Raw genomic sequence first — 57,522 nt, forward strand, 5'->3', positions numbered from 1 at the left:
ATATTCGGTTTATAAAAGTTATTTATATACCTTCTAAATTGTAAAAGATCTCCCATATCATCGTAACTCTCTCAAATCTTTTTGATGTCGTTCCTCTGAAATTGGACGGGAATTATAATAGATTTTTCTTGCTTTGTCAAGGGTTTCTTCTTAATTGAAGCTTAAATTTGGAAAGTTTCTTCTTTTTACTGTTTTTTCTATCTTTTTTCTATTCATATATATATGTATCCACAATATATACACATAAAATGATTTAGAATATAGTATGTGAACAATTGTTCATTATAATGCAATATTAGTATTAAATATTAAAGTAAATATTAAGACTAACATTATAGAATATCAAAAAATTAGAAAGGATTGAAATGTATAACAGAGATTATCTTTCACAAGAATCATCTCAATACAAGTCGCAAGATTCATCAAGAGCTGAATTAATGAGCTTCTTGAAAGCAACATACCAGTTATTTGCTGGTTCATTATTAGCTGCTACTGCAGGAGCTTACATCGGTCTTGATGTTGTTTCTACTATTGCAAGCTGGTATTGGGGTCTAGTAATATTAGAATTTATATTACTATTTGCACTTTTTGCAGTTAAAAATAAGCCTGGAATTAACCTAGCTGTATTATTTGGATTTACGTTTATCAGTGGTTTAACTATTACTCCACTTTTAAGTAATATCTTAATGATGCCTTCTGGTGCTTCAATAGTTGCGCAAGCATTTTTAATGACATCAGTTGCATTTGGTGGAATTTCAATGTTTGCAATGACAACAAAAAGAGATTTTTCTTCAATGGGTAAAATGTTATTCATTGCATTAATTATCCTTATTGTTGGTTCTATTTCAAATATCTTTTTCCAATCTCCACTATTACAGTTAGGGATTGCAGGTGTTGGTGCATTATTATTCTCTGCTTTCATTCTTTATGATACACAACAAATCATCAAAGGTGGATTTGAAACTCCAATTGAAGCAGCTATTGCACTTTACTTAGATTTCTTTAACTTATTTGTATCTTTATTACAAATATTTGGAATCTTAAATAGTGACGACTAAAAACTAGCCTTTTAGGCTAGTTTTACTACATATGACTAACAATAAAACTCTTAGATTAATTGATGCAAATCTTAACAGACTTAAAGAAGGTATTCGTGTTGTAGAAGATATCTTTAGATATAACTATGATAATAAAGAAATATCTTTAAAACTAAAATCACTTAGACATCTTTGTAGAGTTGATAACTATATTGAAGTTTTAAGTACTAGAGATGTAAACAATGATGTTTTAAGAGAATCAATTAAAAGTGAACAAAATAGAAGTGATTTAAACTCTATTTTAATAGCTAACTTTAAAAGAGCTCAAGAAAGTTCAAGAGTGCTTGAAGAAATCACAAAGTTAACATCTATAAAAGATAGTGAAAACTTCAAATATATAAGATATGAACTTTATAACTTAGAAACCGTCTTAATAAATATAACTTCAAACTCTAAATAGTTTAAAGCATACTCTTTATAAAGTCTTTTAGCCTCTTTAAATGATAAAGAAGCATTAGGACTAACTCCTGATTTTTTAATATAATCAAACAACTCTTTTTTATTATCAAACTCTAATTTGTAAAAAATAGTTTCAAATTCACATTCAAAATATTCTGAAAAAGCTTCTTTAATTGAATTTTCATCTAAAATAGGTGATTTTGTATTTGTAAGCTTTTGAATAGTTTTAAAAGTATTTGAAGTAAATAGTACTGCATTTATCTCATTTGTAATTTCACTTAATGTTCTTACAATTTTTTTTAAATCCTTAGACCACTGTAAAGCAGAAGAGGATAAAACAATATCATAGTTATCATTTTTAATTTCATTAATAAACTCATCTGTATCAAAATCAAAACATTTTACTTCTATATTTTCTTTCTTTGGATGAAGTTCACACATTGATTTTGAAGCATCAATAGCCTTATAAAAATCTACATCCCAATTTATATAATTAAATACTTGCCCAGAACCACAACCTAATTCTAATATTTTTTTAGGCTGAAACTTTAATTCACGTACAAGTGATTTAGCAACAATTTGTTGAATTATATTATGGTTTTTATATTCATTTGCGTATTTTGAAAATTGGTTTTTAGTAGACATATTATTATTTTAACTTTTTCTTAATAAGTTTTAGGTAAAATACCTACCATTTTTTCAAAAGGGAATTTAAAATGACATCAACACTTTTAATAGTTCAGTTTGTATTAGCAATTATTATAACTATAACTATCTTATTACAAAAAAGTTCTAGTATTGGACTTGGAGCATACAGTGGGAGTAACGACTCTGTATTTGGAGCAAAAGGACCAGGAAACTTCCTAAGCAAGGCAACTATGACATTAGGACTTCTTTTTGTTATTAATACAATTGCATTAGGATATATTTACAATCAACAAAAAATGGAAAGTGCCGTGGATAGTGTTAAAACAGATACACTTATTCCAAGCGTACCAACAGAAAATAAATCAACTGCACCTGCTGCACCAACTAATGCGGCACCTGTAGTTCCTACAATCCCTGAAAGTAAATAATTTGTTTTAATATGGAGTATCTCTTACTTCTAAAAAACAAAACTTTAACTACTAACTTTTTTAAGTTAGTAGCTTTCATTTTCAACTCAATAAATCAATATATAAAAGGTTATAATGGTATAATCTTTTACAAATTTCAATTAGATAAACAATCAAGGAGAATACAATGTTAGAAGAAATCTATGAAGAAACTAAAGATCATATGGAAAAGTCTATTGAGGCTTTAAAAAGAGATTATAAAACATTAAGAACTGGTAAAGTTAATACAAATATTTTAGAAGGTATCTCAATTGACTATTATGGAACACCTACTCCACTTAATCAAGTTGGTTCTGTAACTGCTACAGATGCAACAACAATTGTTGTTAATCCATGGGAAAAGAATCTTTTAAGTGATGTTGAAAGAGCAATTCAAAATGCAAATATCGGTGTAAACCCAAATAATGATGGTGATGTAATTAAACTATTCTTCCCTCCAATGACAGTTGAGCAAAGACAAGAGAGTGCTAAACAAGCTAAGGGTATGACTGATAATGCAAAGGTTGCAATAAGAAACGTTAGAAAACACTCAAACGATAAAGTAAAAAATCTACATAAAGATAAAGAGATTACTGATGATGAAAATAAAAAAGCATTAGATGAAATCCAAAAAATTACTGATTCTTATGTTACAAAAGCTGATGATACTTTAAAAGCAAAAGAACAAGAAATCTTAACGGTATAATTTAATGAATGTAGAACAAATTTATAAAGATGCTAATGCTCTTTTAGAAGGGCATTTTAAATTAAGTAGTGGTAACCATTCACAATTTTATTTACAATCTGCAAAAGTTTTAGAAGACCCTAAAACTGCCAAACTTCTTGCAGAAGCTTTAGCAAAACAAATTAAAGATGCTGGAATTAAAGTTGATGCTGTATGTTCACCTGCACTTGGTGGACTAATTGCAGGTTTTGCACTTGCAACTGCCCTTGATGTAAGATTTATTTTTGCAGAAAGAGTAGATGGTGAAATGACTATTAGAAGAGGTTTTGAAGTACAAGAAGGTGAAAACTATATTATTTGTGAAGATATAATCACAACTGGTGGTTCTGCACTTGAAGCTGCAAAACAAGTAGAAAATGATGGTGGAAATATTGTTGCTTATGCAGCTTTAGCAAACAGAGGTTTTTGTTCTAGAGAGGGTTCAACTACTGAACCTAAAGATAACTGTAAACTACCATTAGATAAGCCACTTTTTGCATTAGATGACTTTACTTTTGAAATGTATTCTCCAGAAGATTGTCCTTTATGTAAAGAGGGTAGTGTTGCATATAAACCAGGAAGTAGAGGAAACTAATCTTCATGGCAAACAGATGGCGAGATATAAAACAAGGAAATGTTTCTAAAGAGGAGTCTTCTTCAATAAAAGAAGAGATAAAAGACTCTTTCGCCTCTGCACCAATTGGTAATAGAATCAAAGCATTTATAGTTGATATGTTTATGATTATGATGCCAATTATGTATATAACAACTTATTTAATCATGGATGGAAAAGATGATTTCCAAGGAAGTGATGAAGCTAGATGGATTACAGCTTTAGTTTTTGGACTTATAATTATTCTTTTTTGGATAGCTAAAGGACAAACACCTGGTTTTAAAGCTTATTCAATCAAACTAATTGATGATAATACTAAAGAAAAAATATCACTGCCAAAAGCAATTCTTAGATATATCATATTTTTAGTTTCTGCAACTACGATACTTTTAGCATTTTTACCTTTTTTTAGAAAAGATAAAAAAACTATACAAGACTTACTTACTAAAACAACTGTTATAGAAACAAAAGAATAGATGCTTTTTTTTAAACTCTCTGCATTTTATTTTTTTTATTTTGCAGCGGTTGGAGTATATGTAATATTCTTACCAAAAGTTCTACACGATATTGGTTATTCTGCTTTTGAGATTGGTGTGGTATTTGCTATTGCCCCACTTATGAAGTTTATTACTCCATTTTTATTTTTAAAACATATTACTTTAAATCAAAATGTATTTAAAACAGCTCTACTTTTATCTGTAGCTTGTTCTTTAATGCTTTATGTGACTTTAGAGAACCTTTATTTACTTATGATAAATAATGCTGTTTTAGCGGCTTGTTTATCTATGATACTGCCATATTTAGAGGTTACTGCTGTTAAGGTATTAGGGAAAGGAAGATACGGTAAATCAAGGCTTTATGGCTCAATTGGTTTTATGATTATCTCACTTGTCCTTGCACAGTTTCTTACAAACCCATATATTGCATTGCATTATTACTTAACAGTAAATGTACTAACTGTACTATTTGCATTTTTATTACTTAGATATGATGATGTAAGTCATGATGAATCAAAGCCAAATAGTGAATTCTCTTTTCTAAAATATTGGCCTTTTTGGATAAGTCTATTTTTTATGCAATTAAGTTTTGGAGCCTTTTATAATTTCTTTACTATATACGAAACAGAACATGGCATAAGTCTAGAAATGACTTCTTATCTTTGGTCTTTTGGTGTAATCTGTGAAATATTTATTCTTTATTTCCAAGGACCTTTATTAAAAAAGAATTTGCTCGCTTTAATTAAGTTTTCTGTAGCAGTTACAGCACTTAGATGGTTTATTGTTTATATGTATCCAGATAATTTAACACTTACTTTTATAAGTCAGGGTATTCATGCTTTTTCATTTGGTTTATTCCATAGTGCAGTTGTTATTTATCTATATTCATTATATGAAAATAAAAAGCTTGCTCAACAGTTTATGTTTGGAGTTGCTTATGGTTTAGGTGGTTTTTTAGGAGCTTTAATTGCAGGATGGTTATATGGAGAGTATCTATTCCTTTACTCAACTATTTTTGCTCTATTTTCTTTACTGTTTTTATATAACAAAAGACTTCCAAAGGAAGTCTAAACTGTTGCTTTTAATTTAAGTATTTCTTGAATCTTTTTATTCTTCATTAGATAATCAAACTCTTCATCATTTTCTATTTCTTCAACATACTGATCATTTAAATCAATTGCTTTTTCTAAATCTAAAATAACATTCTCTTCTTGACCTAAAACAGCAAAAATTTTAGATCTTTGATAATATGCATTTGCATAAGAGTTATCTATTTCAAGAGCTTGATTAGTAAGGTTTAGTGCCCAATTTGCTTCACCCATTTCTAAAACAGCATCTGCTTTATAAGTTAAGGCCTCTACTTCATCAGGTCTTATATTTAAAATCTCATCATAAATCTCAACTTTACCTGCAGCAGTCGATTCTTGACTAGCTCTTAGCCATAACGAGTGAATAGTATTAGTAACTTCAATCTCATGTTGATTACGTTTTACTTGCTTAGACCTACTTTCTAAATCTTTTTCAAAATTTAAAAGTCTCTCTTCATACTCTTGTATAATCTTCGAGGTCTTTTCATCAATCATATTTTTTACTTTTTCATTTGTATCTTTGATTGAAGTCCAACCTACAATTACAAGTAAAGATGTTGCAGCAGCAATAATATAAAACATATTATTAATAGTAGAAGTTGCATAATTTACAACATTAGTATTCATTTGCACTTCTTTTTTTGCTAAAGTTTCATGAAGTTCAATTTTTAAATCTCTATTCTCATCTCTTAACTGCTTAATCTCATGCAAAATGTAGTTTTCAACAAAGGGATTATATAGAGGCTTTTCTAAATTATTTATCCTATTTTGAATTTTTTCTTCTTTTTGTGTATTAGCAAATGCTATATTTGTTAAAATAAATAACAACAAAAACATTTTTCTCATATAAATCCTTTATAGGGTAATTTTCCCCTTACGATAACATTTTTTTGTATAAAGTTTCCAAAGCTATATCAGAAATATTTTGAGATACACCAATATGGAAAGAAATTTTAGATGGACTCATATCAAACATTTCAAAAGACATATTCTCTTCTTTTAGCGCTGTAATGGCATCTACTATAGCAAATGCATTCTCTCTTAGTCCAATTCCAACAAGTGTAATAATAGCTAAATTATATGTAACATTAATATTATCAGTTTTTAATCTTCTTTCAATTTCTCTTCTTAGATTATTAATATTTCCTTTTAAATCTTCTTGATCGACTAAAATTGAGATATCATCTCTATCTGTAGGATAGTGATATGTATTTATTCCATATTCACTAAAGATTTTTAAAAGCTCTGCTGTAAAACCTATTTCATCAGCTAACATATCTTTTTGTAAATGAATTGCCGCCATATTATCAAGTTTTGCTATACCTACTAAATCTTCCATTGGTACTCTTTCATTTAAAATAAGGGTACCATCATGTTCTGGATTGTTTGTATTTCTAATATTAATTGGTATTTTACTTTTTTTACAATTTAGCATTGCATTAAAATGGAATACATTAAACCCTTTAGAACTTAATAGTCTTAACTCTTTAAAGGTAAGTCTTGGAATAACATTAGCTCCATCTATTATTCTTGGGTCAACTTCATAAACTCCATTTGTATCTGTCCAGTTTTCATAAATATCAGCATCTAAAGCATATGCAAGTTCTCCACCAGTAAGGTCACTTCCACCTCTACTCATAACAGAAATCTCTTTATCTTCATTTACCCCATAAAAACCTGGTACTAAATAATAATCTGCTTTATCAAAGTTAAAATACTCACTAATATTATTATAAGTTTTTTTACAAACTTTACCATCACAATATTCAGAAGTTAGTAAAAAGCCAAAATCTTCTGGAAGCATTAGTTTTATATTTAAACCATTTTTTCTCATATATTCTGTGATAATTTTTGCATTATAGTGTTCACCTCTAGATAAGAAAAAAGCATTTTTTCTTTCACCTTTTAATGAACTATTGTTTAAATCTTTTACTAAAGAATCAATAATATGTTTACTATCAACTTTTAAATCTTTACAAAGTTGTTCAAACTTATTAATAATAGCATCAAAACTATCTTTTGCAGATACATTTATTTTCTGTTCACAAAAATAATTTCCATCAGTTGAAAGATTTAATAGGTGGTCAGTAATTTTTTCATTATGGATATCATCTCTACCAGGTGCAGAAACAACTATAACTTTTCTTTTTTCATCGCTTTTAATAATATTAAAAACTTTTTTTATTTGGGAGGCGTCTTTTACTGAACTTCCTCCAAATTTACATACTTTTATATTCATTTTTTATTATTCCTTATAAGTTAAATACTTACCTTATATCCTCTGTGTCTTACTGTTTCAATAAAGTTTTCATCAAACTCTTTTTTTAGACTATTTCTAATTGAGTTAATATTAACTTCAATCACATTATCTGACACCATCTCTGGCTCATCCCAGTTTGCTTGTAGTAACTCATCCTTTGAAATAGGAGACCTATATCTATTTTTTATCAAATAACTTAATATAGAAAAAGATTTACCTTTAAAGAAAACTTTTTTATCATCGTTAACCAAAGCTTTTTCTTCTAAGTCTGCTTTATAATTACCTTTATAAAAAAGTTCTTTTTTAAAGTTATCTCTATGAATTGACTCCATTTTTGCTAAAATATATTCATTTGAAGTTGGTTTTTTTAACACTGAAATTGCACCTTTTTTCAAAAGGCTTACTTCTAATTGCTTAGACCAATCATCTACTAGAAAAACTACAGCAGTCACTCTATTATCAACATTATTTAATATTCTCTTACATTCAAAATAGTTACTACAATCTACAATTACTAGATTGTAATATCTCACTTCACTATGATAGATTGCATCACTTATATCTTCTGCAATATCTACTATATATAGTTGTTCTTCATCCAAGTAATCTACTAGTTCTTCATTTAGGTTATATGACAATAGTCTCATTTAATATATACACTCCTAACAACTTCATTATCTCTTTTTAAAATTAGAGTATTATCTTCTTCTATTGCTAATGAGTCAATAAAAAATGTTTCAATATCGTCATAATCTTCAAAAAATTTATCTATTAAAGTTTTAGCTATATCAAAAGAAGAGTTTTTACTTAATTCAATAATTAAAGCATTATCATTTAAAACAATTTTTTGATTAATTAATTTGAACTCTTCAAAACTATAAATGAACTTTATAAATTCAAATTTTTTCTCTCTTGATATATTTAAATAATTTTTAATATAGATAAATTTCACAATTAGTCCTCTAAAGGATATACTCCATTTTCATCATGGTGCTCAGTTCCTTTAATTGGAGGGTTAAATACACAAATAAGTCTCATATCTTCAGTTCCTCCATAAAGGTTGTGATCATCATGATCGTTTAATGCATACATAACACCATCATAAATGTCATGTATCTCACCAGTTGCTAAATCTTCAATCTTCCCATTTCCAGCTACACAATAAACTGCTTCTAAATGGTTTTGATAATGGATATGTGTTTTAGTATTCGCTTTAATTATAGTTTCATGAAATGAGAATCCCATTCCTTCATCTTTTAAAAGCATTCTTCTACTAACCCATTGTCCACCTTCAGCAAACACTTCTCTTTGGGTACCCATTACGTCTTTTTTGATATCTTTAACAATCATTTAAAACTCTCCTGTTAATTTTTCTTTTTTATCTGCTACTAGTTTTGAAATTGCAGTATCTAATCTTTTTAAACCTTCTAATAAAGTCTCTTCATCAATAATTAATGGAGGTAAGAATTTAACAATTTGGTCTTCACTACCACAAGTTTCTACAATTAGTTTTTCTTCAAAGGCGTAACTTGATATCTCTCCAGCCACTGAATTGTCACCTTTAACTTCAAATCCATAAGCTAGACCTCTACCTCTTACTTCAACATCAAAAATATCTTTATATTTATCAGCTATTTTTTGAAGCTCTTCTTTTAAAAGTTTCTCTTTATATTTAACTGCATTTGATAAATCATCATTTTGCCAGTATTGTTCAATAGCAACTTTTGCTGCAACAAAGGCTAAGTTATTACCTCTAAATGTACCTGTATGTTCACCTGGTTTCCATTGGTCTAAATCAGGTTTTAATAATACAATTGCCATAGGTAGTCCACCACCAATTGATTTTGATATAGTTACAATATCTGGATTAATTCCTGCAAATTCAAATGAAAAGAATTCACCAGTTCTTCCGTTACCAACTTGAATATCATCAATAATTAATAAGATATCATACTCTCTACAAATAGATTCAAGTTCTTGTAACCATTCTTTAGATGCAACATTAATTCCACCTTCACCTTGAATAGTTTCAACAATAACAGCTGCTGGAATATCTAAACCACTACTACTATCTTCTAAGAATTTTCTAAAAATAGCCATAGTATTCATATCACCAAAATATCCATCAAATGGCATAAAAGTTACATTTGATCTACTAATATAACTTTCATCTCTATAGTCATTGTTTCCTGTAACAGAAGATGAACCTTGAGTTAAACCATGGAAACCATTAGTAAATGAAACTACATTAGATCTACCCTTTACAAGTCTTGCAAGTTTTAAAGCAGTTTCTACTGCATTTGTTCCTGTTGGTCCAGTAAATTGTACTTTATAATCTAAGTTTCTAGGCACTAAAATAGTGTCTTGTAAAGTTTGTAAAAACTCTTTTTTTGCACTTGTTGCCATGTCAAGTCCATGAACTACACCATCTTTTTGTATATATTCAACTAATGCTTTACTTATATGGTCATTATTATGTCCATAGTTTAAAGTACCTGCTCCTGCAAAGAAGTCAATAAAGTCTTCACCTTGTTCATTTGTTAAAACAGCACCCTTTGATGTTTCAAAAATTGTTGGGAAACTCCTGATATAACCTCTTACTTCTGATTCTAAATTTTCAAAAATTCTCATTTTACTTTTTCCTTTATTTTTTAAACGGTCCTATTTTATATAAAACCTCTTCTTCATGTTGATTAACAAAATCACTTGCTTCGAAAAACTTCATACTTTTCATTTCAGTTTCATAATGATTTACAACTTTTTCAAATACTCTAATAGATGAATTATTACTCGGAGATACCGTAGTATGTAAATAATTAATATTTAGTTCCTTTCTTTGAACTATATCCATTATCAATCTTCTAGCTAAATCATTTCCTCTAAAGTCAGAGTCAACTGCAACCTGCCATATAAACAGAGTATTTGGCTCATTTGGAATCATATATCCTGATACAAAGCCAATTACTTTATCTTCATATGTTGCAATTGAACAAATATCACTAAAATGAGTCGATTGAAGTAAATAAAGATATTCAGAATTTACATCTAATACCTTTGTACTTTTAACAAGTTCGTAAATTTTATTTGCATCTTCTTTAGAAGGTTTACAAATATTTATTTCACTTTTTGACATATATTTGTCCTTTAAATATTTTATTGATATTAAAAATTTACATGATTTATGTAATTTTTTTACATCTTGATTGTAAATTTATAACATATGAAACTTAACAAAAACTTAGATTATGTGTTTTTTGTAAAAGAATATCTATATTTCACTATATAAATTAATTTTCGCTTAAGAAAAAATAATTATTATTATTTATGAACTTCTTTTTAAAGTTCAAATCACACACACTTAAACTTAAAGGGGCGCAAATGAAAAAGTTACTTCTTGTACTATTTTGTCTATGTAACTTCATGTATGCTGTCGAATATGATGCTTTACAGGGGAAAATGTTATCACTATCATGTGCATCATGTCATGGAACAGATGGAAAGTCTATTACAATAACACCTTATATAGCTGGGATGAGTAAAACAGTTATGTATCAAACCTTACTTGCTTATAAAAATGGGGAGAAGACAGGAACTATGATGCAAAAACATGCAAAAGGTTTTACTGATGCTGAACTAGAACAAATCTCTTATTACTTTTCTAAAGTAGAAAGATAAAGGATTAAAGATGATAAATAGAAGACATTTTAATAAAATACTTGTAGGATCAGTTGCACTTTCATTTGCTGCTTGCAGTAGTATAACTAATGTATCTTTACCAAAAGACAGAAAAAGAGTTATTGTAGTTGGTGGAGGTTTTGGTGGAGCTACTGCTGCTAAATACTTAAAAAAATTCTCCCCTGAAACAGAAGTAATTTTAATTGAACAAAATAAAGAATATTATACTTGTCCTTTTGGTAATACTGTAATTGCAGGAATAAATGATATTGATTATATAAAACATGACTATAAAATATTAGAAAGTAAATATAAAGTAAAAGTTATCCATGAAAAAGTAAAAAAACTTGATGGAGCAACAAACTCTGTTATTTTAGAAAATGGAGATAAGATTCCTTATCATAAAGCTATTGTTTCTCCAGGAATAGATTTCAAATACGAAAAAGGTTATGTTAAAGGTTCAGAACAGTTTGCACCACATGCATATAAAGCAGGTGCACAAACAACACTTTTAAGAGAACAGCTTGAAGGTATGCAAGATGGAGGAACATATGTTATGGTTGCACCAGCTAATCCATTTAGATGTCCTCCTGGCCCATATGAAAGAGTCTCATTAGTTGCTCATTATTTAAAAACTCATAAACCAAACTCTAAAATCATAATCTTAGATCAAAAAAATAGCTTCTCTAAACAAGGTTTATTCCAAGAGGGATGGGAAAACTTATATCGAGATATGATTGAATGGAGAAGTGTTGAATTTGGAGGAAAAGTTTTATCTGTTGACCCTAAAAGAAAAGAAGTAACAACAGAAGATGAAGTTGTAAAAGCAGATGTCCTTAACTATATTCCAGCACAAAAAGCAGGACAACTTGCTTTTGATTCTGGACTTACAAAAGGTGATTGGTGCCCAATAAATACGAAAACTTTTGAATCAAAACTTGTAAAAAATATACATGTAATAGGTGATGCAACAATTGCAAGAAGTATGCCAAAATCTGGTTTTTCTGCTAATTCTCAAGGGAAAGTTGCTGCACTACAGATTACAAGATTATTAAAAAATAAACCTGTAGTAAACCCACCAAAACTAGCAAATACTTGTTATAGTTTAATTGCGCCAAATTATGGAATTACAGTTGCTGCTGTTTATGAAGCCCATGAAGATGGAATTAAAGCAATTCCTGAAGCTGGAGGATTAAGTCCTATGGGAGCTGACCCATCGTTTAGAGCATTAGAAGCTGAATATGCTGTAGGTTGGTACCAAAACCAAACTGCTGATATGTTTAGATAATAAGAAGTACTCAACTGAGTACTTCTTAATCCTTTATACTCATTATAAGTAGTTTTACATTTTTCTTTTCCTGAATCTCTTCAAGTTTTAAACCTGGAATTTGCATTTGCATAAACTCACTATGATTTTTTATATCATTTTTTGCAATTTCTTGTAAAAGTTTTCCTCTGTAAAACTTAGCCCAATGAGATACAACTTTCCCATCTTTTATAAATTTAAATGTTAAAACATTTGCTTTTTTTATTTTATAAAACTTCTCATAGAACCCTGCTCTTAAATCAATAACCTCATCAACAATAAAATCATCCAAACTATCTGTAAAGTTTTCTAAGTAAAATTTTTCTACATTTATATTAGGAAGCTTTGCTCCTTGTTTATACTTATAATCAGGGATTAGATCATTTGCTTTTATTGGTCCAAAAAGATTTGAAAATAGTAATACATTTTCATCTATATAATTTTGTGCTTTTTCATCTAATGAAGAATAAGCTAAAGCATCAAAAGCAACTCCATCATATCTGTTGATAGCTTTCATTGTTGGTTTATTTTTTAGACTCTCTTTGTATTTTTCCACTTCATCTAGTTTTTTTAATCCAAACCATTTTGATAACTCTTCTATTGTTAAACTTGATACATACTTTTCATATGCATTAAAAATCTCTTCTCTTTTTTCAAACAATTCATCTAAAAAAAAGTTCTCTTTACAAAAAGGTTTGTTTTCTCCACCACTATTTTTTGCTTCTGCTGGAGCTAATAAAATCTTCATATATCTTTACCTTTATAATTTATTGTACAAATTCTCCACTATGATATAACCATTTCCCATCTACTTTTAGGAATTTACTTTTTTCCACAAAAGAAGAATCTATAGCACCTTGAAATATAGTGGCTTTAAAAGTTACATAAGATACCTCTTCACCATCAATAAAGTCTAATATCTCTAACTTTTTAAAGTCACTATACTTTGAAAAATTGTTTATTGAGTTTTTCCAACTTTCAATATCAGTTGTATAATCTGCATTATCTCTATGAGTAGTTAAAATTATATAGTCTTGATTATTTGCAACAAAAGCACTATATCTTGATTTCATTAAATCTAATGCAGTTAAAGGAGTTTCACCAAAGTGAAATAGTCTACAGCATTTTTTATATTTCTTTAAACTCCCGCAAGGACAAAAAGAATTCCCAGAAATTTTCATACTAAACTCCTTTTTAAATAGTATTTTAGCAGAAAATTTCCTAGGCTAAAATATATAGCTACTTTTTAGCACCTTTAACTTTTATATCCTTTTGGATATTTTCAACTAAGCCTTTTCCAAAACCTTTTAAAATCAATAAATCTTCTGGGTTATTAATTTTTTGTTTTTTTCTAAAGTCAATTATCATTGAAGCCTTTTTCTCCCCTATTCCTTTTATCTGCATCAACTCCTCTTTACTTGCACTATTTAAGTTAATTGATGCAAATAAAAATGCACAACTCAACATTAATCCTAAAAAAATTTTTTTCATTTTGTACTCCTTTAAATAATAAATTAAATTATATATAAATAATATTTAAATATATTTTAAAGCACATTAGTAAATTATAATCTCAAATATAATAAAATCTTTTAAATCAAAGGGGAACAGACACAATGGGACAAATACCACTAGAGTTAATATCTAACATTATATCAATGGTTATTCTAATCATGTTATTTGTAAAATACTATCAATACAAGAAAAAGTTAGATGTATTAAAAGGGTTAAACGAACTAAAAGAAAAGAAAAAACTTTCACAAGAAGATAAATCATTTATTAGTTCAAATCTAAAAGATTATCAAATTCTTTTAGCAAGGGATGAACAAAGGATTAAACTTGCATACCCAGTTTTTATTTTAATAGCTGGTATTCTTTTAGCATTTTTCGAGTTCAAAGAGGCAATGATTCACTTAAATGTTATAGTTGTTGCATTTATATTTATGCAAGTAAATAAAATTCATAATAGAAACTTTGTTAACTTACTAACTGAACTAAACAAATAAGCTAGATTAAACTTCTTAATCTAGCACCTTTGTCTTCAATAACTACTTCAAATTCACATTCATACAAATTATTTGTTTTTAAAAACTCAATTAGCTTTTCAATAGTTTGTTCATAATCTTTACAATAGATATAAAACTGTATAAGACCTTCTTTTATATCAACTGCACAAAGTTTTAAAAATCCTTCTTCTTCAAGTTTTTCCAAATGATTTTTTTCGAATGCTGTAAAAAACGATAGACAAGCTGGATCTGGAAACATAATATCATCTGCCACATGGAAGTTATGTTTTACTACTACTAAAGTCTCATAGCCTTCTAAATCAATATCTTTTTTAACTCTTAATAATTGATTTATACTATCAGTTGTCACTAATTCCCATTTGTCTTCATTTATTACCATTGTATTTGCTCTTTATTGTTTTGTTTTAAAATCTCATTTGTTTTTGAAAAGTGTTTACATCCAAAAAATCCTCTATAAGAAGATAAAGGGCTTGGATGAGGCGCTGTTAAAATATAATGTTTTGTTTCATCAATTAGTTTTCTTTTTTTAATAGCAGGAGCTCCCCAAAGTATAAAAACTATACCTTCACAAGAAGCTGAGATATATTTAATTATATTGTCTGTAAAAATTTCCCAACCCATTTTGTGATGAGATTTAGGTTTTGCTTCTTCAACTGTAAGAATTGCATTTAATAAAAGAACTCCTTGTTTTGCCCAAGGGGTTAAATCTCCATCTAAACAAATAGAGTCATTTCCTAAATCCTGCTTTATCTCTTTTAAAATATTTTGCATAGAAGGAGGATTTTTAATCTCCTTTGGAGTTGAAAAAGAGAAACCTTGTGCTTGCCCTTCTCCATGATAAGGGTCTTGACCTAAAATGACTACTTTTAAATCCTTTAAAGGCGTCTTTTCAAAAGCATTAAATATCAACTCCTTTGGAGGAAAAATCTTTTTTGTCGCGTACTCTTGTTCTAAAGAGTTTTCTAAATTTTTATAATAATCTTTATTTTTTTCAATATTTAAAATATCATCCCATGTATTCATTATCTGCCTTTAGTTATAAAAGTGTATTATTGCAGATTAAATTTTAAAAAATCTATGAGAGAAAGTATTGAAACCTTATATAAAATCAATTATTGCATCATTTTTAGTAATCTTAGCCTGCTTAGGTTTCGGAAGATTCTCTTTTGGAATGGTTTTGCCAAATTTACAAGAAAGTCTTTTTCTTAACTCTTCACAAGTTGGTTTTATAGGAACAGCAAACTTTATTGGCTACTTTATTGGAATATTTTTTGCAAACTACTTATATAGAAAAACTTCTACACATAAACTAATTTTTACAACTATTTTACTACAAGCATTTTTTATGTTTTTAATGACATTAACAAAAGAATATAAACTTGTTTCATTTTTCTACTCAATTAGTGGTTTCTTTTCTGCTATTTCAAATATTGCAATTATGGCTTATATTTCAAATGTCATGCCAACGAATGTTCGAGGAAAGGCTTTAGGAATAATAGTAGGTGCAAGTGGCTTAGCTATAGTTTTAAGTGGTCAAATAGTTCCTTTTACCCAAGATATTGTAAAAGAAGTACCTTGGGAAACTGCATGGATAATCTTTTGTTTAATTCTTGTTTTTGTTGCTTTCTTTTCACAACCTGGAATCAAAAAACATGCAGCACATAATATAAGTGAGCTAACATTTAAAACTAAAGAGTTCATTTCTACAACAACTTTTTGGAAAATTGCATTTGTTTATATGGTATTTGGTTTTACTTACTCTATATATGTAACTTTTTTTGTAAGTGCTGTAATGCAAAAATATGAACTTTCAACACATATTTCAGGTAACTTTTGGACTCTACTTGGATTTATGAGTATTTTCTCAGGTTTTTTATTTGGAAGCTTAGCTGATAAAATAGGAGCATACAAAACTTTAATCTTTGTATATCTTTTACAAACTATTGCCCATGGATCTTTAGCATTTCCTTTACCATCTTTTTCTATTTGGATATCAGTAATTTTATTTGGGATATCTGTTTGGAGTATTCCTTCTCTTGTAGCTTTACTTTGTTCAATAGAGTTTCATGGAAACAAAACATCAAAAGTTTTTTCCCTAATAACTATTCTTTTTGCAATTTGCCAAGCCTTTGGACCTTTAGTGGCTGGAGTTATTCACGATATTACAAAAGATTATTCAAATATATTTATTATTACTTCACTTTTAGCATTAATTACAGTTTTTATCTCTTTTATATTTTCAAAAGATAAAATATCTTCTAAAATAACAGAAGAATAAACTATAAGGAAGTATATTGAAAGACAATGGTTTTATATTTGACTTAGATGGTACCCTAATTGATTCTTTAACAGATATTGCACTTTGCTCAAATATTGTTTTAAAAGAGTTTGGATTACCAACCCATGAAATCTCAACTTATAAGTATTTTGTTGGCGGTGGAGCAGAGGTTTTAGTAAATAATGCTATTCCAAAAGATTCAACTAAAGAGTTAAATAAAAAAGTTCTAGAAAGATTTAAAGAGATATATGACCAAGAACTACATCACAATACAAAACCTTATGATGGTATTTATGACTTATTAGACCTTTTAATAGAAAACCAAATAAAAGTAGCTATTTTATCAAATAAACCCCATGAATTTACAGTAAAGTATGTTAAAGAGTTTTTCCCAAAATATTCAAATATTTTAGAAGTACATGGCTCAAAAAAAGATGTTCCTAAAAAACCTCACCCTAGAGCAGCATTAGATATTGCATCTGCTTTAGATTTAAAATGTGAAAAAATCTATTTTGTGGGAGATAGTGATGTGGATATGCAAACTGCAAAAAGAGCAAATATGAAAGCAGTAGGTGTAGCTTGGGGATTTAGAGGTCCAAAAGAATTAATAGAAAATGGAGCAGACCATATAGTGCAAACTCCTGTGGATATCTTTAACTTATTGAAATAGAAGAGTTAGAAACCTAACTCTTTTATTACTTCTTTAGGTGTTTTTCCTACACTTTCACATAAACTTTTAAACTTATCATCACTTTTTGCATCTATTCCTAAATCTTTTAATTTAGATATTAATTCTTTTGTATCTATTTCTAAATCCTTTGCAACTTCGGAAATACTTTTTCTTCCTAAGCCACTAAGAGAATCAGATTTTTTGATATTTATTTTCTGTTTTTCACTTAATATTGAAAAGATTTTCTGTGCACTTGTATTATTGTTTTTTGCAATATCTTTTAAAGTTTCCATTGCTTTTGCTTCTATATTTTTTGATTTTAAGATCTGTAAACTTTTATCTAAATCAAAATCTATTTTTAAAGCAAACTCTTCTAAAGTATCAAGTTCAGCATGAGGATATGGTGCTTTTTCATATTTTTGTTCCCATGAGTTTTTTATATCTTCACCAAAATCTATGAAAGTAGAAAAAAGAGATATTTCATTTAAAGTACCCACTAAGAAAAGTAGTGTAATCACAAAAGCAACAAGCATCTCTTTTGTAAATACAACTAAGACTTTAGCTTTATTTTTCATATAACTAAGCATAGGTTTCCAGTTATAATATATGTGCAAAATTGTTGCTACAATAAATAGAACCATAAAAGTAGAATGTACTTGAGCATATTCATCTTTTCCTAATCCTAATATTTCCCAATTAGACCATTTTGCAACTCTGCCAGGAGGAGAGATGAATAGCATAATTCCTGTATAAGTCATAAGAATTATTGATAATAACATTGTCAATGAAGTGATTTTTTTAAGGCTCATAATAAACTCCTTCATATTATAAGTTTATTATATTCCTAATTTGATTAAATAAATGGTATTGTTATATAAGTTTTTCTTTGAGTTAGATATTAAACATCTAACTCAAAAAAAGTTTCATCAATCTTTTTATACTCAGCTACTGAGCATGTAATTTTAATTGCATTATCATAATCTTCAAAATACTCTTTGAAAAGCTTTTTAAGTTCTGTAATATTTGCTGTTCTAAAAATAAAAAATCCTACAATATTTTTACTTCTTTTACCTGCTTTTTCTATACCAAAACTATCGAATTTCCATTCTACACCTCTTGAATAAAAAAATACTTCCTCAAGCCTTTTTTCTAATTCACTTCGAACACTATCGTTATACTCTTTTAGGTGAACATAAAAAGCTACATTGACATTGAATGCATCTTGTGTAAGGTTTTTCTCAAACTTAGTTTCAGGTGTTTTTGTTAAATCTGTGTTATCCATTTTGTTCCCTATATCATAAAATAAAAACATGTAATTATAGTACATCTGAATAAAGAACAAATAAAAAAGAATTATTTTATAAAGATTTATAACTGTTTATAATAATTATAATAAAAGAAAACATTCTATTTTTAAGCTTTCAATAAATAACTTTTATTTATAATTCTGATATTTTAAATTATAAGGAAAACTAATGAAATTAAAAACAATCATCTTAATCTTCATTTTAGCTAGTAGTTCATTGTTTGCAGCAGAGTTTGTAAACTATAACAAATTAAGCGCTATGTTAAAAAAAGAGAATAAAGAAAATGGAACTTACGCAACTACGAAAGAAGTAAAAGAAGCATTAAAATCGAAAGACTGGTTAATAGCAGATGTAAGAACAATGGAAGAATGGGCAGCTGCACATATTAAAGGTGCGGTAAGAATTGGAAGACAAGCACCAGAGAAAGGCTTAGCTTTACATGCTTTAGATATGGATGATAACTTTATAAAACAAAATGTAATTCTTGTTTGCAACTCAGCAGCAAGAGCTTCAATCGAAGCTGAAACTATTAGAAAAATGGGATTTAAACAAGTAAAGGTTTATGACTTATATTCTTGGATTGATGAATGCAATCCTGTAGTTACTAAATATACAGTTAAAAAAGACAAAGGTGGAACTGGTCTTAAATTTGGTAACTTCTATGCAGAACACTGTAAAGAAAAAAAGTAAATCTAAAGGATAATGTCCTTTAGATTAAACCCCTATCTTTCTTGCATTTTTCATTTGCATTTTTGCAACTTCTCTTAAATCAACATTACTATCAAGTTCATCAACAATCTCAGCTCCAAGCAATGATTCTAATGCATCTTCTAAAGTTACAACACCTTCTGTTTGCTCATAATTATCAGTTACAATAAATAAGTGCTCTTTTTTTGATAAAAACATATCAATAAGTTTTGATATTGAAATATTTTCATTCACTCTTAAAGCTGGTTTGATTAAGTCTTCTTTATTTTCATAGTTATCTTCAAGCATCTCATGAAAATACTCTTTAGAAATAACCACTCCTATAATATCATCAATATCCACATCATATACAGGAACTCTTGAGTACTCTTTGAACTTTTCTAAATTAACTTTTGATTTGTCTTTAAAACTATTTAAAAAATCATTCTTTTGTACAGAAAAAACAACAGATCTTGGAGTGAAAACATCTTTTACTTTTATTTCATTTAGTTTTAAAAGGTTTTCGATCATTGCCGTTTCTTTTACTCTTAATACACCTTTTTTTTCTGCAATTGTTGCAGTTGCAAGAATTTCTTCTTTTGTCATAGTTTCAGTTTTATTAGGAGTTATATATGTGGTGATTTTATTCATAACAATTAAAATTGGATAAGTAATAAATACTAAAACTTTTATAATTCTTGTTGTAAATCCAGCTAAACCTTTCCAATAATACGCACCTAAAGTTTTAGGAATGATTTCTGAAAACACTAAAATTAAAATTGTTAAAATAGCAGAGATATAAAACATATACTCTTCACCAAACATTTTTGCAGCTTCTGCACCAACTCCTGCTGCACCTAAGGTATGGGCAAAAGTATTTAAAGTAAGAATAGCAGCAATAGAAAAATCAATATTTCTTTTTTGGTACTCCATTAAAGAGCCTAGCTTATGCTTCTGCTTTTTCACTAGTTCTATATGAGAATCAGTAATGGAAAGAAGTACTGCTTCTAAAATAGAGCAAAGGAAAGAAACTCCAACTGCTATTAAAAAATATATTGTCATTAACATTTAATTTAAATCCTAGTTTTTTGTAATTATATACTAATTTTAATAATTTTTGTTTTTTTTAAAAACTTTATAACATTGTCATATAATATATTTTATTTTGGGAAGTTTATTTTGGAAAATTTAATTTATAAAAGTGAATATATTATTTACCAATAAAAAGGTATAAAACAGTTTTACAACAATACATAACCCAAGAAGATAAAAAGATAACTTCTTGGACTAAATTATCAAAAACTAAACTGCTTTTTTAACTTTTTCTTTTTCTATGTAATCTCTACAATCTATACAATACATAGCATGAGGTTTAACTCTTAATCTTCTAATTGTAATTTCAGAGTCACACATTTCGCAAAGTCCAGTATATTTACCATTTTCAATTTTTCTAAGAGCATGGTCTATTAAATTTAACTCTCTTAATTGTTGGTTTTTTATGTGTACATCTGTAGAGTAGTCTCTACTTGCAGCAGCAAAATCACCTTCATCGTTTAAATCCATTTCACTTAAATTTAAATGTTCATTTGACAAATTATTAAGTGTTGACTCAATAGTCATCTTATTTTGTATTAAAAGACTTTTAATCTCTTCTACTTGCTTTTTATTTAAACTTTTTGGCATTTTTTTTCCTAAAAATATTTTTCTTAATTGTATCGCAACACAGTTGCAAATAAATAGCATTGTTATATTTTTTTGCTTTATTTATCATAAAATATAAGATTGAGTATTATATCTAATAAAATAATCTTTTAAGAAATATAATGAATAAAAAATATACAATTGTTTTCTAAAAATTAAAATATATTTAATCTTTAAGAAAGGTTGCATATGCAATAATTGTATATGCAACTAAAGGGAGCCTTATGAATTATGCATTAAAAGACTCTATTGCTTATCGACTTATAAGAAGTTCGAATAGCGTTGTTAATAGTCTAAATAAAATACTTTCAACTTATGGTATTGCTATTGAACAACGGGCTACATTAGAGATTATTAAATATGAACCTAATGTTAATCAAACAAAAATAGCCCAACTTCTAGGTAAAGACAAAACAACTATAAGTCGTTCATTAAACTCTTTAGAAAAAAAAGAGCTTATCACTAGAGAAAGTGATACCCAAAATGACAAAAGAAGCAATAAGATAAAGCTAACGAAAAAAGGTGAAAAAATTTTAGAAGAGACTCTTCCGTTTGTGACTAGTTTTAGGGAAGGTCTAAATTCTAAAATCACAGAAGAAGAGCATAAGCTTTTTTTTGAAATATTAGATAAACTCGAACTCTAATAGATGTATATTTGTAAAAGTCCTTTTGAGTATGCTAGAAATTGTAAGGAGTAGATATGAATAGTTATGTACAAGTCTCATGCGACTTATATGGAATGTTTGAGGAAGCGGTAAATAAAAGTGTGGATTGTGAGATAACATTTTTAAAAGAGAAAAAAGAAGTAACTGTTACTTCTAAAATTGTGGACATAAGAAATGTATGTAATAGTGAGTTTATGGAAACTTCTGATGGAACTGTAATTAGACTTGATAAGATTGTTGAGTTTAATGGTATTCCAACAGATAATATAAACTACTATATACCTGCATAAATTTTTTTATCTTATTTGTTGACTATTTAGTTAATAAATTTAATTTATACCGTCAAAAAACAACCTACTCTTTCCTTGTGAGTAGGTATGTTTTTCTTCTAAGAATCTTCATGTATAATATAGTTGATATTTATACAACTTCTAAAGGGTTTACATGAAAAGGTTATTGCTAATAATACTAATTTCATTTTCCATTCAAGCTGATGCAAAACCAATTACATTTACTGATAAAGAAAAAGAGTTTATAAAAAATAATCCTTTGGTAAAAATTGGTATGATGCCAGATTTTACACCTTTTTCATACTATATAAAAACTACCCCTGTAGGTTTTGAACATGAACTTCTTAATATCTTATCTAAAAGAACAGGATTAATATTTGAGAAAAATTTTGCAAAATGGACAGATATCTATACTGCATTTAAAAATAAAGAACTGGATGTAATTACAAGTATTTCTTATAAAGAGTACAGAGAACCCTTTACTACTTTCACTAGCTCTTATTATGATATTCCTATTATGATTTTTGTAAGAGATGATTTTGGAGAATACCTAGGTATTAAAAGTTTGGAAGGTAAAAAAGTAGGTGTTTTAAAAGATGTTTTTTATATAAAAGAGTTAGAAAAAATAAAAAATATAAATCTTATATATTATGACACATATGAAGAACTAACAAAAGATTTAGTATTTGGGCAGATTGATGCTTTGATGCAAAACCTTACAAATATAAACTATTTAATCAAAAAAAACCTATATTCAAACTTGAAACTTGCTAGTGAACTTACTTTGCCAAACACAAAAAAAGAAGACCTAAGATTAGGAGTAAATCCAGAAAAACCTCTTTTAAGTTCAATTTTACAAAAGGGATTAAACTCTATTACAAAAAAAGAAAAAGAGCAACTTGTAAGAAAATGGATTGGCTCAATTTCAGAATATAAAGGTGGACATGTAGAATTAAATAGTGAAGAAAAAGACTATTTAAATACTAAAACTATTAAATATTGTATAAACCCTGATGGAATGCCCTTTGAAGGTTTAGATGAAAATGGTTTACACTCAGGAATAAGCTCAGATTATTACTCTCTTATAGAAAAAATCTTATCTGCAAAATTTGAGCTTGTGAAAACAGATAATTGGAATGAATCAATAACTTTTGTAAAAGAAGGTAGATGTGATATGCTAGCCCTTGGTATGGAAACATATGACAGAAAAAAATACTTAAACTTTACAAGTAGCTACTTACATGTACCGCTTGTAGTAGCCACTAAAGTTGATGTTCCTTTTATAAATCATATTCTTGATTTAGAGGGAGAAAAAATAGGCATCATAAAAGGGGATGCTTTTGTAAAAATATTAAGACAAAAATATCCTTCTCTTGATTTAGTAGAAGTCGAAGATATAACCAAAGGTTTAGATAAAGTAAAAAGTGGTGAACTATTTGGGTTTATTGATACTCTTGCAGGAATAGGTTATGAGTTTCAAAAAGAGTATTTTGGAGAACTTAAAATAGCAGGAAAGATAAATGAAACACTTGAATTATCAATGGCAGTTGTAAAAGAAGATACAACTTTATTACATATCTTACAAAAAACAATAGATAGTATGACAAATGAAGTACACAGAGAAATATTCGGCAATTGGATTCCTATAAAATACCAAAAAGGTATGAACTATGAACTTGTATGGAAAGTAGTTCTTGGTTCTATTATTTTCATTCTTTTAATAACTTATTGGAATAGAAAGGTTATTAAAACAAATAGACTTTTAGAAGAGGCGAAAAAAGATATCGAACTAAAAAATAAAGAGTTAGAAAAACTTGCTACAACAGATAAACTAACAAATCTTTATAATAGAAGAAAAATAGAAGAGTTAATGCAAATAGAAATCAATAGAAGTGAAAGATTTAATCATAACTTTGGTTTAGCAATAGTTGATATAGATAAATTCAAAAAGGTAAATGATACATATGGTCACCAAATTGGAGATATTGTATTAAAAGAGATTGCAGATATTTTAGATAATAATAGAAGAAAAACAGACTTTGTAGGTCGATATGGAGGAGAAGAGTTTGTAATAATCTGCCCAGAGTCCACTGTAGATGGAGTTGTTAGATTAATGGAACTTTTCAAAGAAAAGATTTCTAGTCATGAGTTTACAAAAGTTAAAAATAAAACTGCAAGTTTTGGGGTAACCATGTCACAAAAAGGTGATACTATAGAATCTATTTTAAAAAGAGCAGATGATGCACTTTATCGAGCAAAAGAAAATGGTAGAAATAGAATCGAGTATAAATAAACTCTGATTCTATTGTAATAGCATTTTTATTTAGTCTATAAACTGTTTTCTATAGTTTTCCTCTAAAGGTGTTTTATCTTTATAATCTATGATATCCCCAATTTCAATTTGGATTTTTAACTCTTTTTTTCTATTCATAATAGCAATTTTTAAAATATCATCTGCATTTGATTTTATATATACAGGCAAAATAGGTAATCTATTTTTTAAGGCTATAAGTCTTGAACCTTCTTTAAAAGAAGATAATGCAGTATTCTCTTTATTTCTAGTTCCTTCTGGAAAAATATAAATACTATGTCCTTCTTTTACTACTTTTTTTGTATCTTTAAAAAATGATGACATGTTTGGTGCATCTCTATCAAGAAGTACAGTTCCTGCATTTTTTGTAAACATACCAAAGAAAAAAGAGTTGTACAACTCTTTTTTTGCAACCCAAAAACCATTGATTTTTGTATCTTTAAATGCCATTTCTATAATCAATGGATCAATGATACTTCTATGATTTGATATTAATAAATATTGTCCGTCTTTAGGTATTTTTTCTTTGTTTAAAACTTCTACTCTAATGTTTAACTTATTCATTAATATTTGAGAGTATTCTAACCTTGAGGCAAATCTCTCTTTTAAAGTCTTTAGTTTTCTTAATTTAAATCCATATTTATTTGTAAGGTAAGTAGCGTAAATTGCCATACTTATTTGTTTGAAGTTCAAAATAATCCTATTGTTTTTTTCTTAGTATATCTAATTGAGCTTATAGAGGAATATTGTGATTGTAGGAAGTTTGAAATATTACTTTTTGATGGCAAAAAGTAATACAAAAAGCCACCCACGGTTTCGAAGTTTGCTAAAGCAAATACCCTCAAGTTTTTAAATTTATTTCTAGCTTCGAAAACTCACTCATAAAAGATATATCTAATATCTTTTATTCATTCGAACAGTTCTCAGCTTTTTACGAAATCAATTTATAAACTTTCAGCTTCTGCAAATGTGGGGATTTTTATTATATTTATGCTTATTAAATTACTTATAAATAATTTTTATATATAATTATTAAAAGTCAATGGCAATAAATTAGTTTTATTAAATTGTTTTGTGCACTCACTTAACAAATAACTATTTGAAATAATACACACAAAATGAATAACTAATATTCCACAACATTACCTCAATGTTATAGAATATCATTTCTTCATTTTGGCATTGACTTTTAATAAGGATTAAAGATAGAAATTATTCCCTTTTTAAAAAGTAATACAAGAATTGAAATACCATCAAATTTAAGAATTTTAATTTTTGGAGGTGCTTTAGACTCTGGTTGCCGTAGAGATTTATTATTAAATTGGCTAAAAAAGGAAAAAGGATTTTTAACTGTTATTCCTGATAAAATAAACTATTTTGATATAGCATCATCTAAGTATACTTTAATAGAAAAAGAAAGTCATCTATTTGAAAACTCAGATATTCTAATTATTATTCCTGAATCTCCTGGCTCTTTTGCAGAAATTGGAATGATATCATACATGATTGCAAATCATAAGGCAGAGAAAGAACGCATTGCCTATGGTAAAAAAACTTTAATCATTTTAGATAAAAAATATAAACATGAAGAGTCTTTTATTAAATTAGGACCAATAAAAATTATTAAGGCACATCAAGGTAAATCTATTAACTTTGATTTTGAAAAGGGAAATAAAAAAGAAATAATTAGGAACTTTAAAACTAAAGAAATACAGCAGTTCAAACTAAATGATACTACAGATGATACAAAAGAGCTATTCTTTTTTAATTGCATAAAAATATTAATCTATTTATATTATCATAAATCACTAGATTTTAATTCTACAGTATATAAAGAAGAATTTATTCAAAGGCTAAAACAAATTCATATAGGAATAGGAATTGATAATATAGAATATTTAGAATCTGCAGAACTTATTAAAAAAGATTTTAGCAAAGCAAAAATAAATTTATCAATTAAACACTCTCATCCATTTATTCAAGAACTCATAAAGCTAAATTTAAATATATTTTTAGAAAAAGGCATTATCAAAAATTTTTTAACTCAGAGTGGATATTAGTATGAGTTTTTTAGAATACCTTGAAGAAAAGGGATATCCAAACACTTTACTAAGAAAAATATTTGACAAGCATGAAGATTATGTTTATCACTTTAGAATAAAAGGTAAACTGCAAATTGCTCCAAAATGGGAGTTAAAAATACTACAAAAAATTTTGAAAGATTATATTACAGATAATTATGCATCTTATATTTCCAATTTTGCTACTGCTTATATTAAAAAAGAAAACATATCGTACAATGTTTCAAAACATTTTGGGAGAAATTATTTTTATGTTACTGATTTTTCTAATTTCTTCCCTTCTATTAAATTAACAAATATAAAAGACTACCTATCTTCAATCTTTAAAGATGAAGATTCTTCATCTCTTGATATAATATTTAATATAGGGTTTTATAGTGATTCTTTACAATTTGGATTCCCAAGTTCACCAATCATTTCAAATATAGTAATGACAAAATTTGATAACTTATTATTTGAAGAATTAAAAACTAAATTTCCTAAAAATAATATAGCTTATAGTAGATATTGTGATGATTTAACAATTTCATCTAAATATGAGATTTCACCCAAAATTATTAATAATATTATAAATAGTCTATTAATAAAAGAATATACTTATCTATCAATAAATAAAAGAAAGACGAGAAGTTTTGAGAAATATTCACAATACCCTTATATTACAGGGTTGATACCACTAAAAGATAGAACAACTATTGGCAAAAAAAGATTTAACATACTTAAATTAAATATCTATCTATCATTAAAAAATAAAAAAATAAAAAATACAGACTTATTTGATACAGATATTGCATTAAGTTCATATTTATCATATGTTTATTTAGTTGATCCTCATAATTACAATCGACTAAAAGAATATTTTTCAAAAAGATTTAAACCTTTAGAGATAAAAAACTTATTTAAAAAATAGTAAATTTTGTTAAAGTTCAAGGCTAGAGTATAAATTTAGGTAGGAGTTTACTATTGTAAATGACTATCTAAATTTTGACGATAACGCAGAAATTTAGCAAAAGAACTATTTTTCCCTTGCTAACGACTTTCCTGCTAAGTATCCAGAAGCCCAAGCAAATTGCAAGTTATATCCACCCCTATTACCTACAATATCAAGCACCTCTCCAGCTAAATAAAGCCCCCTACACTTCTTACTCTCAAAAGTTTTATCATCAACTTCATCGGTTCTTATTCCACCGCCACTTGCTTCTGCGTGTTTAAAACCTTGAGTATCGATAACTTTCATTCGAAGATTTATAAGAGTATTTACTATAGCTCTAATATGTTTTGCATTTACATCTTTTGCTTTTATTTCACTATCTACTTTTATCATATCAAGGATTACTGGAACTAATTTATTTGAAACTATTCCACTAAGAAGATTTGTTAGTTTTTCATTTGGTAAGGATTTTATTAATGATTCTATCATTCCTAAAACTTCATTTCTAGTTTGCTTAGGAAATAGATTTATAGCTATTTGTACCTCTTGATATAAAGACATAGGATAAACTGCATATTGAGAGATATCTAAAATAGCGAAACCAGAAACTCCATACTTAGTAAATAAAACATCACCTATGATTTCATTCTCTTTTTGTCCATCTATATAAAGAGTGACTTGTGACTCTTTTTTTACCCCTTGAAGTCTTGCTTTATGTTCAAAATCTGTTTGAAGTCCTACTAAAGATGGGTAAGTCATATTAGAAGAGTGTCCAAAACTATTTGCAATATCCATACCAAGTTCAGTAGAGTTTAGCTGAGGAGCTGCAGCAAGTCCAGAGCTAATCAAGACTTTATCATACTCTTTAAACTCACTATCACTTGAGAAAAGTATAAATTTTTCTTCTTCTTTTTTAATATTTTCTATTTTAGTATTGCCTATAAAATTTAAATCTAAGCTGTCAAGTTTTGATTGTAAAAGAGTAGTTACTGATTTTGCTTCATTTGATAAAGGATATACTTTTCCATCTTCTTTTACATCAAGTAAAAGCCCTAAAGACTTACAAAAATTTTTAAAAGCATTAAAATCAAACTGCTTTAAACAATAGCTTGTAAAAGATGGATTTTCTCCTATGTAGTTAGAAACTTGGGCATTATTATTTGAGATATTACATCTTCCATTTCCACTTGCAAGTATCTTTTTCCCAATTGCATTATTTATATCAAAAAGATCTATTTGTAAATTTTTGTTTTCTGTTTTTGCAGTTATGGCTGCCATAAGTCCGGCAGCCCCTGCTCCTATAATAGCTATTTTCAATACATTACCTCTTTTAAATTAGAAATAATTATACTGAAATTCTGCTTTTTATTTGAATCCTAACATTTCAAACTGTAAATACCATACAGCAATTGAAATAAAATATCCTATTAATATTGTCCAAGCATATTTAAAGTGAGCGCCAAAAGTATAAACACCTTTTAGTTTTCCCATAACTCCAACCCCAGCTGCACTACCAAAAGAGATTAAAGAACCTCCAATACCAGCAGTTAAAGTCACTAGCATCCAATGAGAAAGATCCATATCAGGATTAGCTTTTAGTATTGCAGACATTACAGGAACATTGTCAACTAAAGCTGATAAAAAACCAACTGCAATATTTGAATATGTAGGTCCTAAATATTGTGGTTCATAGACCATTGAAGCTAAATGAAGCCAACCAATAAAATATAAAGCTCCAACGGCTGCTAAGATACCAAAGAAGAACATTAAAGTGTTGTTTTCGATTTTTGCCATTGATTCAAACACATCAAAATGGTCTTTACCAAATTTTTTATTAAGTTTATAAGAGTGGATTTTTAATAATACTAAACCAAACATCATTCCCCACATTGCAGGGAAATCTAAGATTTGATGAGAAACTACTGCACAGGCAATGGTAAAGATACCTAAGAATATTGTGATTTGTGCACCTGCTTTCATTTTTGGTTTTTCCTCTTTTTCTACATCAAAATGAGGCATTTCATTAGGAACAATTCTTGAAAGTAAAAATGCAGTTATTAAGTACCCTATGATTGAAGCTGGAAATAGATATAAGAAATCTACAAAATGACCTTTTCCTGAAGTCCAAGCCATAAGAGTAGTAATATCTCCAAAAGGAGACCAAGCTCCACCTGCATTTGCAGCAACTACAATATTTATAGCACCTGGTACTAAAAACTCTTTTTTATTTTTTTCTATTGTTATTAATACTGTTGATAAAATAAGTGCTGTTGTTAAGTTATCTGCTATAGGCGAGATAAAGAAAGCTAAAAATCCAGTAAGCCAGAAAAGTTTTTTATAGCTATAACCTTTTGAGATAAGATTATATTTTAAACTATCAAATACATTCATATGAATTAGTGATTCAATATATGTCATAGCAACAAATAAGAAGAAGAATATTTCTGCAATCTCTAAAATCACACTTTCTGCTTCATTATGCACATTATGAATATTTAAGTCATTCATATAATAATATACTGCAATAAGTAAGAAAGATACAATCCCCACAAAAAGTGCTGGTATTGACTTATCAATTTCATATTTGTCTTCAGCAGCGATAAAATAATACCCCACTACAAAAACTATTAAAACTAAAAAGCCAATCCAAGTCATTGTCAAATCTATGGTTTCAACATTACTATTCCCAAAGAGAAAACTTGTAAAAAGTAAACTCAATAACAGATATTTTTTCAATATAAACTCCTTATTTATATGATTTCATAATTAAAAATGCAACAATTGATATTATGGTTAAACTTATTGCAATTGGTAAAAAAGAAGCACTATGAGATAAAAGTGCTAAAGATGAAATAATAGCTCCAAGACCAAATTGAAGTACTCCTACAACTCCAGATGCTACACCTGCATTTTTTTGGAAATGTTCCATTGCAAGAGCCATACAGTTACCAAAAATAAAAGCCATCATACTCATATATCCTGCCATAAGTGCCATAGTTAAAGGTAAAGTTTGGATATCTGAAGTAAGTATCCAAATAATAGATATTAAAATTTGAATTAATAAACTTACTTTTACTAAAAATAGTGGTTTATATTTTCTCAACATAATTAAATTTACTTTTATCATTGAGATTAAAATTATAAAGTTAAAACCAAAAAAGAAGGGAAATAAATCAGTTGAAATACCATAATGCTCTATAAAGATAAAAGAAGATTTTGAAATCAAGATAAAGAATCCTGAAAAACCTAATGATAAAGTAAGCATAGCTTTCATAGCAACTTTGTGAGTAAGTACTTTTTTATAAGATTGATATACACTTTGTTTCACATAAGTATAACTCTCATCTAAATCTTTATAAACCATAAAGGCAATAAATAGTGCGTAAAAAGTAAAAAATAAAAATATTGCTTCCCAAGAATAAAAATGAATGATAAAAGAACCAATAGCAGGAGCTATTAAAGGAGCAATACTTCTAATAGTACCAATCAAAGATAAAACCTTTGCAGCTTCATCTCCATGAAACTTATCTCTTACAACAGCCATGGCATTTACTACAACTACACCTCCAAAGAAGGCCTCAATAAATCTTAGTACCCAAAGTTGATAAATATTTCCACTAAAAATCATAATAAAACTAATGAAAGAAAAGCCTATCAACCCTATAAGTGAGCTTTTTCGTCTTCCTATTCTATCAGATAAAGGTCCTCCAAATATTTGTCCTATTGAAAACCCTATTAAAAAAATTGATAAAGTTAATTCTATTTTTTCAATACTTACATTAAACGAATCTGCAATATCTGGTATTGAGGGGATATAAGTATCAGTTGCAATAGGAGCTACAGAAGATAAAATAGCTAGTAAAACAATTAAATACATGTGATTATGTGCTTTTTTCATTCAACTCCTTACTATTTAAATTGACATATGTTCAGAATAATATGTCCATGCAATAGTTGCATATACAACCTTATTTTATTATTAAAATTTGAAAATAGTATATTTGAATACCTGATTATTTTAGTTATGTATACTCTTTTTGTATAATTATAAATTTTTTTGGAATATTATAAGTTTTTTAGTCAAGTTTCCACTTATTCATCTACACACTCTATTTAAAGGTACTTTTGACATTAAAGCCTAGTTCTTAAATCAAGAAAATAAGTCTAATTTGAGTAATTTGTTAAACATTATCTAATTAATTTTGATTAAATGACTTGACATTAAATAAAAAATCTATTACAATTCTAACATAACAATTCAAAAAATGTAAAAAAGTTAAAATATAGGAGTCATAAAAATGCAAAAAGAAACAATTGCAGTTCATGGAGGGTACAACAACAAAGAAGGTTGGGGTACTATGGCTGTGCCAATCGCACAAACAACTGCTTATGCATTTAGAGATGCAGAACACGCAGCAAACTTATTTGCATTAAAAGAGTTAGGTTCTATTTATACTAGAATCACGAACCCAACTACTGATGTATTAGAACAAAGATTTGCACAACTTGAAGGTGGAGCTGCTGCTATTTGTACAGCAAGTGGTCAATCTGCAATCTTCTATGCTATTGCAAATGTTGCTGAAGCAGGTGATAATATTTTAATCTCAGACAAACTATATGGTGGTGCAGTTACTTTATTAACTCACACTATCAAAAGATTTGGGATTACTGCAAAAGTATTTAAAAGTGCTGATGCTAGTGATTTAGAAGAGCAAATTGATGATAAAACAAAAGCTATCTTCTTTGAATCATTATCAAACCCACAAATTGCTATTGCAGATATTGAAAAAATTGTTGAAATCGCTAAAAGAAATGGTGTTTTAACAGTTTGTGATAATACAGTTGCAAGTGCAGCTTTATTTAACCCAATTTCATGGGGAGTAGATGTAGTTGTTCACTCAACTTCTAAATATACAAACGGTCAAGGTACTGCTGTAGGTGGTATTGTTGTTGAAAGAGATGGTTTAGCAGAGTTTTTCAAAGAAAATGCAAACAGATATTCACACTTTGTTGAGCCAGATGAATCATATCATGGTTTAGTTTATGTTGATGTTCCTCTTCCAAACTTTTGTTTAAGAATTAGATTAAACCTTTTAAGAGATATTGGTGCAACTCAGTCACCACATAACTCATGGTTACTATTACAATCTATTGAAACATTAGATATTAGAATGGAAAAACATTCAAACAGTGCTTTAGAAGTAGCTAAATTCTTAGAAGCTCATCCAAAAGTTAAATCAGTTAATTACCCTGGATTAGAGTCAAATACAGACTATGAAAAAGCACAAAAATATTTCAAAGATGGTAAGTCATCTGGTCTTATCTCTTTTGAAGCCCAATCTTATGAAGCAGCAAAAACAATAATTGACCAAGCTAAGTTATTTAGTGTTGTTGTAAACATTGGTGATTCTAAGTCATTAATTGTACACCCAGCTTCAACAACTCATTCACAAATGAGTGAAGAAGAGTTATTAAAAGCAGGTGTAAACCCTACAACTGTTAGGTTATCTATTGGATTAGAAAATCCAAAAGATTTAATTGAAGACTTAGAGCAAGCATTAGCGTAAGGATAACAGTAATGCCTCTAATTTCAACAAAAGGTGTATATGGTCTAACAGCCATGTATGAATTAAGTAAGCACGAAGATGACTCTCCCATGCAAATCAAGGAGATTTCATCTAATGCTAATATTCCACAAAACTACCTTGAACAATTACTAGGAAAGCTAAGACGAGCTGAACTAGTAAAAAGTATCAGGGGAGCAAAAGGTGGATATGTGTTAGCTCAAAAACCAGAAGATATTTCAGTAAAGGATATTTTAGTTGCCCTTGAAGGTGATTTAAAAATCGTTGATAGTAAAGCTGATAATCCGATTTTAAATATCTTCTTTGATGATGCTAAGAAAAGTACAAAAGAACTGTTTGATATCTCACTAGCAAAACTAGATGAATATCAAGATAGATATAACGAATTTTTACATTACAGTATATAAAGTTTAAGAGCAACTCGTTGCTCTCTTTAGAGTTTGCTTCTTTAGTGATAATTTACTTATCACGAGAAAAGAAGTTATTTAATTTAAATTATGGTCCCTTTAAATTTGGGACAAATTGAAAGGATATAAAAAATGAAATTTGCAAACAATGTTACAGAATTAATCGGAAATACACCTCTTGTAAAGTTACAAGCAGCGAGTGAAAAAAGTGGAGCTACAGTTTTAGGAAAATGTGAGTTTATGAACCCAACTCATTCAGTAAAAGATAGAATTGGTACAAACATGATTAAAGCTGCTTTAGAGCAAAACTTAATCAATGAAAACACAACAGTTATTGAGCCAACATCAGGAAATACTGGTATTGCTTTAGCTTCTGTTTGTGCAGGACTTGGTATTAAACTAATCCTTACTATGCCTTCATCAATGAGTATTGAAAGAAGAAAGTTATTAAAAGCTTTAGGTGCTGAATTAGTACTTACAGAGCCAGAAAAGGGAATGAAAGGTGCTGTTGAAAAAGCAAATGAATTAGCTGAAAAAACTGAAAACTCATTTGTTCCTCAACAATTTGCAAATGGTGCAAACCCTGAAATTCACAGAAAAACAACTGCTAAAGAGATTTTAGATGATACTGACGGAAAAGTTGATATCTTAGTTGCAGCAATTGGTACAGGTGGTTCGATTACTGGTATTGGTGAAGTATTAAAAGAGCATAACCCAAATATTCAAGTAATTGCAGTTGAGCCAGAAGCTTCTCCTGTATTAAGTGGTGGAAAACCAGGACCACATAGAATCCAAGGTATTGGTGCTGGATTTGTTCCTGATGTACTTAATACTACAGTTTATGATGAAGTAGTACAAGTTTCAAATGAAGATGCAATTGCAGCTTCTAGAAATTTAGCTAGCAGCGAAGGTCTATTAGTTGGTATTAGTGCTGGTGCGAATGCATTCATTGCAGAGCAAGTTGCAGCAAGACCAGAAAACAAAGGTAAAACAATCGTTACTATTCTTTGTGACACAGGTGAAAGATACCTAAGTGTTGGACTATATGACGAAGAGTAAAACTCTCGTCATATATAAATAAATCTACGGGGCAAAAATGGCAGAAAAAGCATATAGATCAGTTGTAAAATCTGTCTCTTGGCGTGCAGTTGGAACTCTTGATACAATCATCATCTCTTATTTTATTACTGGTGACTTAACTATGGCAGCTTCAATTGGTTCAATTGAACTTGTTACGAAAATGGTGTTGTATTATTTTCATGAAAGAGCGTGGAATAAAATTCCCTTTGGAAAAACTAAAGAACCTGATTATCAAATTTAAAAAAGGCAATTATGGATATCAATAATTTAAACCAAAAATTTCAAAACTCAAATGCACAAGAGATAATAGAATACTTCATAAAGGAGTATGGGCAAGATGCTGCTTTATCAAGTAGCTTAGGTGCAGAAGACCAAGTCTTAACAGACATGATTCTAAAAGTAACTAAAGATGCAAATATCTTTACATTAGATACAGGAAGATTACATCCTGAAACCTATGATGTAATGGATGCAACAAACCTAAAATATGGTGTTAAGTTAAATGTTTTCTTTCCTTTAAATGAAAAAGTTGAAGAACTTTATCAAAAACAAGGTATTAATGGACATTTTGAAAGTATTGAAAATAGAAAGAACTGCTGCAATATTAGAAAAATGGAACCTCTTAAACGTGCATTAAAACCTTTAAAAGTTTGGATTACTGGTCTTAGAGCAGCACAAAGTGTTACAAGAACTGATATGCCAGTTGTTGAATATGACGAAAACTTTGAAGTAATCAAAGTTAATCCTCTTATCAACTGGAGTGAAGAGGATGTATGGGATTATATTAAACAAAATAGTGTTCCATATAATAAACTTCATGACCAAGGCTATCCAAGTATTGGATGTGCACCCTGTACTAGGCCAGTTAAAGCTGGCGAAGATATTAGAGCTGGAAGATGGTGGTGGGAGAATCCTGAACATAAAGAGTGCGGATTACACGCAAAGTAGTTAAATATAGATGAATTCAAACTTTTAATTTGAGTGAATCTAAAACAAAGAATTAATGGGACGATATAAAATGAGTGAAATAAAGATAAGTAATGAAAGACTTACACATTTAAAACAATTAGAAGCAGAATCAATGCATATTATGAGAGAAGTAATAGCTGAATTTTCAAATCCAGCAATGCTTTATTCTGTAGGAAAAGACTCTTCTGTAATGCTACATATTTTACAAAAGGCTTTTTACCCTGCACCTCCACCACTTCCTTTAGTACATGTTGATACTAAATGGAAATTTAAAGAGATGATTGAGTTTAGAGATAGAAGAGCAAAAGAAGTTGGAATGGAATTAATCGTTTACTCTAATCCAAAAGGAATTGAGATGAACATTTCTCCTTTTGAACATGGTTCTGCTTTACATACAGATATCATGAAAACTCAAGGTCTAAAACAAATGCTAGATATGCAAAAGTTTGATGCAGTATTTGGTGGAGCAAGAAGAGATGAAGAGAAGTCAAGAGCTAAAGAGAGAATTTACTCATTTAGAGATGAAAACCATAGATGGGATCCAAAAAACCAAAGACCAGAGTTATGGAATATCTATAATGGAAGACACACAAAAGGTGAATCTATTAGAGTATTCCCATTATCAAACTGGACTGAGCTTGATATTTGGCAATATATCTATTTAGAAAATATTGATATTCCTGATTTATACTTCTCAAAAGAAAGAGAAGTAGTTGAATACATGGGTACAAAAATCATGGTAGATGATGAAAGAATGCCAGAAGATTTAAGAAAAACTGCTAAAAAAGAAAAAGTAAGATTTAGAACACTTGGATGTTATCCTCTAACAGGGGCAGTAAACTCTGAAGCAACAACTTTACCTGAAATTATTCAGGAAATGTTAGTTTGTACAACAAGTGAAAGACAAGGTAGATTAATTGATAGTGATGGTGACGCATCAATGGAGAAGAAAAAACAAGAGGGGTATTTTTAATGGCACACCAGTCAGATTTAATTGCTGAAAATATTGAACAATATTTAAAAGAGCATGAACACAAAGAGATATTAAGATTTATTACTTGTGGGTCTGTTGATGATGGAAAGTCAACTTTAATTGGAAGACTTCTTTATGATTCAAAAATGATTTTTGAAGATCAATTAGCAAGTATTGAAAAAGACTCTAAAAAAAGTGGTACAACAGGGGATAAAATTGACCTTGCACTTTTAGTTGATGGTCTTGCAAGTGAGAGAGAACAAGGTATTACTATTGATGTTGCTTATAGATTCTTCTCAACAGATAAAAGAAAGTTTATTATTGCAGACACACCAGGTCACGAGCAATATACAAGAAACATGGCTACAGGAGCTAGTACTGCAGACTTAGCGATTATTCTTATTGATGCAAGACAAGGTGTATTAACTCAAACTAAAAGGCACTCTTATATAGCTTCATTATTAGGAATTAAAAACCTAATTGTTGCTATTAATAAAATGGACTTAGTTGACTTTAGCTCTGATAGATTTGAAGAGATTAAAAAAGATTATGAAGAGATTATTCCAAATCTTCCTCATAATGAAGATATTAACTTTAACTATATTCCAATCTCTGCATTAGATGGAGATAATATTGTTTCAAACTCTCCTAAATGTTCTTGGTATGAAGGTCTTCCATTAATGGGATTACTTGATAGTGTAGAGATTCACCATGATGAAAATGATGATTTTAGATTACCAGTTCAATATGTTTCTAGACCACATCTAAATTTTAGAGGTTTTTCTGGAACTATTGCTAGTGGAACTATTAGTGTTGGTGATGAAATTACAGTTTTACCATCAAGAAAAACATCAATTGTTAAATCAATTGTTTCAAATGATATAAAAGATTTAAGACCAATTTCTAAAGATGAAACTGTTGAGACTATGGAAACTGCATATGCACCAATGGCTACGACAATTACATTAAAAGATGAGATTGATATTTCTAGAGGAGATATGATTGTAAAATCAAGCTCTATTCCTCAAGTTTCAAACAAACTAAATGTAATGGTAGTTTGGATGGATGAAAAACCAATGGAGTTAAACAATAGTTATATCATCAAAAGAGCAACTTCTGTTATAAATGGAACATTTAAAGCAGTTGAATTTAAAAAAGATATTAATAGCTTCAAAGAGATTTCTGCTAATAATTTAGAGTTAAATGATATTGCAAAATGTTCTTTATCTTTAGATAGACAAATTGCAGTTGATTCATATTATGAAAATAGACATACAGGAAGCTTTATTATCATTGATAGATATACAAACTCAACAGTTGGTGCAGGTATGATTGTAGATGCTGTAGAGAGTAAAGATAAAGAAGAAGCAAAAGAATATACAAAAGCTGAAATAGCTTTAAATCAATATATTAGAGACAATTTCCCGGAATGGGGATGCAAAGAAATTTTTTAGGGACGAAGAATATGGCAAAAGAAACTAAAGCACAAAGAGTAGAACGTATAAAGAAAGAAAAAGATGGTCTTGATGTACTTCAAGACATCTATCTTTATGCAGTAACAGGGGAAGAAGTAGATCCTGAAGATATTGATAGATTTAAATGGTACGGAATGTACACACAAAATAAAAATCTACAAGATGAAAATGATAATACATTATATTTCATGCTTAGAGTTAAACTTGAAGGTGGACAATTAACTTTACCTCAATTAAAAGTTGTATCTGAGATATCAGAAAAGTATGCAAGGGGAACTGCTGATTTTACAACAAGACAAGATTTACAGTTTCACTTTATCAAAGTAGTTGATTTACCAGAGATCTTTAGACTTCTAGATACAGTTGGATTATCATCTATTTTTGCAGCAGGAGATGTACCAAGAAATGTTGTATCATGTCCAATTAATGGTATTGACCATGAAGAAATAGCTGATGTAAGAGAAACAGTTGATAAACTAAATGAAGCTTTTAAAGGAAATAGACTATTCTCTAACCTTCCTAGAAAATATAAAGTTGGGGTAAATGGATGTTCTAAAAACTGTATGCACCATGAAATCCAAGATGTTAGTTTCAATGCAGTTAAACAAGAGAATGGAAGAGTTCAGTTTGCAGTAAGTGTTGGTGGAGGTTTAGCTTCAAATAAAAGAATTGCTAATCATATTGGATATGTAACTCCTTCTCAAGTTGTTCCTACTGCTAAAGCTATTACTAAAATCTATAGAGACCATGGATTAAGAGAAAAAAGAAATAAAGCTAGACTTGGACACTTAATTGAAGAATGGGGATTAGAAAAGTTTGTTGAACAGTTACAAGCTTCTTTAACATTTAAAATCAAAGAACCAAATGATATTGAATATACAAACTCAAGATTTAGAGAACATTTTGGTATTCATGAGAGTAAAGAAAAAGGTAAAAGCTATATTGGGTGTGCATTAAACTCTGGACACATTGGAGTTGATGGTTTAAATAATCTAATCAAACTTTTTGAGAAATATAAAGCTACTTTACTTAAATGTACAGTTACTCAAAATATTATCATCTTAGATGCAAATAGTGATACTGCTGAAGAGTTTGCACAAGAGTTAGAAAAAGTAGGTATTTATCCTTATCCTTCTAATTTTAGAGCAAGAGTTCAAGCTTGTACTGGAATTGACTTCTGTAAATTTGCAATTTCTGAAACAAAAGGTGTTGCAAAAAGATTAGTTGACCACTTAGAAAATAAATTCCCTGATTTTGGAGAAAGAGTTTCTATTTCTGTAAATGGTTGCCCTAACTCATGTGCTCATCCTCATATTGTTGATATTGGTTTTATGGGTACAAAAGTTAAAAAAGATGGTAAAACTGTTACAGGTTTTGAACTTCTTGTTGGTGGATTCCTTGAAGGTAATAAATCTCAATTTAATCAAAAAACAGGAATCAAATTTGCGGCTGAAGATGTAAATGAACATGTGGAAGAGCTTATAAATGAATATTTATCTTCTAATTATTCATCATTTCATGATTACATCATCACAAAAGCTAAATAATAGAAAAGATTAAATTCTTTTCTATTATTAATTAAACATATAATTTAAATAAGTTAAAATTATTTAATGAAAAAAAATATCTACAGACCATTTTTTGATAAAAATACAAATACTTTAGATTTTATTAGATACAACACTATAGGTAAGAACAAAAGCGACTATTTTGACTATACAGCTTCAGGTCTTGCATTTAGACAAATAGAGAATCGTATAAGAGATGTTCTTGAAACATATGCTAATACACACTCTAAAGAGTCTTTAAATGCAAATATTACAAACCAATACTATAATGAAGCAATAGAAAGCCTAAGCAGTAGTTTAGAACTAAATGAAGAGTTTGCTATTATTCCTAGTGGATGTGGGGCAACTTCTGCCATAAAAAAATTCCAAGAACTAATTGGAGTATATATTCCACCAGCAACATTAAAAAGATTTGGAATTTCTGTAGCAAAGAAAAAATTACCACTTATTATAGTTGGACCATATGAACATCACTCAAATGAAGTAAGTTATAGAGAAGCCCTTTGTGAAGTAAAAAGAATAAGACTTACTGATGAGGGATTGATTGATCTTAGACAACTTAAAGAGGTTTTACAAGAAAATCGTCATAGAGAAATCATAGGATGTTTTTGTATTGCTTCTAATGTTACAGGGATTATTACTCCTTATGAAGAAATTTCAAGACTATTAAGATTATATGGAGCTAAAGTTTGTTTTGATGCAGCTGCTAGTTCTTCATATATGAATATTCCTTGTGAATTATATGATGCTCTTGTAATGTCTCCCCATAAACTTCTTGGAGGACCTTCTAGTTGTGGAATTCTTGCTATTAGGAAATCTTTAGTTGATGAAACACTTGCTCCAACTTTTGCAGGTGGAGGAACTGTTGCTTATGTAAACTCAAAAGTGCAAGAGTATGAAAAAGATATTAGTGCAAGAGAAACAGCAGGAACACCTGGAATTTTACAACTTATTCGTGCAGCACTTGCATACAAATTAAGAAATGAAATAGGTTTTGAGTTTATAAAAGAGCAAAAAAAACAACTTCTTTCTCATCTTTTAAAGGGTTTAGAAAAAATAGAAGGTATTACTATTTATGGAAATAAAGAAGAAGAGAATATTGGAATTGTCTCTTTTAATATTGCAAATTTAAATCCATATAAAATATGTGAAAAACTATCTTCAAATAGTGGTATTCAAACAAGAGCAGGATGTTCTTGTGCAGGTCCATATGGACATGATTTATTAGGAAAAACTTCTAAAGAAGAGTTAGAAGAAAAGCCAGGTTGGCTTAGAATATCAGTTCATTATTCACAAACAAAAGAAGATATTGATAGACTAATAGAAGCAATAAAAGGTTCTATTTAAGACTCGTAGATAACTCTTCTAATATTATCTCTATCAATATTTCTATACTCATCATACAAACTTTGATATCTTAATTTATCACTAAAACTAATTGGTGTTCTTATTGATTTGTATTCTATTAACTTGTCATCTTTATAAACACCACTAATAGTTGCATGAACCCAGTAAAAACCTTTGTCTTTTCTAAGATTTTTTACTACACCTTCCCATTTTTGTTCAGTTTCTAAAGTTTTCCAAAGATTTCTAAAAACTCTTTTTGGCATATCTGGATGTCTTAAAATACTATGTGGTTGCCCTATTAGCTCATTTATATCATAGCCAGAAATACTTGCAAAAGTCTCATTAGCATAAGTGATATTACCTTTTAAGTCAGTTCTTGAAATAATTAGTTCATCCTCTGGGATTTGAGTTTCAATTAAAAATTCACTCTCTAAAAACTCTATCATAGTTTCTACCTTTTATCAAACTCTTGTGCAAAACCGGCAAGGTCTTTTTTCTTTAAATCACCTCTATAAATAATCTTATCTGCAGGTGTATCATCATTTAACATTTTTGGAACAACTTCTGCTTCATTTAACACATCCATATGCTCTTCTAGCTCATCTTCACTATAAGCCATTTGCATATCAGCACTTATAATATGAGGAATAGTTTCTATAACTTTAAGTTTTTCAAGCTCTTCTTGTACACCATTTCCTTCTATTGTAACAATAACTCTTCCTACCTCATCATGAAGATGATATTCGCAAACTTCACACTTTTTTAATGCTTCTACAACCTCATCTAAATACTCTGGTCTTGTTTGAACTACGATACTTGAAATATTCATTTTAATCTCCAAAAATTTATTGTTTGACTATCACTACTTGCAAAAATCTCTTTTTCTGAAATAAACAGAATCTGAGTTAAAGTAGCATCTTGTCCAATTAGTTTATATAAATACTTTTTACTGCTTGTATTAAACACTAAAATCTCATTTTCCTCATTAAATGCAATTGCACCATATTTAGCATTTTTGCTTAAGGCACAACTATAAAGAAGAAAATCAAAATTTAGTGCATATGAACTAAAACTATCATAGAAAACTGCTTTTCTATCTTTTCCTGCAGTTAATATTTTTCCTTTTTTAAAATCTAGTTGATAAACTCTATCTAAATTTAAAGCTTTTAATTCTTTTTTGACTACTAAATCACTTGTTTTTAAAACTCTTACTATACCACTTTCATCAGTTGTTGCTACTTCACTTCTATTCTCGTTTAAGGCAAAATGAGAAAATGAAGACTGACTAACTTGAGTTAAAACTGTGACCTTATTTTTTTTAATATCAAAAATACCAATTTGATTACTTAGTAATGCAAATACTATTCTTGTATCATTAACAAAAGAAGCCTTTTGAATAAAAAACTTTTTATCTATATCAATAAGTTTTTTTAGTTTTTCTTCTTCATATATCCAAAGGTTTCTATATCCTTTCATTCCCTGAGAGACGATAACTATTTTATTATCTAATAAATCAATAGAATAAACCTTTGCAGAAATTGTATCTCCCATAAAATCTTTTATTTTTGGAATTTCTATTGTCTTAATTATCTTTTTTTCTTTAGTATCAAAAACCTCTACAGTTCCATTATCAGTTCCTGCATATAACAATTTATCTTTATATACTATTTCTTGAACTGTTCCCGTTGCTTTTAAAGAGTAAGTAGGAGTTACTTCTTCTAATGCAAAAGATGATACTACTAAGATTAAAAAAGATAAAAAGACTTTAATCATCTAAATCCAAATCCTCTTTTATTTTTGCCATTTGTTGATGTAATTCGTAAAAGTGTTCATCAGTTACATCATCATCTTTTGACCATTGAACTTCTATATCAGAACCATAATCTTCACTCATAAGAGCTAACTGTTTTGAGAAGTCATCCATATCTTTACAGATAACTTGTCTTGTATCTTCAGTATCAGTTAATCTAATAACCCAAGTATCATTATCTGATTCTTCTACATTTGCTGTAAATATTGCTGGCATTTAAACTCCTTTAACTATTATTGCTTCACTAGGACATACATTTAAACAAAAACCACAGTTTGTACATTTATCTTCTAATATTGAAGGTCTAAACATACCTAAAAACTCTATTGCATCATCTAAACATGGATCTTTACATGAAAAACACATTGTATTATTCCAACTTAAACACTTCATAATATCAATCTCAACTTTTGCAGCTATTTTTTCATCTGAGTCTTCTAATAAGACTCCATATTCACATGCTTTGGCACATTCGCCACAATAAGTGCAACCGCCTTTTGAAAAATCTATATGAGGTGTTTTATCTTCACCTAATACTATTATATCTTCTTCACAAAGAGTAACACAAGGTGCATTACAACTTGGGCACTCTTTGAGAAAAAGACTCTTGTCTTCATTGTATGGTAATCTTATAACTTGCTCTTGCTCTTCTTTCTTTGTATTTGTAAAAGAAGAAGCAAGAGAGCTGAATAACTCTCTTCTTCTCATATTATTCCATTAATGTATCTAAACCTTCAGTTAGACTTGTTCCAGTCCATGAAGATTTTTTTGCTCCATCTTCTTTTGTGTAATCAGGAGTAAATGTATTTCCTACTAACTCCCCTTCACTTTGAGGAGCATGACATTGAGAACAGTTAAACCTTGAGTTTGATAACTGATGCATCTCATTTATAGTTACATATTCCATTTTCTCAGATGAAGTATTTTTAACAAGTTTTCCATTCTTAACAATATCACCATTTTTTGTTAATGAAGTATCTGGTCTAAAGTTAATCGTGTGAGATTTTGGATAAGGTAAAGCTCCAAAAGACTCTGCTACTCCTGGTGTATGACAAGAGATACATTGATTATTATTAACCGTAATTGGAAGCATTCCATCTACATCATGGGGAATCATTGGTGGAGCATCTTGAAATGCCCTTGCAATAGTTTTTGACGTACTTGGAGCCGCTTTACTATATTTTGTTTCATCAGGAATTACTTTATCTTCACTATATAGGTCAACTTTTCTAAGCCCTAAAGACTCTTCACTAATTGTAGGTTGAGCTGTACTACACCCTACAAAAATTAAAAAGGAAGAAGTTGCAAGACCAAGACTAATTTTTGTTATTAGTTTCATTTTATTTCTCCTTGTTTTTTTGCTCTATTAAATTTCTTATTGAGAAGTTTAGTGCATCATCATCACAAACTTCTATACATCTTGCACAATTTGTACACTCGCCTAAAAGAACTTGTTCACTTGATTTTCCAACCATAAAAAGTACTTGGTTTTCGGGACAAACCTCTTTGCATTTCATACATAAAGTACATTTGTTTTCATTATGTTCTACACGAACTAAACTATATTTGCCAACTATTGAATAGAAAGCTCCTAGAGGACAAACATGTCCACACCATCCATTTTTTAAAACAAAAAGATCAAAAAGAAAAATAATAAGTACCGCAGCCCAACCAAGACCCATACCAAATATTATTCCCCTGTGTAACATAGAGATTGGCGAAATAAACTCAAAAGCAGGAACTGCTAAAATAAAAGATATTACTAAACTAAGACCTAATACCCAATATCTAATTGTTCTACTTGCTGGTTGTCTTTTTTGAATTTGATTAAAACCTAGTCTTCTTCGTAAGAAGTTAGATAAATCAGTTACTATATTCATTGGACAAACCCATGAGCAAAATACTCTTCCACCAACTAAAGCATAGAAAATAAAAATAATCAATGCCCCTATAAATATATCAGAAGCAAGTACTGCACCTGAAAAAAACATCTGTAACACAGCATAAGGATCACTTAATGGGATCTTATCAAATAATAAAGAAGTACTTAAATTACCAGTTAAAATATTCCATCCCCAAATATTTGCTGCAATATATAGGAATAAAATTGATACTTGAACTACTCTTCTTTGGATTAAATATTTATTCTTAATCATCTAGTAATCCTTCCATATCATTTAATGAATCAACTGCTTTTCGTTCACTTATTTCTGTTTTAGTTGTTCCACTAGTACTATCTTCTAATCTTTTCTCATCTGTTTTGTCCCAACCTTTTATATAATAATTCCCAGCTTTTCCTAAAGCAACTTCTCTAGGAAGAACAAAAATAGAAGCTTTTTCAGTTACACAAGCTTTTTCACAAAGACCACATCCAGTACAATAATCACTATTTACAACAGGTTTCATAAAAGCATGTTTTCCTGTTCTTTCATTTTTAGTGTACTCAATAGTAATTGCTTCTCCTAAAATAGGACAGGCTCTATAACAGGCATCACACTGTATTCCCCAAAAGGCAATACAGTTTTTAGAGTCAACAACTGCAACTCCCATATCTGCCATATTTATATCTAGCTTATTATTTTTACTAACCTTGGTTATATCTAAGGCATCAGTTGGACAAACTGGAACACATGGTATATCTGGACACATATAACATGGTATATCTCTTGGAGTAAAATATGGTGTGCCTAAAGGCTTATTATCACCTGGTTTTGCTAACTTCAATGTATCATAAGGACAGGCTTCAACACACATACCACATTTGATACATGTTTTTAAAAAGTCCTCCTCATCTAATGCAGCAGGAGGTCTTAATGTAAGTTCAGACGCTGTCACCTCATCTACATAAGCACTCCAAGTTAAGGCACCTAAAGTTGCTAGTCCAAAGGCTCTTGCTATATTTAGAAAGAATCTTCTTCTATCGCTTACAACTTCTTTTTTCATTTTTTACTCTTTTTGTTTCTTTTGTTTTATACTTTATATACTTTTACTGCACATTTTTTAAAGTCTGTTTGTTTTGATTGCGGACAAGTATAGTCTGCACAAACTTTATTAATAAATACTTTTTCATCAAACCAAGGAACATAAACAAGTCCTTTTGAAGGTCTATTTCTTCCTCTTGTTTCAACTCTTGCTTTAACTTTTCCTCTTCTAGATTCAACCCACGCTAATTCACCTTGTTTAATATCAAACTTCTTAGCATCTTCTGGGTGAACATATACTAATGCTTCAGGAACTGCTCTATATAACTCAGGAACTCTCATTGTCATAGTTCCACTATGCCAGTGTTCTAATACTCTACCTGTACTCATCCATAATGGATATGTTTCATCTGGAACTTCTGGTGGATCCATATATGGACGTGCAAAGATTTTTGCTTTGTTTTTTAAAGCTTTTTTAGTTTTATCTTTAATACCATTTAAGTCACCTTGAGGTAATGCTTTTGCTAATTTACCATAGAATGCAAAATCAGTGTGTCCTGTTTCTTTTCCATATTTTTTAGCATATGGGTCATATTTAGTATTAAATCTCCATTGAGTCTCTTTACCATCTACAACTGGCCATTTAAGACCTCTAACTTTGTGATAAGTATCAAAATCTGCTAAATCGTGTGCATGACCTCTACCAAACCAAGCATATTCTTCAAATAGATATTTTTGAATAAAGAATCCATAACCTTTGAAAACTTCCCCATCACTACCTTTTACATTTCTGCTATCACCTAGAGCTTCAGAATTATCAAAACCTTTTTGGATAGGATTTTCTAAATCAATTTTATATGACTTTGCATCTTTGTTTGCAAATAGGATTTCATACATTGTAGTATCTTCGTTATATCCCATTTTTTTAGCTTCAGAAATTACATTTGGAAGTTTTTTACCATTTCTTAGAGTATATTCACCCCAAAGATCTTTTACAGTAAATCTTTTTGAAAGTTCAACCCATTGCCATGTATCAGACATTGCATCACCTACAGGTAATACTTGTTGTCTCCAGTGTTGAGTTCTTCTCTCTGCATTTCCATAAGCACCCCATTTTTCATATATCATTGCAGATGGTAAAATAAGGTCAGAAACTTTTGCAGAAATACCTGGATATCCATCTGAAGTTACAATGAAGTTATCCATTTCACGTGCTGCTTTAATCCAGTGAGATGCACTTGCTGTATCTTGATATGGATTACATACATTTACCCATGCAAATTTAATAAGTCCATCTTCAATATCTCTATGGATTTTCATAATATGTTGATTTCCAACTGGATTTAATGTTCCATCTGGAATTTTCCATTTATTTTCAACTATTTTTCTATGTTTACCATTTTTTACCATCATATCTGCTGGTAATCTGTGACAGAATGTTCCTACTTCTCTTGCTGTACCACAAGCACTTGGTTGACCTGTCAGTGAGAATGCACCAGAACCTGGTTTAGCTTGTTTATTTAATAAGAAGTGAACATTATATGCTAAAGTATTTACCCAAGTACCTCTTGTATGTTGGTTCATACCCATAGTCCAGAATGATACTACTTTTCTATTTTTTTCAATATATAGATTTGCTAATTTTTGAAGTTTTTCTTTGAACTGTTCAATTGATTCATCAGGATTACCTTTTGAGATTTTTGCTACATAATCAATATCATATGGCTCTAAGAATTTTTTATACTCTTCAAAAGAGATTTCCCAGTGTTTTAAACCAGCTGGTTTATTAACCATTTTATCTCCAGCTTTATATCCATAAGGAGCAAGTGCAGGAGCTTCTGTTTCAGATACAATTTTTTCCATCTCTTTTGAGATAGTTTCCATCTCTTTAGCTGTATATTTACCTTCTTTTATAGCTTTTTCATCTGATCTTCTCATACCATAACCCATATTAACTGGGCTGGCTGCAAATACAATATGTTTTTTAACAAAATCCCAATCAATTGCTTCTGGATGATTATATACAATCTCTCTTGCAATATAATTCCAAATTGCTAAGTCTGTATTAGGAGTGAAAATAATTTCAATATCAGCTAAATCAGAAGTTCTATGTCTATAAGTAGATAAGTTTACTACTTGAACTTTATCAGGATTTGAAAGTTTTCTATCTGTTACCCTTGACCATAAAATTGGGTGCATTTCTGCCATATTTGAACCCCAACATACAACTGTATCAGTAAGTTCAATATCATCATAACAACCACTTGGCTCATCAATACCAAAAGTTTGATAAAAACCAACAACAGCAGATGCCATACAGTGTCTTGCATTTGGATCAATAGCGTTTGATCTAAATCCACCTTTCATCATCTTTTGAGCTGCATAACCTTCCATAATAGTGTATTGACCAGAAGCAAACACACCAACTCCCTCTGGACCACTTGCTTTTAAAGCTTTTTTGATATGAATTTCCATCTCATCAAAAGCTCTTTTCCATGAAATAGGGGCAAATTTACCATTTTTATCAAACTCACCCTTTGCATTCATTCTAAGTAATGGTTGCTTTAATCTATCCGCACCATACATAATTTTTGCATTAAAATAACCTTTAATACAGTTAAGTCCTCTGTTAACTGGTGCTGCTGGGTCTCCTTTAACTGCAACAATTTTTCCATTTTTTGTTGCAAGCATGATTCCACAACCTGTACCACAGAATCTACACGCTGCTTTATCCCATCGCCAACCTTTTTCAGCATTATTTGCTGATGCTTGAAGTTGTGAAGGGACATTCATTCCTACAGCTGCTGCTGCTGAAGCTGCTGCGGAACTTCTTAAGAAATCTCTCCTTGAAAGTGCCATACTCTCCTCCTTTGGATTTTGTTTTATTTCTAAACAAAACAATTCTAGCACTATGAAAACTATTGTTCATTGACTTGTGTCAATTTCTTTTGTATTTTTTTAATAGTTATATTAAATCTAAATTTTTATCTATTTTTAATATCTGTCACTTGCTTATTTATTAATTATTTAGTAAACTATTTGTTGTTAACTACTTAAACTATCGGCATTTAGAAAATTATCTTTATAATATTATTGTAATAAAGCTCTATTTTAGGGGTTTGTGAATTATTTTTATTGATTAATATCAATTTTATTATAAAAAATTTTCTATATACTAATAGTGTTGAAAATAATCAGGTGCAATAAATATGATAAATTCGAAAGAAATTTTTAAGAACATTAATCTTTTTTCTCATTTAGAAGATAATGAAATAGAAAAACTAATAGAAATATCCTCTATTTCTAAATATGATAAAAACTCTATTTTATATTATGAGACAGAAGATATGGATAAACTTTTATTCCTAATAGAAGGACAAATAAAAGTTTATAAAATAGATAAGTATGATAATGAAATTTTTTTATACTATATATATTCAAATAGTATGATATCAGAATTATCTAATTTAAATCAAGACAAAATTCAATGCTTTTCAAATGCAGAGTTTGTAGAAGATAGCTTAATATTGTCTATAGATTATGAGAAGTTTAAAGAGATGTTTTTATATGAAAATGAATTCATCTTAAAATTTATTGAAGAACTTATTTATAAAAACCAACAATTGCAATGTATTGTAAATAGAGAGTTGGTTTTTGATGCAACATCAAAGGTTGCATTTATGCTGATTAATGATTTAAAAATGTTTAACCAGTTAAAAAGAACAGAGGTTTCTCTTTTATTACATATACAGCCAGAAACTTTATCAAGAGTATTGAAAAGGCTTAGTAGAAGTGATATAATAACGATAGAAAAAGGGAAAATAATTATTAACAATGAAGAAGAGTTAAAAAGTATTTACTTAGGAATTTAAATGAAACAAGTTAGTGTAAGTCAAAAAATTAAAATTATTGGTGCACTATTAATCTTATCAATCTTCACAGTTATTGTTGTGACTATTTTTTTAAATCAAAAGAATATAAAAGATGCAACAATAGTTAATATTGCAGGTAAACAAAGAATGTTATCTCAAAGAATTACTAAAAATGTCTATTTTTTATATCAAAATAAACAAGACAATTTTACTGAAATTGATAATGCAATAGAACAGTTTAACTATGGTTTAGGTACCTTAATAAGTGGTGACAATCTTTTAGGTATTTCTGCTGCACCAACGCAAGAGCTAAAAGAGCAAATGACAAAAGTAGTGATTCTATGGACAAGTTTTGAAAAAAACGTAAGAGAATTTAAAGAAGCATTAATAAAAAATGATACACAAAAATTAAACTCAACTATAAAATTTATAAATAATAACAATAATAAATTATTAGAAGAAGTAGATGAAGTGGTTACTCTTTATGCTAAGTATATAGAAGAAAAAACTGCTTTTATTAGAAAATTCCAATATTCAGCATTTACTTTATTACTTTTACTTGCAGTTTATTCAATAATTCAATTAAGACAAATAGAATTAAATGCAAGGGAATTTATAGAAAAGTCTAAAAAAATATCTTCTGGAGATATTAATGAGTTAACTCCAATAAATATTAATACAGAAAAAGAGTTTGTTGAAGTAGCTGATAATATGAATAATTTTATTAGTAGAGTATCTTCTGCCATGAATTATTCACAAACTGCTTTAGAACAGTCTAAAAAAGCTTCTCAGAAGCTAGAGAGTTTAACAGAAGAGTTTGACGACTTAATTAATGAATTTGAAAATAAATCTGATGTCATAAAAGGTTTAGATAGAAGTGAAGATATTATGATTGAATCTACAGAAGATTTACTTAAAACAACAAAAAGATTACAATCTTTAAAAAGTCAATTAGATAGTCTTGTTAAAAAGCTTTAGTCTAATCTAAAGCTTTTTAAACTTAATAATAAATTTTGCACCTTTATACTTTTTCCCTTCATACTCAAACTCTTCATTCATAACATCAATTTGAGCTTTATGATGATTTACTAAAATATCATGGGATAAAGAAAGACCAATTCCTGTTCCTACACTTTGATGTTTTGTTGTAAAATATGGTTCAAATATTCTTGGAAGAATCTCTTTATTTATTCCTCCTGCGTTATCTTTTATTTCTACAGTTAAGCCACTTTGGGTTTTTTTTGTAGAGATTAAAACTATTCTATGCATATCATTAGCTAATCTTTCTTTTATAGCATCAACAGCATTATTTATAATATTTAAAAAAGATTGTACTAACTCATTTTTATAACCATATATTCTTAAATCTGCTTCAAAATCAGTTATAACTTCTATATGATTATTTTTTAAACTTGCTTCATTTAAAGAAAGTGTTTTATTTAGAATATAAACTATTGTTGCTTCTTCTCTTTGTTTATCATCTTTTATATAAGCTCTAAAATCATCTATAGTTTCTGATAAATATTTTGATTGACTAATAATTGAATCCATTGCTTTATTAAAAGTTTTATCATCTAATAAATCTAACTCTTTTTGAAGTTTTACACCACTAGCATTTGTAGTAATTACCGTCAAAGGTTGTCTCCATTGGTGTGCAATATTTCCAATCATTTCTCCCATTGAAACTAACTTTTCCTGAGATTGCATATTTTTAACTTTCGTTATATCTCTTGTTGTTAAGATTAGTCTCTTTTTATCACTCATTAAAGCTATATTTAGACTTGATAATAGTGTCTTACCACCTTTTACAATACATCTTTTTTCAAAGTTCTCTATATGTCCATTTTCAAAGACTTCTTCTAATGCCTTCTTTGTAGCTTCAATATCTTCTTCAAAGGTCAATTCTAAACAACTTTTTTTAAGAAGATCTTCTTTTTTGTAACCTGTCATATTTAAATAAGCATCATTGAAATTTAAAAAGTTTGTCTCTAAATCTACTATTGCAATAGCATCATTTGAGTTAGAAAATATTTTCTCGAACTCTTCTTTTTGTTGTTCAATTTTCTTTTCTGCTTTTTTTTGTGAAGTAATATCAGTATGAAAACCTATCATTCTTATTGGATTATTATTTTCATCAAATATTGTTTTAGCACGGTCTAGAATCCAAACCCAGTGACCATCTTTGTGTCTGATTCTATGAATGTTTTCATAATACTCTGTTATTCCATTTAGAGTATCTTCTATATCTTTTTGAACCTTTGATAAATCCTCTTTATGAATTTTTGATATTAAGGCTTCAAAATTATTCTCTAATTCATTATCTTTAAAGCCTAACATCTCTTTCCATGTTTTTGAAAATATGACTTCATTTGTCTTTATATTCCAATCCCATAAGCCATCTTTTGTGGTATCCATTGCTAATTCAAATCTTTCATTTGTTTCATGAAGTTTTTTGTTAGTCTCTTGAAGTTTTATTGTTAAATGTTTTTTCTGTTTTAACAAATATATTAAAACTACAACCCAAACTATTAGAAGACCCATACAGGCTAAAAATATATTTGTAATATTTTGTTTTGATTGTTCTATTTGAGCAGTTTGAATCTTTACTTGCTGTTCTAAACTTTTATTAAAATATTTTACTGCATATTTATCTTTGTATTTATTAACAATTGAAAAGAGTAGTTTTTGGTTATTATAAATTATTGGAAAAGAGTAAACTTCTACTTTCTCTATCTTTTCATTTGCAAGCTTATGTTTAAAAATAAAATAGTTTCTATTCTCTTCTTTTGCCTTTTGCATCTCTTCTTGTACTTGTTCTTTTGAAAAAGTATTTATGTCTTTTATATTTAATGATTTTAGTTGAGAAAGTTTCATTCCATAAAACTTTGCTGCAAACTCATTTGCTTGAACTATTTTTCCATTTTTGGGGTTTATTATAAGTATCGTCGTATTATTGTTATTTAAAAAAGAACCTAAACTTATGTGATCAGAAAAAAGGATGCTAATAAAAAGGAAATTAAATAATAATATCTTTTTCACAAGTTTTCCCTTCATTGAGTGTTTATAAATTATAGTTAATGAAAACTAAATATTTGTTTCTTTTTTAAGAAAATAAATTCAAATCATAAAATTTTGTAACACAAAAGTATTATTTTAGTTCCTTTAATTCCTAATTTTATTAATTATGTGTTAAAAAAACATTTGTATAATCCTGCCATGAGATTTATTATATTTGCAACAATGTTTATAAGTGTTATGGCACTTCTTAGTTTTTTAATATCAAGAAGATTTATCGCAAAACTTCACTTTTCTAAAAAAACAAAAAACTATCTAAATATATTTTTAATAATAAACCTTCTAGGGATAATAGCTTATATGCTTGTAAGATACAATCCAAGTGTTCCAAACTGGGCATACTTTCTTTTATCAATACCAATTGGTATTATCTTTCTTCTTTTTATAGCAACTATTTTCTACGAGATTTTTGCCCTTTTAATTAACAAATCAATTAAAGATGAAAAAAGAAGAGACTTTTTTAAAAAAAGTTTAGATGTAGGTGCAGTTGCTCTTGCTGGCGGGATAAATGCAAAAGCAATGTATAATGCAAAACATATAGAACTAGAAAAAGTTGAAGTTAAAATAAAAAATTTAAAACAAAAATATAAAATAGTTCAACTAAGTGATATTCACATTGGTGGGCTTGTAGACAAAAAATTTATTCATAATCTTGTATTAAAAGTTAATAGTTTAAATGCCGATATAATTGTTATTACAGGTGATTTAGTTGATACAAAAATGAAGTATGCGAAGGCTGCTTTAGATGAACTGAAAAATCTAAACTCAAAGTATGGAACATACTTTATTGTTGGTAACCATGAATATTTCCATGATGTTGCGGCAATTATAAAATATGTAAACTCTTTGGGAATAAAAACACTAGAAAATGAGAATGTTTATATTGGAGAAGAAGATAAAGGATTTTATTTAGCAGGTGTTTATGATATATTTGGAAATAATATTAATGCCTACATGCCTGATTTGAAAAAAGCATTGCAAGGAACAAAAGATTTTCCTAAAGTATTATTAGCACATCAGCCAAAATATATAAAAGAAATAGACCAAAAAGTTGATTTAATATTAAGCGGACATACCCATGGAGGGCAAATAGCACCTTTCAATCTTCTAGTAAGACTTCAACAACCTTATATAAAAGGCTTACATAAGCATAATGAAAACACACAAATATATGTTAACAAAGGGACTGGTTTCTGGGGTCCTCCAATGAGATTAGGTGCTAGTTCAGAGATTAGTGAAATAACAATTATTCCAGCTTAAAAAAGAGCTTTTAAAGCTCTTTCATCTTTAATTTCTATTTTTCCTTTTTTATTTTCTAAAATACCCTCTTTTTTAAGTTTAGCTAGTTTTCTTGATAAGGTTTCTTGCCTTATATTTAAAAGCTCTGCTATTTTTATTTGTTTTATTGCATTTATTTCAGCTTTATTATCATAAATAAACTTTGCTATTTTTGCATCTACATCTTCAATCATATTTGTACTAATAAATAGTTCTAAGGCTTTTATTTTTTTTGTTAATGATTTTATAAAAATCAATAAAAACTCATTTTTTTGTAAGAAGTACTCTTCAAACTTTTTATAATCTATAAATATAATTTTAGAATCCATTTCACATCTACAATTTGCAGGGTAAGGAATATTTTCATAGTTTGCAAGCTCTGCTATAAAAGAAGATGCTTTTATATTATGAATGGTTATCTCATTATCTTTAAAATCATGTCTATAAATTTTTACACATCCGCTAAGTAAAAGCAATAAATATTTTGATTCATCACCTTTATAGAAAACTAATTCATCCTTTGAAAACTTCTTTTCAAAACTAATACTTTCTAAAACCTCTAAATCTTTTTGGCTTAAGCCATCAAATAAATAAAACTCTTTTAACTTGCTCATTATCTTGATTCCAATCAATGCTTTATTTCTTATTTTATGCAAATATTTTGAAAATAAATTTAAAGAGGTATTTATGTTAATAAATAAAAATGATTTACCCCTAGTTGCCGAAGATTTTATGAATGACGTTCATTATGAAGATGTTGATATTATAAATGATTTATATGAGAAATTACTAAAATATATTGAAACAGAAACAAAAGAGAATAAAAATATTGTTATAGATGCTTTTCAAGACTGGTATGACCATACTGTTTCACACTTCAAAGGAGAAGAAGACAAAATGCTTGAGCTTAATTTTCCTCCTTATATGATGCACAAAAGCGAGCATGAAAAATGTTTAGAACAAATGAGACAGGTACTAGATTATTTTATTAAAAACAATGATAAAGAATTTTTAAAAAGTTATTTAGAAATAGATTTAGTTAACTGGCTAATAAATCATATTCAAACAATGGACACGGTAACAGCAATGTTTTTCAAAACTGGAATGAGTCCTTGTAGTGCACATTAAACAATATGACTATTGAAAAATTTGATTCTGAGATAAAAACATTAAAAAAGTTTTTTGAATATTATTGTCAAAATAAACATGAACATAATAGCTTACATACAAAAAGTGTTGTTTATAAAGAACATACTTTTGTATATGAATTTGATGTTTGCCAAGAGTGTATACAAGATATTAACTATAGTATAAATAAACTAGAAAATTGTGTACATGAAGAAAAACCAAGATGTAGAAATTGTCCATCACCTTGTTATGAAAAAAGTATGTGGAAAAAAGTTGCGAAAGTAATGAGATATGGAGGAATACATTTCAAATTTAACTCTATAAAAAACTCTTTTTTCTCATGACTTACCTTTACTTTTTAAATAACTAAATCCTTCTATTACTATTAAAGATATTATTACTGTAACAGTTAAGTTAAAAAACAAATCCAACGTAAAGAAATCAAACATAACAAATACCTTGATTGATTATTTTTACAAATTTTATCATAAGAGTGTCTCAAAACTGTCTCAATGAGATTTAATATTTATTATTTTTGACTAATTACTAGAAATATTATTAATTTTGTGTATTTTATATTAATATTTTATACAATTAGTGAAAATTAAGCTTTTTATAAACAAAGCTTTTAAAAATTTTAAGTAAAATAATTACTTATTAGTAATTTTATTATTATTCTTACTAATTGATTAGGAGCATGCATGAAAAATCTAACCATAAAGAACAAGCTACTTATAATAGTAATCTCAACTATTATAACTGTTTCGATTATTTTAGCTATTGAAGCTATATATTCGATTAACCACATAAGTAAGCAGAATATTGAAAAATATACAAAAGATGCTTACAAAAATAAAGAACTTAACTTAAAAAATTATGTTTCTTTAGCTATGAATACCCTTAAAGATGAATACGATAGTATGAAATCAGAAGGACTTAGTGAAGAAGAGGCAAAACAAAATGCCCTTAAGGCTATTGAAAAAATTAGATATGGAAAAGAAGGATACTTTTGGATTAATGACCTTGACTTAAATATGTTAATGCATCCAGTATCTAAATCATTAGTTGGAAGAAATGTATCTGACGTGAAAGACCCAGAGGGTAAATTCTTTTTTAAAGATATTAAGAAACTTGCAAAATCAAAAGGTACTGGTCTAATTACTTATGTATGGAATAAACCAGGATATGATAAACCACAACCTAAATATACTTATATTGAAGTATTTAAACCATGGGGATGGGTTATTGCTACTGGAAGTTACCTTGATGATGTAGAAAAAAGTGTAGCGCAAATGGAAGCTTCTTCACAAAGTGATACAAAAGATGCTATTTTATTTATTTCAATTGGTGTGATTATTCTTACTATAGTTATTTCATCTATTGTTATACTTATTGCAAATAAAATGATTGTTAAGCCACTTTCAAAACTAACAGGAACAGTAAAAGCTCTTACAAAGTTTTCAAGTGCGGATCAAAAAATTAATATTGATTCAAAAGATGAAATTGGTGATTTAGCAAGATACTTTAATGAATATCTAGAATCAATTAGAAGAGTTACTGCGCAAGATCAAAAGATTGTTGAAGAGAGTGAAAAAGCAATTGAAATGGTTAGAGCAGGTTTCTTTGCTTATAAAGTAGAAAGTAATACAGAAAATAGATCTACAAATGACTTAAAAAATACTATTAATATTTTAATTGACGAATTTAAAGAACATCTAGGTCAAGTTAACAATGCTTTAAATGAGTACTCAAAAGGAAACTTTGAATATGACTTTGAAGTTAAAAATGTAAGTGGTAACTTAGGTTCAGTTGTTAGAGGAACAAAATCTATTGGAGATAATGTATCAGAAATTTTAGCAACTATTATGACAAGTGGTGAAAAACTTGCAAACAATATTGAGATTCTAACTTCTTCTGCTACATCTTTATCAGATTCTGCAAATGCACAAGCTGCTTCATTAGAAGAGACTGCTGCTGCTGTTGAAGAGATTAACAGTAATATCCAAAATAGTACACAAAATATGGATAAAATGAAAGAACTTGATGATGTAGTTATGAACTCTGCTCAAAAAGGGCAACAATTAGCTCATCAAACTGCAACTTCAATGGATGAGATTAATACAGAAGTTGAATCTATTGCAGAAGCAATTACAGTTATTGATCAAATTGCATTCCAAACAAATATTTTATCACTAAATGCGGCTGTTGAAGCAGCAACGGCAGGGGAAGCTGGTAAAGGTTTTGCAGTAGTTGCAGGGGAAGTAAGAAATCTAGCTAGTAGATCAGCTGAAGCAGCTAAAGAGATTAAAAACTTAGTTGAAAAAGCAACTTCA

General features: G+C 28.6%; 65 protein-coding genes (1 of these 65 only partly in view). 33 read left to right on the forward strand and 32 right to left on the reverse strand.

Annotated elements, in window-relative coordinates:
- Positions 1-365 precede the first annotated feature (365 nt).
- Both CRV01_RS00010 and CRV01_RS00015 read left to right on the forward strand, forming a co-directional pair.
- The gene (locus tag CRV01_RS00010; protein WP_129005797.1) at positions 366-1,058 is read left to right on the forward strand and encodes a Bax inhibitor-1/YccA family protein; all 693 of its coding nucleotides are present in this window, start codon (positions 366-368) and stop codon (positions 1,056-1,058) included.
- Between the two features lie 31 nt (positions 1,059-1,089).
- On the forward strand, positions 1,090-1,497 hold the full coding sequence (locus CRV01_RS00015) for a thiamine-phosphate pyrophosphorylase (protein WP_129005799.1): 408 nt from the start codon (positions 1,090-1,092) through the stop codon (positions 1,495-1,497).
- Here CRV01_RS00015 and CRV01_RS00020 read toward each other — a convergent pair.
- On the reverse strand, positions 1,449-2,141 hold the full coding sequence (locus CRV01_RS00020) for a methyltransferase (protein ID WP_129005801.1): 693 nt from the start codon (positions 2,139-2,141) through the stop codon (positions 1,449-1,451). The genes CRV01_RS00015 and CRV01_RS00020 overlap by 49 nt on opposite strands.
- A 71-nt stretch (positions 2,142-2,212) precedes the next feature.
- Between CRV01_RS00020 and secG the strand changes: the two genes are divergently transcribed.
- The 5 genes from secG (at position 2,213) to CRV01_RS00045 (ending at position 5,495) form a co-directional block, all read left to right on the forward strand.
- Positions 2,213-2,572, forward strand: a complete 360-nt coding sequence (secG, locus tag CRV01_RS00025) for a preprotein translocase subunit SecG (RefSeq protein ID WP_129005803.1) — start codon at positions 2,213-2,215, stop codon at positions 2,570-2,572.
- A gap of 166 nt (positions 2,573-2,738) precedes the next feature.
- A complete protein-coding gene (gene frr, locus CRV01_RS00030; RefSeq protein ID WP_129005805.1) occupies positions 2,739-3,296 on the forward strand; it encodes a ribosome recycling factor in 558 nt (185 codons plus the stop codon).
- 4 nt (positions 3,297-3,300) lie between these two features.
- Positions 3,301-3,909 carry an orotate phosphoribosyltransferase gene (pyrE, locus tag CRV01_RS00035; protein ID WP_129005807.1) on the forward strand — a complete coding sequence of 203 codons (609 nt, stop codon included), beginning with the start codon at positions 3,301-3,303 and terminating at the stop codon, positions 3,907-3,909.
- 5 nt (positions 3,910-3,914) lie between these two features.
- On the forward strand, positions 3,915-4,403 hold the full coding sequence (locus CRV01_RS00040; protein WP_129005810.1) for an RDD family protein: 489 nt from the start codon (positions 3,915-3,917) through the stop codon (positions 4,401-4,403).
- Positions 4,404-5,495, forward strand: coding sequence for an MFS transporter (locus CRV01_RS00045; RefSeq protein WP_129005812.1), 1,092 nt, complete (start codon positions 4,404-4,406; stop codon positions 5,493-5,495).
- Here the strand turns inward: CRV01_RS00045 and CRV01_RS00050 are convergent.
- From CRV01_RS00050 to ectA, 7 genes are read right to left on the reverse strand one after another with little or no spacing between them, the layout of a single operon-like run.
- Positions 5,492-6,358, reverse strand: a complete 867-nt coding sequence (locus tag CRV01_RS00050; protein WP_129005814.1) for a hypothetical protein — start codon at positions 6,356-6,358, stop codon at positions 5,492-5,494. The genes CRV01_RS00045 and CRV01_RS00050 overlap by 4 nt on opposite strands.
- 28 nt (positions 6,359-6,386) lie before the next feature.
- Positions 6,387-7,751: an aspartate kinase gene (locus CRV01_RS00055; RefSeq protein ID WP_129005816.1), complete on the reverse strand. Its 1,365-nt coding sequence runs from the start codon at positions 7,749-7,751 to the stop codon at positions 6,387-6,389.
- 20 nt (positions 7,752-7,771) lie between these two features.
- The gene (locus CRV01_RS00060; RefSeq protein ID WP_129005818.1) at positions 7,772-8,419 is read right to left on the reverse strand and encodes a winged helix-turn-helix domain-containing protein; all 648 of its coding nucleotides are present in this window, start codon (positions 8,417-8,419) and stop codon (positions 7,772-7,774) included.
- Entirely contained in the window at positions 8,416-8,724 is a 309-nt protein-coding gene (locus CRV01_RS00065; RefSeq protein ID WP_129005820.1) for a hypothetical protein, read from the reverse strand. Before CRV01_RS00065 ends, CRV01_RS00060 begins: the two co-directional genes overlap by 4 nt.
- Before the next feature lie 2 nt (positions 8,725-8,726).
- Complete coding sequence (locus CRV01_RS00070; RefSeq protein ID WP_129005823.1) at positions 8,727-9,122, reverse strand: ectoine synthase; 396 nt, start codon at positions 9,120-9,122, stop codon at positions 8,727-8,729.
- On the reverse strand, positions 9,123-10,403 hold the full coding sequence (ectB, locus tag CRV01_RS00075) for a diaminobutyrate--2-oxoglutarate transaminase (protein ID WP_129005825.1): 1,281 nt from the start codon (positions 10,401-10,403) through the stop codon (positions 9,123-9,125).
- A 13-nt stretch (positions 10,404-10,416) separates the two neighbouring features.
- Positions 10,417-10,905 (reverse strand): diaminobutyrate acetyltransferase, encoded by a 489-nt coding sequence (gene ectA / locus CRV01_RS00080; protein WP_129005827.1) that lies wholly within the window; start codon positions 10,903-10,905, stop codon positions 10,417-10,419.
- 245 nt (positions 10,906-11,150) lie between these two features.
- On the opposite strand from ectA, the gene CRV01_RS00085 reads away from it, so the two are divergent.
- Positions 11,151-11,447 (forward strand): c-type cytochrome, encoded by a 297-nt coding sequence (locus CRV01_RS00085; RefSeq protein WP_164969989.1) that lies wholly within the window; start codon positions 11,151-11,153, stop codon positions 11,445-11,447.
- A 10-nt stretch (positions 11,448-11,457) separates the two neighbouring features.
- Complete coding sequence (locus CRV01_RS00090) at positions 11,458-12,735, forward strand: NAD(P)/FAD-dependent oxidoreductase (RefSeq protein WP_129005831.1); 1,278 nt, start codon at positions 11,458-11,460, stop codon at positions 12,733-12,735.
- Between the two features lie 25 nt (positions 12,736-12,760).
- Here CRV01_RS00090 and CRV01_RS00095 read toward each other — a convergent pair whose 3' ends face one another.
- From CRV01_RS00095 to CRV01_RS00105, 3 genes are read right to left on the reverse strand one after another with little or no spacing between them, the layout of a single operon-like run.
- Positions 12,761-13,501 carry a YaaA family protein gene (locus CRV01_RS00095; protein ID WP_129005834.1) on the reverse strand — a complete coding sequence of 247 codons (741 nt, stop codon included), beginning with the start codon at positions 13,499-13,501 and terminating at the stop codon, positions 12,761-12,763.
- A gap of 19 nt (positions 13,502-13,520) precedes the next feature.
- The gene (locus CRV01_RS00100) at positions 13,521-13,934 is read right to left on the reverse strand and encodes a YchJ family protein (RefSeq protein ID WP_129005836.1); all 414 of its coding nucleotides are present in this window, start codon (positions 13,932-13,934) and stop codon (positions 13,521-13,523) included.
- A gap of 58 nt (positions 13,935-13,992) precedes the next feature.
- Complete coding sequence (locus tag CRV01_RS00105) at positions 13,993-14,244, reverse strand: helix-hairpin-helix domain-containing protein (protein WP_129005838.1); 252 nt, start codon at positions 14,242-14,244, stop codon at positions 13,993-13,995.
- Between the two features lie 125 nt (positions 14,245-14,369).
- Here CRV01_RS00105 and CRV01_RS00110 point away from each other — a divergent pair, with 125 nt between their 5' ends.
- Positions 14,370-14,759 carry a hypothetical protein gene (locus CRV01_RS00110; protein ID WP_129005840.1) on the forward strand — a complete coding sequence of 130 codons (390 nt, stop codon included), beginning with the start codon at positions 14,370-14,372 and terminating at the stop codon, positions 14,757-14,759.
- A 1-nt stretch (position 14,760) separates the two neighbouring features.
- Here the strand turns inward: CRV01_RS00110 and CRV01_RS00115 are convergent, their stop codons facing one another.
- Both CRV01_RS00115 and ung read right to left on the reverse strand, forming a co-directional pair.
- Complete coding sequence (locus tag CRV01_RS00115) at positions 14,761-15,159, reverse strand: DUF695 domain-containing protein (RefSeq protein WP_129005842.1); 399 nt, start codon at positions 15,157-15,159, stop codon at positions 14,761-14,763.
- On the reverse strand, positions 15,153-15,803 hold the full coding sequence (gene ung / locus CRV01_RS00120; RefSeq protein WP_129005844.1) for a uracil-DNA glycosylase: 651 nt from the start codon (positions 15,801-15,803) through the stop codon (positions 15,153-15,155). The genes CRV01_RS00115 and ung overlap by 7 nt, the downstream gene beginning before the upstream one ends.
- A 67-nt stretch (positions 15,804-15,870) precedes the next feature.
- On the opposite strand from ung, the gene CRV01_RS00125 reads away from it, so the two are divergent.
- Together CRV01_RS00125 and CRV01_RS00130 are read left to right on the forward strand one after the other, a co-directional pair.
- Positions 15,871-17,058, forward strand: a complete 1,188-nt coding sequence (locus CRV01_RS00125) for a YbfB/YjiJ family MFS transporter (RefSeq protein WP_129005846.1) — start codon at positions 15,871-15,873, stop codon at positions 17,056-17,058.
- 16 nt (positions 17,059-17,074) lie between these two features.
- On the forward strand, positions 17,075-17,728 hold the full coding sequence (locus CRV01_RS00130; protein WP_258238269.1) for an HAD family hydrolase: 654 nt from the start codon (positions 17,075-17,077) through the stop codon (positions 17,726-17,728).
- Positions 17,729-17,733: 5 nt separating this feature from the next.
- Here CRV01_RS00130 and CRV01_RS00135 read toward each other — a convergent pair whose 3' ends face one another.
- A complete protein-coding gene (locus tag CRV01_RS00135; RefSeq protein ID WP_129005850.1) occupies positions 17,734-18,537 on the reverse strand; it encodes a DUF4405 domain-containing protein in 804 nt (267 codons plus the stop codon).
- An 89-nt stretch (positions 18,538-18,626) separates the two neighbouring features.
- Positions 18,627-19,010: a hypothetical protein gene (locus CRV01_RS00140; protein ID WP_129005852.1), complete on the reverse strand. Its 384-nt coding sequence runs from the start codon at positions 19,008-19,010 to the stop codon at positions 18,627-18,629.
- Between the two features lie 193 nt (positions 19,011-19,203).
- Between CRV01_RS00140 and CRV01_RS00145 the strand changes: the two genes are divergently transcribed.
- Positions 19,204-19,725: a rhodanese-like domain-containing protein gene (locus CRV01_RS00145; protein ID WP_129005854.1), complete on the forward strand. Its 522-nt coding sequence runs from the start codon at positions 19,204-19,206 to the stop codon at positions 19,723-19,725.
- A 24-nt stretch (positions 19,726-19,749) separates the two neighbouring features.
- Here CRV01_RS00145 and CRV01_RS00150 read toward each other — a convergent pair whose 3' ends face one another.
- Positions 19,750-20,790 carry a CNNM domain-containing protein gene (locus tag CRV01_RS00150; protein WP_129005856.1) on the reverse strand — a complete coding sequence of 347 codons (1,041 nt, stop codon included), beginning with the start codon at positions 20,788-20,790 and terminating at the stop codon, positions 19,750-19,752.
- Between the two features lie 234 nt (positions 20,791-21,024).
- Positions 21,025-21,405: an RNA polymerase-binding protein DksA gene (dksA, locus tag CRV01_RS00155; RefSeq protein ID WP_129005857.1), complete on the reverse strand. Its 381-nt coding sequence runs from the start codon at positions 21,403-21,405 to the stop codon at positions 21,025-21,027.
- A gap of 242 nt (positions 21,406-21,647) precedes the next feature.
- Between dksA and CRV01_RS00160 the strand changes: the two genes are divergently transcribed.
- From CRV01_RS00160 to CRV01_RS00170, 3 genes are all read left to right on the forward strand, one after another.
- On the forward strand, positions 21,648-22,067 hold the full coding sequence (locus CRV01_RS00160; RefSeq protein WP_129005859.1) for a MarR family winged helix-turn-helix transcriptional regulator: 420 nt from the start codon (positions 21,648-21,650) through the stop codon (positions 22,065-22,067).
- A gap of 56 nt (positions 22,068-22,123) precedes the next feature.
- Positions 22,124-22,378 (forward strand): hypothetical protein, encoded by a 255-nt coding sequence (locus tag CRV01_RS00165; RefSeq protein WP_129005861.1) that lies wholly within the window; start codon positions 22,124-22,126, stop codon positions 22,376-22,378.
- A gap of 154 nt (positions 22,379-22,532) precedes the next feature.
- Positions 22,533-24,671 carry a diguanylate cyclase gene (locus CRV01_RS00170; protein WP_129005864.1) on the forward strand — a complete coding sequence of 713 codons (2,139 nt, stop codon included), beginning with the start codon at positions 22,533-22,535 and terminating at the stop codon, positions 24,669-24,671.
- Between the two features lie 30 nt (positions 24,672-24,701).
- Here CRV01_RS00170 and CRV01_RS00175 read toward each other — a convergent pair whose 3' ends face one another.
- Positions 24,702-25,382 (reverse strand): lysophospholipid acyltransferase family protein, encoded by a 681-nt coding sequence (locus CRV01_RS00175; protein ID WP_129005866.1) that lies wholly within the window; start codon positions 25,380-25,382, stop codon positions 24,702-24,704.
- An 809-nt stretch (positions 25,383-26,191) separates the two neighbouring features.
- Between CRV01_RS00175 and CRV01_RS00180 the strand changes: the two genes are divergently transcribed.
- Together CRV01_RS00180 and CRV01_RS00185 are read left to right on the forward strand one after the other, a co-directional pair.
- Entirely contained in the window at positions 26,192-26,749 is a 558-nt protein-coding gene (locus CRV01_RS00180; protein ID WP_129005868.1) for a hypothetical protein, read from the forward strand.
- Position 26,750: 1 nt separating this feature from the next.
- On the forward strand, positions 26,751-27,680 hold the full coding sequence (locus tag CRV01_RS00185; protein ID WP_129005870.1) for a reverse transcriptase domain-containing protein: 930 nt from the start codon (positions 26,751-26,753) through the stop codon (positions 27,678-27,680).
- Positions 27,681-27,785: 105 nt separating this feature from the next.
- Here the strand turns inward: CRV01_RS00185 and CRV01_RS00190 are convergent, their stop codons facing one another.
- The 3 genes from CRV01_RS00190 to CRV01_RS00200 are packed head-to-tail and all read right to left on the reverse strand — an operon-like array spanning position 27,786 to position 31,599.
- A complete protein-coding gene (locus CRV01_RS00190) occupies positions 27,786-29,018 on the reverse strand; it encodes an NAD(P)/FAD-dependent oxidoreductase (RefSeq protein ID WP_129005872.1) in 1,233 nt (410 codons plus the stop codon).
- A 48-nt stretch (positions 29,019-29,066) separates the two neighbouring features.
- Complete coding sequence (nhaD, locus tag CRV01_RS00195; RefSeq protein WP_375234253.1) at positions 29,067-30,437, reverse strand: sodium:proton antiporter NhaD; 1,371 nt, start codon at positions 30,435-30,437, stop codon at positions 29,067-29,069.
- Positions 30,438-30,447: 10 nt separating this feature from the next.
- Positions 30,448-31,599: a multidrug effflux MFS transporter gene (locus CRV01_RS00200; protein WP_129005874.1), complete on the reverse strand. Its 1,152-nt coding sequence runs from the start codon at positions 31,597-31,599 to the stop codon at positions 30,448-30,450.
- A 400-nt stretch (positions 31,600-31,999) separates the two neighbouring features.
- Between CRV01_RS00200 and CRV01_RS00205 the strand changes: the two genes are divergently transcribed.
- The 9 genes from CRV01_RS00205 to CRV01_RS00245 all read left to right on the forward strand — a co-directional run bounded on the left by CRV01_RS00205 (position 32,000) and on the right by CRV01_RS00245 (position 41,105).
- Positions 32,000-33,268: an O-acetylhomoserine aminocarboxypropyltransferase/cysteine synthase family protein gene (locus CRV01_RS00205; protein ID WP_129005876.1), complete on the forward strand. Its 1,269-nt coding sequence runs from the start codon at positions 32,000-32,002 to the stop codon at positions 33,266-33,268.
- A gap of 11 nt (positions 33,269-33,279) precedes the next feature.
- Positions 33,280-33,693: an Rrf2 family transcriptional regulator gene (locus tag CRV01_RS00210; protein ID WP_129005878.1), complete on the forward strand. Its 414-nt coding sequence runs from the start codon at positions 33,280-33,282 to the stop codon at positions 33,691-33,693.
- A gap of 132 nt (positions 33,694-33,825) precedes the next feature.
- Positions 33,826-34,752 (forward strand): cysteine synthase A, encoded by a 927-nt coding sequence (gene cysK, locus CRV01_RS00215; protein ID WP_129005880.1) that lies wholly within the window; start codon positions 33,826-33,828, stop codon positions 34,750-34,752.
- A gap of 37 nt (positions 34,753-34,789) precedes the next feature.
- A complete protein-coding gene (locus CRV01_RS00220) occupies positions 34,790-35,014 on the forward strand; it encodes a DUF2061 domain-containing protein (protein ID WP_129005882.1) in 225 nt (74 codons plus the stop codon).
- A gap of 11 nt (positions 35,015-35,025) precedes the next feature.
- Positions 35,026-35,721 (forward strand): phosphoadenylyl-sulfate reductase, encoded by a 696-nt coding sequence (locus CRV01_RS00225; protein ID WP_129005884.1) that lies wholly within the window; start codon positions 35,026-35,028, stop codon positions 35,719-35,721.
- A gap of 70 nt (positions 35,722-35,791) precedes the next feature.
- Entirely contained in the window at positions 35,792-36,715 is a 924-nt protein-coding gene (gene cysD / locus CRV01_RS00230; protein WP_258238270.1) for a sulfate adenylyltransferase subunit CysD, read from the forward strand.
- On the forward strand, positions 36,715-38,169 hold the full coding sequence (cysN, locus tag CRV01_RS00235; protein ID WP_129005886.1) for a sulfate adenylyltransferase subunit CysN: 1,455 nt from the start codon (positions 36,715-36,717) through the stop codon (positions 38,167-38,169). The genes cysD and cysN overlap by 1 nt, the downstream gene beginning before the upstream one ends.
- An 11-nt stretch (positions 38,170-38,180) precedes the next feature.
- Complete coding sequence (locus CRV01_RS00240) at positions 38,181-39,737, forward strand: nitrite/sulfite reductase (RefSeq protein WP_129005888.1); 1,557 nt, start codon at positions 38,181-38,183, stop codon at positions 39,735-39,737.
- A 66-nt stretch (positions 39,738-39,803) separates the two neighbouring features.
- A complete protein-coding gene (locus CRV01_RS00245) occupies positions 39,804-41,105 on the forward strand; it encodes an aminotransferase class V-fold PLP-dependent enzyme (protein ID WP_129005890.1) in 1,302 nt (433 codons plus the stop codon).
- Here CRV01_RS00245 and CRV01_RS00250 read toward each other — a convergent pair.
- Genes CRV01_RS00250 through napA form a run of 9 tightly spaced genes read right to left on the reverse strand, consistent with a single transcriptional unit; the run spans position 41,102 to position 48,695 of the window.
- Positions 41,102-41,551, reverse strand: a complete 450-nt coding sequence (locus CRV01_RS00250) for a PAS domain-containing protein (protein WP_164969990.1) — start codon at positions 41,549-41,551, stop codon at positions 41,102-41,104. The genes CRV01_RS00245 and CRV01_RS00250 overlap by 4 nt on opposite strands.
- Positions 41,552-41,556: 5 nt before the next feature.
- Positions 41,557-41,934, reverse strand: a complete 378-nt coding sequence (locus CRV01_RS00255; RefSeq protein WP_129005893.1) for a chaperone NapD — start codon at positions 41,932-41,934, stop codon at positions 41,557-41,559.
- Complete coding sequence (locus CRV01_RS00260) at positions 41,931-42,878, reverse strand: WD40 repeat domain-containing protein (protein ID WP_129005895.1); 948 nt, start codon at positions 42,876-42,878, stop codon at positions 41,931-41,933. Before CRV01_RS00260 ends, CRV01_RS00255 begins: the two co-directional genes overlap by 4 nt.
- Positions 42,871-43,131, reverse strand: a complete 261-nt coding sequence (locus CRV01_RS00265) for a hypothetical protein (protein ID WP_129005897.1) — start codon at positions 43,129-43,131, stop codon at positions 42,871-42,873. Before CRV01_RS00265 ends, CRV01_RS00260 begins: the two co-directional genes overlap by 8 nt.
- The gene (locus CRV01_RS00270) at positions 43,132-43,623 is read right to left on the reverse strand and encodes a ferredoxin-type protein NapF (RefSeq protein ID WP_129005900.1); all 492 of its coding nucleotides are present in this window, start codon (positions 43,621-43,623) and stop codon (positions 43,132-43,134) included.
- 1 nt (position 43,624) lies between these two features.
- Positions 43,625-44,254 carry a nitrate reductase cytochrome c-type subunit gene (locus CRV01_RS00275; RefSeq protein ID WP_129005902.1) on the reverse strand — a complete coding sequence of 210 codons (630 nt, stop codon included), beginning with the start codon at positions 44,252-44,254 and terminating at the stop codon, positions 43,625-43,627.
- A gap of 1 nt (position 44,255) precedes the next feature.
- Complete coding sequence (gene napH, locus CRV01_RS00280; RefSeq protein ID WP_129005904.1) at positions 44,256-45,071, reverse strand: quinol dehydrogenase ferredoxin subunit NapH; 816 nt, start codon at positions 45,069-45,071, stop codon at positions 44,256-44,258.
- On the reverse strand, positions 45,064-45,858 hold the full coding sequence (gene napG, locus CRV01_RS00285; RefSeq protein WP_129005906.1) for a ferredoxin-type protein NapG: 795 nt from the start codon (positions 45,856-45,858) through the stop codon (positions 45,064-45,066). The genes napH and napG overlap by 8 nt, the downstream gene beginning before the upstream one ends.
- Before the next feature lie 26 nt (positions 45,859-45,884).
- Entirely contained in the window at positions 45,885-48,695 is a 2,811-nt protein-coding gene (gene napA / locus CRV01_RS00290) for a nitrate reductase catalytic subunit NapA (RefSeq protein ID WP_129005908.1), read from the reverse strand.
- A 350-nt stretch (positions 48,696-49,045) separates the two neighbouring features.
- On the opposite strand from napA, the gene CRV01_RS00295 reads away from it, so the two are divergent.
- Together CRV01_RS00295 and CRV01_RS00300 are read left to right on the forward strand one after the other, a co-directional pair.
- The gene (locus CRV01_RS00295; protein WP_129005910.1) at positions 49,046-49,708 is read left to right on the forward strand and encodes a Crp/Fnr family transcriptional regulator; all 663 of its coding nucleotides are present in this window, start codon (positions 49,046-49,048) and stop codon (positions 49,706-49,708) included.
- On the forward strand, positions 49,709-50,686 hold the full coding sequence (locus tag CRV01_RS00300) for a type IV pili methyl-accepting chemotaxis transducer N-terminal domain-containing protein (RefSeq protein ID WP_129005912.1): 978 nt from the start codon (positions 49,709-49,711) through the stop codon (positions 50,684-50,686). It begins immediately after the preceding gene.
- A gap of 6 nt (positions 50,687-50,692) precedes the next feature.
- On the opposite strand, the gene CRV01_RS00305 is transcribed toward CRV01_RS00300, so the two are convergent.
- Entirely contained in the window at positions 50,693-52,747 is a 2,055-nt protein-coding gene (locus tag CRV01_RS00305; RefSeq protein ID WP_164969991.1) for a PAS domain S-box protein, read from the reverse strand.
- Positions 52,748-52,924: 177 nt separating this feature from the next.
- Between CRV01_RS00305 and CRV01_RS00310 the strand changes: the two genes are divergently transcribed.
- Positions 52,925-54,043 carry a metallophosphoesterase gene (locus CRV01_RS00310; protein WP_129005916.1) on the forward strand — a complete coding sequence of 373 codons (1,119 nt, stop codon included), beginning with the start codon at positions 52,925-52,927 and terminating at the stop codon, positions 54,041-54,043.
- Here the strand turns inward: CRV01_RS00310 and CRV01_RS00315 are convergent.
- On the reverse strand, positions 54,040-54,675 hold the full coding sequence (locus CRV01_RS00315; RefSeq protein ID WP_129005918.1) for a Crp/Fnr family transcriptional regulator: 636 nt from the start codon (positions 54,673-54,675) through the stop codon (positions 54,040-54,042). The two genes, CRV01_RS00310 and CRV01_RS00315, sit on opposite strands and share 4 nt — an antisense overlap.
- A gap of 73 nt (positions 54,676-54,748) precedes the next feature.
- Here CRV01_RS00315 and CRV01_RS00320 point away from each other — a divergent pair, with 73 nt between their 5' ends.
- The 3 genes from CRV01_RS00320 to CRV01_RS00330 all read left to right on the forward strand — a co-directional run.
- The gene (locus tag CRV01_RS00320) at positions 54,749-55,189 is read left to right on the forward strand and encodes a bacteriohemerythrin (RefSeq protein ID WP_129005920.1); all 441 of its coding nucleotides are present in this window, start codon (positions 54,749-54,751) and stop codon (positions 55,187-55,189) included.
- 5 nt (positions 55,190-55,194) lie between these two features.
- Complete coding sequence (locus CRV01_RS00325; protein ID WP_129005922.1) at positions 55,195-55,533, forward strand: nitrous oxide-stimulated promoter family protein; 339 nt, start codon at positions 55,195-55,197, stop codon at positions 55,531-55,533.
- Positions 55,534-55,890: 357 nt separating this feature from the next.
- Positions 55,891-57,522: the 5' portion of a cache domain-containing protein gene (locus CRV01_RS00330; RefSeq protein ID WP_129005924.1), read on the forward strand. 663 nt of this gene lie beyond the right edge of the window; only the first 1,632 of its 2,295 coding nucleotides appear in the window; the start codon lies at positions 55,891-55,893; its stop codon lies off the right edge, out of view.

Origin of the sequence: Arcobacter sp. CECT 8983, assembly GCF_004118855.1 — a bacterium.
Lineage (GTDB): Bacteria > Campylobacterota > Campylobacteria > Campylobacterales > Arcobacteraceae > Halarcobacter.

Bases quoted from the DNA above. Each gene is read 5' to 3' on its own strand.
- CRV01_RS00105 (WP_129005838.1), bottom strand. From the start codon at position 14,244: ATGAAAAAAATTTTTTTAGGATTAATGTTGAGTTGTGCATTTTTATTT.
- CRV01_RS00110 (WP_129005840.1), top strand. From the start codon at position 14,370: ATGGGACAAATACCACTAGAGTTAATATCTAACATTATATCAATGGTT.
- CRV01_RS00220 (WP_129005882.1), top strand. From the start codon at position 34,790: ATGGCAGAAAAAGCATATAGATCAGTTGTAAAATCTGTCTCTTGGCGT.
- CRV01_RS00160 (WP_129005859.1), top strand. From the start codon at position 21,648: ATGAATTATGCATTAAAAGACTCTATTGCTTATCGACTTATAAGAAGT.
- CRV01_RS00225 (WP_129005884.1), top strand. From the start codon at position 35,026: ATGGATATCAATAATTTAAACCAAAAATTTCAAAACTCAAATGCACAA.
- ectB (WP_129005825.1), bottom strand. From the start codon at position 10,403: ATGAGAATTTTTGAAAATTTAGAATCAGAAGTAAGAGGTTATATCAGG.
- dksA (WP_129005857.1), bottom strand. From the start codon at position 21,405: ATGCCAAAAAGTTTAAATAAAAAGCAAGTAGAAGAGATTAAAAGTCTT.
- CRV01_RS00310 (WP_129005916.1), top strand. From the start codon at position 52,925: ATGAGATTTATTATATTTGCAACAATGTTTATAAGTGTTATGGCACTT.
- CRV01_RS00315 (WP_129005918.1), bottom strand. From the start codon at position 54,675: ATGAGCAAGTTAAAAGAGTTTTATTTATTTGATGGCTTAAGCCAAAAA.
- CRV01_RS00040 (WP_129005810.1), top strand. From the start codon at position 3,915: ATGGCAAACAGATGGCGAGATATAAAACAAGGAAATGTTTCTAAAGAG.
- pyrE (WP_129005807.1), top strand. From the start codon at position 3,301: ATGAATGTAGAACAAATTTATAAAGATGCTAATGCTCTTTTAGAAGGG.
- cysD (WP_258238270.1), top strand. From the start codon at position 35,792: ATGAGTGAAATAAAGATAAGTAATGAAAGACTTACACATTTAAAACAA.
- CRV01_RS00180 (WP_129005868.1), top strand. From the start codon at position 26,192: ATGATTGCAAATCATAAGGCAGAGAAAGAACGCATTGCCTATGGTAAA.
- CRV01_RS00185 (WP_129005870.1), top strand. From the start codon at position 26,751: ATGAGTTTTTTAGAATACCTTGAAGAAAAGGGATATCCAAACACTTTA.
- cysK (WP_129005880.1), top strand. From the start codon at position 33,826: ATGAAATTTGCAAACAATGTTACAGAATTAATCGGAAATACACCTCTT.
- CRV01_RS00170 (WP_129005864.1), top strand. From the start codon at position 22,533: ATGAAAAGGTTATTGCTAATAATACTAATTTCATTTTCCATTCAAGCT.
- CRV01_RS00250 (WP_164969990.1), bottom strand. From the start codon at position 41,551: ATGATAGAGTTTTTAGAGAGTGAATTTTTAATTGAAACTCAAATCCCA.
- CRV01_RS00270 (WP_129005900.1), bottom strand. From the start codon at position 43,623: ATGAGAAGAAGAGAGTTATTCAGCTCTCTTGCTTCTTCTTTTACAAAT.
- ectA (WP_129005827.1), bottom strand. From the start codon at position 10,905: ATGTCAAAAAGTGAAATAAATATTTGTAAACCTTCTAAAGAAGATGCA.
- CRV01_RS00245 (WP_129005890.1), top strand. From the start codon at position 39,804: ATGAAAAAAAATATCTACAGACCATTTTTTGATAAAAATACAAATACT.
- cysN (WP_129005886.1), top strand. From the start codon at position 36,715: ATGGCACACCAGTCAGATTTAATTGCTGAAAATATTGAACAATATTTA.
- CRV01_RS00295 (WP_129005910.1), top strand. From the start codon at position 49,046: ATGATAAATTCGAAAGAAATTTTTAAGAACATTAATCTTTTTTCTCAT.
- CRV01_RS00100 (WP_129005836.1), bottom strand. From the start codon at position 13,934: ATGAAAATTTCTGGGAATTCTTTTTGTCCTTGCGGGAGTTTAAAGAAA.
- CRV01_RS00165 (WP_129005861.1), top strand. From the start codon at position 22,124: ATGAATAGTTATGTACAAGTCTCATGCGACTTATATGGAATGTTTGAG.
- CRV01_RS00240 (WP_129005888.1), top strand. From the start codon at position 38,181: ATGGCAAAAGAAACTAAAGCACAAAGAGTAGAACGTATAAAGAAAGAA.
- frr (WP_129005805.1), top strand. From the start codon at position 2,739: ATGTTAGAAGAAATCTATGAAGAAACTAAAGATCATATGGAAAAGTCT.
- CRV01_RS00095 (WP_129005834.1), bottom strand. From the start codon at position 13,501: ATGAAGATTTTATTAGCTCCAGCAGAAGCAAAAAATAGTGGTGGAGAA.
- CRV01_RS00300 (WP_129005912.1), top strand. From the start codon at position 49,709: ATGAAACAAGTTAGTGTAAGTCAAAAAATTAAAATTATTGGTGCACTA.
- CRV01_RS00015 (WP_129005799.1), top strand. From the start codon at position 1,090: ATGACTAACAATAAAACTCTTAGATTAATTGATGCAAATCTTAACAGA.
- CRV01_RS00255 (WP_129005893.1), bottom strand. From the start codon at position 41,934: ATGAATATTTCAAGTATCGTAGTTCAAACAAGACCAGAGTATTTAGAT.
- napH (WP_129005904.1), bottom strand. From the start codon at position 45,071: ATGATTAAGAATAAATATTTAATCCAAAGAAGAGTAGTTCAAGTATCA.
- CRV01_RS00200 (WP_129005874.1), bottom strand. From the start codon at position 31,599: ATGAAAAAAGCACATAATCACATGTATTTAATTGTTTTACTAGCTATT.
- CRV01_RS00275 (WP_129005902.1), bottom strand. From the start codon at position 44,254: ATGAAACTAATAACAAAAATTAGTCTTGGTCTTGCAACTTCTTCCTTT.
- CRV01_RS00045 (WP_129005812.1), top strand. From the start codon at position 4,404: ATGCTTTTTTTTAAACTCTCTGCATTTTATTTTTTTTATTTTGCAGCG.
- CRV01_RS00050 (WP_129005814.1), bottom strand. From the start codon at position 6,358: ATGAGAAAAATGTTTTTGTTGTTATTTATTTTAACAAATATAGCATTT.
- CRV01_RS00085 (WP_164969989.1), top strand. From the start codon at position 11,151: ATGAAAAAGTTACTTCTTGTACTATTTTGTCTATGTAACTTCATGTAT.
- CRV01_RS00070 (WP_129005823.1), bottom strand. From the start codon at position 9,122: ATGATTGTTAAAGATATCAAAAAAGACGTAATGGGTACCCAAAGAGAA.
- CRV01_RS00055 (WP_129005816.1), bottom strand. From the start codon at position 7,751: ATGAATATAAAAGTATGTAAATTTGGAGGAAGTTCAGTAAAAGACGCC.
- CRV01_RS00140 (WP_129005852.1), bottom strand. From the start codon at position 19,010: ATGGATAACACAGATTTAACAAAAACACCTGAAACTAAGTTTGAGAAA.
- napG (WP_129005906.1), bottom strand. From the start codon at position 45,858: ATGAAAAAAGAAGTTGTAAGCGATAGAAGAAGATTCTTTCTAAATATA.
- CRV01_RS00260 (WP_129005895.1), bottom strand. From the start codon at position 42,878: ATGATTAAAGTCTTTTTATCTTTTTTAATCTTAGTAGTATCATCTTTT.
- CRV01_RS00145 (WP_129005854.1), top strand. From the start codon at position 19,204: ATGAAATTAAAAACAATCATCTTAATCTTCATTTTAGCTAGTAGTTCA.
- CRV01_RS00325 (WP_129005922.1), top strand. From the start codon at position 55,195: ATGACTATTGAAAAATTTGATTCTGAGATAAAAACATTAAAAAAGTTT.
- napA (WP_129005908.1), bottom strand. From the start codon at position 48,695: ATGGCACTTTCAAGGAGAGATTTCTTAAGAAGTTCCGCAGCAGCTTCA.
- CRV01_RS00010 (WP_129005797.1), top strand. From the start codon at position 366: ATGTATAACAGAGATTATCTTTCACAAGAATCATCTCAATACAAGTCG.
- CRV01_RS00060 (WP_129005818.1), bottom strand. From the start codon at position 8,419: ATGAGACTATTGTCATATAACCTAAATGAAGAACTAGTAGATTACTTG.
- ung (WP_129005844.1), bottom strand. From the start codon at position 15,803: ATGAATACATGGGATGATATTTTAAATATTGAAAAAAATAAAGATTAT.
- CRV01_RS00210 (WP_129005878.1), top strand. From the start codon at position 33,280: ATGCCTCTAATTTCAACAAAAGGTGTATATGGTCTAACAGCCATGTAT.
- CRV01_RS00115 (WP_129005842.1), bottom strand. From the start codon at position 15,159: ATGGTAATAAATGAAGACAAATGGGAATTAGTGACAACTGATAGTATA.
- CRV01_RS00135 (WP_129005850.1), bottom strand. From the start codon at position 18,537: ATGAGCCTTAAAAAAATCACTTCATTGACAATGTTATTATCAATAATT.
- CRV01_RS00265 (WP_129005897.1), bottom strand. From the start codon at position 43,131: ATGCCAGCAATATTTACAGCAAATGTAGAAGAATCAGATAATGATACT.
- CRV01_RS00320 (WP_129005920.1), top strand. From the start codon at position 54,749: ATGTTAATAAATAAAAATGATTTACCCCTAGTTGCCGAAGATTTTATG.
- CRV01_RS00020 (WP_129005801.1), bottom strand. From the start codon at position 2,141: ATGTCTACTAAAAACCAATTTTCAAAATACGCAAATGAATATAAAAAC.
- secG (WP_129005803.1), top strand. From the start codon at position 2,213: ATGACATCAACACTTTTAATAGTTCAGTTTGTATTAGCAATTATTATA.
- CRV01_RS00090 (WP_129005831.1), top strand. From the start codon at position 11,458: ATGATAAATAGAAGACATTTTAATAAAATACTTGTAGGATCAGTTGCA.
- CRV01_RS00150 (WP_129005856.1), bottom strand. From the start codon at position 20,790: ATGTTAATGACAATATATTTTTTAATAGCAGTTGGAGTTTCTTTCCTT.
- CRV01_RS00205 (WP_129005876.1), top strand. From the start codon at position 32,000: ATGCAAAAAGAAACAATTGCAGTTCATGGAGGGTACAACAACAAAGAA.